Consider the following 57,353-nt stretch of genomic DNA (forward strand, 5'->3'; position numbering starts at 1 on the left):
CCCTTCTGCTGGGTTCGATCCTGGGTGTGATGCGCACCGTGCCGAACCGGCTGGTGTCGGGTATCGCCACTTGCTACGTGGAGCTTTTCCGTAACGTGCCGCTGCTGGTTCAGCTGTTCATCTGGTACTTCCTGGTACCGGACCTGCTGCCCGCCGATATGCAGGAGTGGTACAAACAGGACCTGAACCCGACCACCTCGGCCTACCTGAGCGTTGTCGTCTGCCTGGGCCTGTTCACCGCCGCACGGGTCTGCGAACAGGTACGCACCGGTATCCAGGCGCTGCCACGCGGCCAGGAATCCGCTGCCCGTGCCATGGGCTTCAAGCTGCCGCAGATCTATTGGAACGTGCTGCTGCCCCAGGCCTACCGGATCATCATTCCGCCGCTTACCTCCGAGTTCCTCAACGTCTTCAAGAACTCCTCCGTGGCCTCGCTGATCGGCCTGATGGAGCTGCTCGCGCAGACCAAGCAGACCGCCGAGTTCTCGGCCAACCTGTTCGAAGCCTTTACCCTGGCGACGCTGATCTACTTCACCCTGAACATGAGCCTGATGCTGCTCATGCGCATGGTCGAGAAGAAAGTCGCGGTGCCCGGCCTGATCTCCGTGGGGGGTAAATAATGGAATTCGACTTCACAGGCATCATCCCGGCCATTCCCGGCTTGTGGAACGGCATGGTGATGACCCTCAAGCTGATGGCCCTGGGCGTCGTCGGCGGGATCATCCTGGGGACGATCCTGGCGCTGATGCGCCTGTCCCACAACAAGCTGATCTCCAACATCGCTGGCGCCTACGTCAACTACTTCCGCTCGATCCCGTTGCTGCTGGTCATCACCTGGTTCTACCTGGCGGTGCCGTTCGTGCTGCGCTGGATCACCGGCGAGGACACTCCCATCGGCGCGTTCGGCTCCTGCGTCGTGGCGTTCATGATGTTCGAGGCGGCGTACTTCTGCGAAATCGTCCGGGCCGGCGTGCAGTCGATCCCCAAGGGCCAGATGGGCGCGGCACAGGCACTGGGCATGAATTATGGCCAGGTCATGCGCCTGATCATCCTGCCCCAGGCGTTCCGCAAGATGACCCCGCTGTTGCTGCAACAAAGCATCATCCTGTTTCAGGACACCTCGCTGGTCTACACGGTCGGCCTGGTGGACTTCCTCAATGCTTCGCGGGCCAATGGCGACATCATCGGCCGCTCCAATGAGTTCCTGATCATCGCAGGTCTCGTGTACTTCACAATCAGCTTTGCCGCCTCGCTGCTGGTCAAGCGTCTGCAAAAAAGGTTCGCCGTATGATCTCTATCAAGAACATCAACAAGTGGTATGGGGACTTCCAGGTACTGACCAATTGCAGCACCGAGGTCAGCAAAGGCGAGGTTGTGGTGGTGTGCGGGCCGTCGGGTTCGGGCAAGTCCACGCTGATCAAGTGCGTAAACGCCCTGGAACCGTTCCAGAAAGGCGACATCGTGGTCGATGGCACGTCGATCGCCGACCCGAAGACCAACCTGCCGAAACTGCGTTCACGCGTGGGCATGGTGTTCCAGCATTTCGAACTGTTCCCGCACCTGACCATCACCGAGAACCTGACCATCGCGCAGATCAAGGTGCTGGGCCGCAGCAAGGAAGAAGCCACCAAGAAAGGCCTGCAATTGCTTGAACGCGTCGGCTTGTCCGCCCACGCCCACAAGCACCCGGGCCAGCTCTCCGGCGGCCAGCAGCAGCGCGTGGCGATTGCCCGGGCGCTGGCGATGGACCCGGTGGTGATGCTGTTCGACGAACCGACCTCGGCCCTCGACCCGGAAATGGTCAACGAAGTGCTCGATGTGATGGTGCAATTGGCCCACGAAGGCATGACCATGATGTGCGTGACCCACGAAATGGGCTTCGCCCGCAAAGTGGCGAACCGGGTGATTTTCATGGATCAGGGCCAGATCATCGAAGACTGCCCTAAAGAAGAGTTCTTCGGCGACATCAGCGCCCGCTCCGAACGTGCGCAGCATTTCCTCGAGAAGATCCTGCAGCACTAAAAACACCGCCTCCTACTGTGGGAGCGGGCTTGCTCGCGAAGAGGGCAGCACATTCAACATCAATGTGGCTGATACACCGCCTTCGCGAGCAAGCCCGCTCCCACTGAGGGATCGGAGTTGGCTTGTCGATTTGTGTTGTGGTTGACCCAAGGCTTCTGTGATGAAATGCGACCCCACCCTTTATCGCGCCGCGCCGCCATCACTCGCCGTGAAACCCCGTCTGATCCGCCATCTGTTCCTGCCGCCGTTGATCATCGCCCTGATGGTCGGCCTGGGCTACCTCGGCTTCTGGATCAGCGAGCGCTACGGCATTCGCGGCCTGGCCGAGAATGGCGAACGCCAGTTGGAGCTGCATGCCCGCGCAGTCGAGAGCGAGATCAGCAAGTACACCTACCTGCCCAGCCTGCTGGAGCTTGAATCGAGTGTCTCGCAACTGCTCGACGACCCGACGCCTGAGCATCGCAAGACCGTCAACGAATACCTCGAAGGCCTCAACCGGCGCAGCCGCAGCCGGGCCATCTACGTGATGGACACCACCGGCCGGGTCATGGCCACCAGCAACTGGCGCGATGTCGACAGTTACCTGGGTGAAGACCTGTCCTTCCGTGCCTATTTCCAGAACGCCGTGCGTGGCCAGCCAGGGCGTTTCTATGGCATCGGCAGCACCAATGGCGAACCGGGTTACTACCTGGCCCATGGCCTGGAGGAACAAGGCAAGATCATCGGCGTGGCTGTGGTCAAGGTTCGCCTCGAAGCCATGGAAGAACGCTGGCAGCGAGCACGCCTGGAAGCCTTCGTCAGCGACGAAAACGGCATCATCATCCTGTCCAGCGACCCGGCGCGACGGCTCAAGTCGGTGCGTCCTCTGAGCGACGAAACCAAGGAACGCCTGGCTCGCAGCCTACAATATTACTGGTTCCCGCTGAACGAGCTGATTCCCCTGGCACGAGAACACCTCACCGAAGGGATGGAGAAACTGACCTTCCCCGCCAACACCGAGATCAAGGCCGACCAGCAGGCCACCAGCTATCTCTCGCAAACCCGGCCGTTGAGCGACACACCGTGGAACTTCACCCTGCTGACCCCACTTGACGACCTGCGCCGCCAAGCGATCAACCAAGGCATCCTGGTGGCCGTTGCCTTTGCCCTGGTGGCCTTTTTGTTGATCGCCTGGAACGAGCGGCGCAAAGTCATCGCCACCCGCCTCGCCGCCCGCGAGGCGCTGCAAGAGGCGAACAACCAGCTCGAACGTCGGATTACCGAACGCACCACCGACCTGCGGGCCAGCAATGAACGGCTCAAGGGTCAGATCCGTGAACGACGGCAGGCCGAAGAGACGTTGCGCCGGGCCCAGGACGAGTTGGTACAGGCCGGGAAACTGGCGGCCATCGGCCAGATGTCCACCAGCATCGCCCATGAACTCAACCAGCCGTTGGCCGCCCTGCGCACCTTGTCAGGCAACACCGTGCGCTTCCTGGAGCGCGGCCAGCTGGACGTTGCCAGCGCCAACCTCAAGACCATCAATGAATTGATCGACCGCATGGGCCGCATCACCGCCAGCCTGCGCGCCTTTGCCCGGCGCGGCGATGACAAGGGCCGCGCGAGCCTGGGCAAGGCTGTCGAAGCCGCGCTGCAACTGCTGGGCGGACGCCTGGAAAACCGGGCGATCCAGATACATTCCGGTTTCGATGACGTCCAGGTGCAAATCGACCAGACGCGCCTGGAACAGATCCTGGTGAACCTGATCGGCAACGCCCTGGACGCCATGCAAGCCCAGCCCGAGCCGACGCTATGGCTCGAAGGCAAGACCAGCGACGGCAAATATCGCCTGCGGGTACGGGACAATGGCCATGGCATCGACCCGGAGGCCCGCAAGCATCTTTTCGAACCGTTTTTCACCACCAAACCCGGCGAACAAGGCCTGGGGCTGGGCCTGACGCTTTCGGCGAGCCTGTGCGCCGCCGCGGGCGGACACCTGGGCGTCGAGCATCCGGATGGCGGTGGAACCACGTTCATCCTCAGTTTGCCGTTGGTAAGCCTTTCTCCTGCCGAGCCGCTATGAACAATGACCTGAGCGTACTGATCGTCGAGGACGATCCCCATGTCCTGCTGGGCTGCCAGCAGGCCTTGAGCCTGGAAGACATTCCGTGCATCGGCGTGGGCAGTGCCGAAGAGGCGCTGGAACAAGTCGGCGATGATTTCGCCGGTATCGTCATCAGCGACATCCGCTTGCCGGGCATCGATGGCCTGGAATTGCTCACCCGCCTCAAGGCGCGGGACAGTCGCCTGCCGGTGGTGTTGATCACCGGTCACGGCGACATTTCCATGGCCGTCGACGCCATGCAGAAAGGCGCCTATGACTTCATGGAGAAACCGTTCTCTCCCGAACGCCTGGTGGATGTCGCCCGTCGAGCCCTTGAACAGCGCGGCCTGGCCCGGGAAGTCTCATCGTTGCGCCGGCAGTTGGCCGAACGCGATTCCCTCGAAGGCCGGATCATCGGTCGCTCGCCGGCCATGCAACACCTGCGGGCGTTGATTGCCAACGTTGCCGACACCTCGGCCAATGTGCTGATCGAAGGCGAAACCGGTACCGGCAAGGAACTGGTCGCCCGCTGCCTGCATGACTTCAGCCGGCGCCACGACAAACAGTTCGTCGCGCTGAACTGCGGCGGGCTGCCGGAAAACCTGTTCGAAAGCGAGATCTTCGGCCACGAGGCCAACGCCTTCACCGGCGCCGGCAAGCGTCGGATCGGCAAGATCGAACACGCCGACGGCGGCACGCTGTTTCTCGATGAAGTGGAAAGCATGCCCCTGCCCCTGCAGATCAAGCTACTGCGTGTTTTGCAGGAACGCACCCTCGAGCGCCTGGGTTCGAACCAGAGCGTGGCCGTGGATTGCCGAGTGATCGCTGCCACCAAGTCCGACCTCGACGAAATGGGTCGGGCCGGACAGTTCCGCAGCGACCTGTATTACCGTCTCAACGTCGTGACGCTGGAGCTGCCGCCCCTGCGCGAGCGACGCGAGGACATCCTGCAGTTGTTCGAACACTTCCTGCGCCAATCCTCCCTGCGCTTCGACCGTACCGTGCCGGAGCTGGACAACCAGACACTGTCGAACCTGATGAGCCACGATTGGCCAGGCAACGTACGCGAACTGCGCAACGTCGCCGAACGCTACGCCCTTGGCCTGCCGGCCTTCAAGAAATCAGGTGCCAGCAGTGGCACCCAGGGCCTGGCTTTCGCCGAAGCGGTGGAGGCCTTCGAACGCAACCTGCTGGTGGACGCATTGCAACGCAGCGGTGGCAACCTGACCCAGGCCAGCCAGGAATTGGGCATGGCCAAGACCACGCTGTTCGACAAAGTCAAAAAATATGGCCTGAGCCATTAATCAACCGGACGGTAACCAGTGGATCTGATTTTCAAAGCGGCGCTAGGTGCAGCCGTGGTGGTCATCCTGGCAATGCTGGCCAAGACCAGGAATTACTACATTGCCGGGCTGGTGCCCCTGTTCCCGACCTTTGCGCTGATCGCCCATTACATCGTCGGCAAGGGCCGTTCGGTCGATGACCTGAAGACCACGATCGTGTTCGGCATGTGGTCGATCATTCCGTACTTCGTCTATCTCGCGACGCTGTACGTGATGGTCGACCGGATGCGCCTCGAAGCCTCATTGGCCGTCGCTGCCGTGGCCTGGCTGATGGCGGCGACGGTGCTGGTCAGCGTCTGGGTGCGGCTTCACGGCTGATCCTTGTGATTAATAACCGACGGTAAACCGTGTCCGCGAAAACTGCGGTGTCTCGACCTCGTCGATCATCGCAATGGAATAGTCGGCAAAGCTGATCCAACTGCGCCCGGTATTATCGAACAGCAGGTGGTCCTTGCCGACGCGGAACTCGCCGGTGCGTTCGGTTTCGACGAACTCCGCCGAGGGTGAAAGAAACGTCCAGTCCAGGTCCTGTTCGTTTCGCAGCACATCCAGGAACAAGGCACCGGCCGTGGCTTCGGCCAGGTATTCCTCAGGGAAGCCATCGCTGTCGATCACACGGCTGTTATCCGGCAGCAGCAACGAACCGGCACCGCCGACCACCAGCAGGCGCTTGACCCCGGCGGCCTTCACAGGAGCGATGATTTTGTCGGCCGGCACGGTGGCAAAGTGCGCGGCGCTGATGACCACGTCATGGTCGGCGACAGCGGCGATCAATGCCTCACTGTCCAGTACGTCCAATTGCTTGCTGACCACGCCGGCCCGTTCGCCGATCTTTGCGGTGTTGCGAGCGATGGCCGTCACGCTGTGACCACGGCGCAGGGCCTCTTCCAACAGTTGGCTGCCAGCGCGGCCGGTGGCGCCGATGATTGCGATTTTGCTCATGTGATTCTCCAATGTTTATTCGTAGGTTCTACTTCAACGTGTCTTGGAACCATGAACACATTCGTGGCGAGGGAGCTTGCTCCCGCTCGGCTGCGAAGCAGTCGCAAAAAGGTCCATGCCGTATGCGAGATGCAACTTGGTTTCTGCATAGGGGCTGCTGTGCAGCCCAGCGGGAGCAAGCTCCCTCGCCACAAAAAAGCGTTCTGATCAAAGATTGGCTGTCACCACTTCATCTCACCCTTTGCCACCTTGGCACTCAGTTCCAAGGAACTGTCTTCCCCCAGGTCCGGATAGCGTAGTTTCATGGCGGCGATCAACGCGGCGGAATCCTTGGCCTTGGCGGTTTCTTCGTCGAAGGCCTTGATGTAACCGGCGGTAAAGCGCACCGGAGCCAGGGAGCGGGCACTTTCGCCCAGGTAATGGCCGGGAATCACAGTGGCCGGTTGCAGCTTTTCAATGCTGTCCAGCGTCGCCAACCAATCCTTGTGGGACTTGGGCGTCTGGGTATCAGCCATCCAGACATGAATGTTCTCCGCCACCACCACGCCGCCGACCACGGTCTTGATCGATGGAATCCACACGAAACTGCGGTCTGGCTGCGGACCCTCGAGGCCGACGATCTGCAAGCGCTTGCCTTCCAGCGTCAGGCTGTCGCCCTTGAGCACTTGGGGCACGAACGTCTTGGACGGCGCATCGCTCTTCAGGATCGGCCCCCAATATTTCAACTTGCCGTCGGCAGTGGCCTTGATGTGCTCGACGGTCGGCGCGGATGCGAAGACTTTGGCTTCAGGGAAAGCGGCCACCAGGGTTTCCAGGCCGAAATAGTAGTCGGGGTCGCCGTGGCTGATATAGATCGTGGTCAACCGCTTGCCACTGGCGCGGATTTTTTCGACGAGCTGTTCGGCTTGGGATTTGCCGAACTGCGCGTCGACAAGGATCGCCTCCTTTTCACCGCTGACCAATACCGATGTCACTGGGAAGATTGCCGCCGCGCCGGGGTTATAGACATCCAGCGTCAAGTCGGCGGCCCAGGCCTGGGCCGTGAAGACCAGCGCCGCGGTCGCCAGCAACAAGTGTTTGATGGGGGTGAAACCGGTCATGAGGTGCTCCGTTGTGCAAAGGCCCGCAAGGGAATGAACGGAGCTTAGTTGCCAAACTCATTACAAAAAATGCGATGCTGGAACATAGTTTGTTTCTGAAATCGGGCAAATCATGGATCGTCTACAAGCAATGCGGGTGTTCGTCACCGTGGTGGACCTGGGTAGCCAATCCGCGGCGGCCGAGCATCTGGACCTGTCGCGGCCGGTGGTGTCGCGTTACCTGGCGGAGCTGGAGGATTGGGTCGGCGCCCGATTGATGCACCGCACCACCCGCAAGCTGAGCCTGACGGCCGCTGGGACGGAGATCCTGCCGCGCTGCCGACAGATGCTGGAGCTGTCCGGCGACATGCAAGCGGCCGTCAGCACGCCGGAAGACGCGCCACGGGGCATGCTGCGCATCAGCGCCAGCCCCTCGTTCGGTCAGTCGCAATTGGCGAGCGCGATTGCCGAATACGTCCAGCGCTACCCAGGCGTGAGCGTTGACCTGCAAATGCTCGACCGCACCGTCAACCTGGTGGACGAACGCATCGACCTGGCGATCCGCATGAGCAACGACCTCGACCCGAACCTGATTGCCCGGCGCCTCACGGTTTGCCGCTCAGTCATCTGCGCCGCCCCGCGCTATCTGCGGGAACACTCGACACCGCAGCGAGTGGAAGACCTGAGCCGGCACAACTGCCTGACCCATTCGTACGTCGGCAAGAGCCTGTGGCATTTCGAGCAGGACGGCGAACAGGTCTCGGTGCCGGTGCAAGGCAACATCAGCGCCAACGAAGCCAGCACCTTGCTCCAGGCAACGATAGCCGGCGCGGGCGTGGCGATGCTGCCGAGCTACCAGGCCGGTCCTCATATCCAGAGCGGCGAACTGGTACGCCTGCTGGCCCACGCCGAACCGCGCCGGATGAACATGTATGCGGTGTATGCGTCGCGCAAGCACATGCCCTCGGCGCTGCGCAGCTTGCTGGATTTCCTGGTGCTCAGGTTTCCCGAGACGCCGGAGTGGGATGTGGGGTTGTAGCTACCTCTGCGGGAACCTTTGTGGGAGCGAGCTCGCTCGCGATAGCGGTGTATCAGTCAATAAAAGGGTGGCTGACACTCAGCCATCGCGAGCAAGCTCGCTCCCACAGGGGATCACTGTACAGCCTCAAGGCTGCGCCGGGATTTCACCAACAGCCCGCCCCAAGGCATACTTGCCCCCCTCCGCACTCCAGAACCCAGAACCGCCCCATGCGTATCCACGTCAGCTTCATCGACCGCGTCGGCATCACCCAGGAAGTCCTGGCCTTGCTCGGTGGGCGCAATCTCAATCTGGATGCGGTGGAGATGGTGCCGCCCAACGTCTACATCGACGCCCCGACCCTCAGCCCACAGGTGCTCGACGAGTTGCGCGAGGCACTGTTCAGTGTGCGCGGCGTGGAGTCGGTCACCGTGGTGGACATCCTGCCGGGCCAGCGGCGGCACTTGCAGCTCGATGCCTTGCTTGCGGCGATGACCGACCCGGTGCTGGCTCTGGACAGCGCCGGCAAGGTGCTGTTGGCCAACCCGGCACTGATCGCCCTGTACGGACGCGAACCGGCCGGGCAAAGCGTGGCCGAGCTGTTCGGCGACGCCGCGCTGCTGGACGCCTTGCTGGAAAACGGCTTTCGCTTGCCGCTGCGGGAAATCACCCTCAACGGCCAGACCTTGTTGTTGGACGCCACCCCCATCACCGATGCCGGCGCGCTGTTGACGCTCTACCAGCCGAACCGCATCGGTGAACGCCTGTCGGCGCTGCATCACGATCACGCCGAAGGCTTTGACGCATTGCTGGGCGAATCCCCGGCGATCCGCACCCTCAAGGCGCGGGCACAACGGGTCGCGGCGCTGGACGCGCCGCTGCTGATCCAGGGCGAAACCGGCACCGGCAAGGAACTGGTGGCCCGGGCTTGCCACGCCATCAGCGCCCGCCACGGCGCACCGTTCCTGGCCCTGAACTGCGCCGCGCTGCCGGAAAACCTGGCCGAAAGCGAACTGTTTGGCTACGCCCCCGGTGCCTTCACCGGAGCCCAACGCGGTGGCAAGCCGGGGCTGATGGAACTGGCGAACCAGGGCACGGTGTTCCTCGATGAAATCGGCGAGATGTCGCCGTATCTGCAAGCCAAGCTGCTGCGCTTCTTGAACGATGGCAGCTTCCGCCGGGTCGGTGGCGACCGAGAGATCAAGGTCAACGTGCGGATTCTCAGCGCCACCCACCGCAACCTGGAGAAGATGGTCAGCGAAGGCTCGTTCCGCGAAGACTTGTTCTATCGCCTGAACGTGCTCAACGTCGAAGTCCCACCGCTGCGTGAACGTGGCCAGGACATCCTGCTACTGGCGCGTTATTTCATGCAGCAGGCCTGCGCGCAGATCCAGCGCCCGGTCTGCCGCCTGGCGCCCGGCACCTATCCGGCGTTGCTCGGCAACCGCTGGCCGGGCAACGTGCGGCAATTGCAGAACGTGATCTTCCGCGCCGCCGCCATCTGCGAAAGCAACCTGGTGGACATCGGCGACCTCGACATCGCCGGCACCTCCGTGGCGCGCCAGGGCGATGTGGAGGTCGAAAGCCTGGAGCAGGCCGTGGAAACCTTTGAGAAGCACCTGCTCGAAAGCCTCTACGTCAACTACCCCTCCACCCGCCAGCTCGCCAGCCGCCTGCAAACTTCCCACACCGCGATTGCCCATCGGTTGCGCAAGTACGGCATTCCCAATAAGCCGTAAGCCCGCCGCAATTCCTCTGTGGGAGCGAGCTTGCTCGCGATAGCGGTGTGTCAGTCACCCTATGGCTGACTGGGCTACCGTCATCGCGAGCAAGCTCGCTCCCACAGGGGTTCTGAGTTGTGGTCGAGAATCGCATCAAAAGCGACCTCCACCTGTACTGAAAGCGCTACAGCGGAACGATATCGCTACACTCGGCGCCAACCTGCACTGTGCAAGGCGTTGATCCCACAACGATTTTTTCCAGCCTTCAAGCCGTAGCGATTTCGCTACAGCCTGAAATGCCGAGCGTCGCAAAAAACGAGTCAACCAATTGATATATAAGGGTTTACTAAAATTGGCCACGTTCTTGCTAAGGGTATAGCCATTCGGCCGGGCCAAGCCCCGCGCCTTCTTCGCGTCCACCAGACGAAATCTGGCCCCAGGAGTTTCCATGAGCGAGTTGCGTTTTACTGAAGATCACGAATGGCTGCGCGCCGAAGCCGACGGCACCGTCACGGTAGGCATTACCGCATTTGCGCAGAACGCATTGGGCGACGTGGTTTTTGTGCAACTGCCTGAGTTGCAGGCCTATGCCAAAGGCGCCGAAGCCTCCACCGTGGAATCGGTCAAGGCCGCCAGCGGCGTGTACATGCCCCTGGACGGTGAAGTGCTCGAAGTGAACGGCCAACTCGACGGCAGCCCGGAACTGGTCAATGAAGATCCGATGGGCGAAGGCTGGTTCTTCCGTTTTAAACCGACCGACGCCGACGCAGTGGCTAAGCTGTTGGATCAAGACGCCTACGACCGCCTGATCAAAGCCAACGCCGAAGCCTGAGGAGCGCCACATGACTGTTAATCTCGGCACTGCCAACGAATTCATCGCGCGCCACATCGGCCCGCGTGCCAGCGACGAGCAAGCCATGCTCGAGCGCCTGGGCTACGACTCCCTGGAGGCCCTGAGCGCCAGCGTCATCCCGGAAAGCATCAAGGGCACCAGCGTGCTGGACATGGGCGACGGCCAGAGCGAAGCCGACGCACTGGCTTCGATCAAGACCATCGCCGCCAAGAACCAACTGTTCAAGACCTACATCGGCCAGGGCTACTACAACTGCCACACGCCGGCACCGATCCTGCGCAACCTGCTGGAAAACCCGGCCTGGTACACCGCCTACACCCCGTACCAGCCAGAAATTTCCCAGGGCCGTCTCGAAGCGCTGCTGAACTTCCAGACCCTGATCAGCGACCTCACCGGCCTGCCGATCGCCAACGCCTCCCTGCTCGACGAAGCCACCGCCGCCGCCGAAGCCATGACCTTCTGCAAGCGCTTGAGCAAGAACAAGGGCAGCAACGCCTTCTTCGCCTCCGTGCACAGCCACCCGCAGACCCTCGACGTGCTGCGCACCCGTGCCGAGCCCCTGGGCATCGACGTAGTCGTGGGCGATGAGCGTGAACTGAGCGACGTCAGCGCCTTCTTCGGCGCGCTGTTGCAATACCCGGCCAGCAATGGCGACCTGTTCGACTATCGCGAACTGACCGAACGCTTCCACGCCGCCAACGCCTTGGTGGCCGTCGCCGCTGACCTGCTGGCCCTGACCCTGCTGACGCCTCCGGGCGAATTCGGTGCCGACGTCGCCATCGGCAGCGCCCAGCGCTTCGGCGTGCCGCTGGGTTTCGGCGGTCCGCATGCGGCGTACTTCTCCACCAAGGATGCGTTCAAGCGCGACATGCCGGGCCGCCTGGTCGGCGTCTCCGTGGACCGCTTCGGCAAGCCGGCCCTGCGCCTGGCGATGCAGACCCGCGAGCAACACATCCGCCGCGAGAAAGCCACCAGCAACATCTGCACCGCCCAAGTACTGCTCGCCAACATCGCTAGCATGTACGCCGTGTACCACGGCCCCAAAGGCCTGGTGCAAATCGCCAACCGCATCCATCACCTGACCGCGATCCTCGCCAAGGGCCTGGGCGCGCTGGGCCTGAGCGTCGAGCAGGAGAGCTTCTTCGACACCCTGACCCTGCACACCGGCGCGCAAACCGCCGCCCTGCACGACAAGGCCCGTGCCCAGCGCATCAACCTGCGCGTGGTGGACGCTGAGCGTGTTGGCCTGTCCCTGGACGAGACCACCAGCCAAGCGGATATCGAAACCCTCTGGGGCCTGTTGGCCGACGGCAAGGCCGCGCCAGACTTCGCCGCCCTGGCCGCCAACGTGCAAAGCCGCATCCCGGCCGAGCTGGTACGCCAATCGGCGATCCTCGGGCACCCGGTGTTCAACCGTTACCACTCCGAAACCGAGCTGATGCGCTACCTGCGCAAGCTCGCCGACAAGGACCTGGCCCTGGATCGCACCATGATCCCGCTGGGTTCCTGCACCATGAAACTCAACGCCGCCAGCGAAATGATCCCGGTGACCTGGGCCGAGTTCGGCGCCCTGCACCCGTTCGCCCCGGCCGAGCAGAGCGCCGGTTACCAGCAACTGACCGACGAGTTGGAAGCCATGCTCTGCGCCGCCACCGGCTATGACGCGGTGTCGCTGCAACCCAACGCCGGTTCCCAGGGTGAGTACGCCGGCCTGCTGGCGATCCGCGCCTATCACCAGAGCCGTGGCGAAGACCGTCGCGACATCTGCCTGATCCCGTCCTCGGCCCACGGCACCAACCCGGCCACCGCCAACATGGCCGGCATGCGCGTGGTCGTGACCGCCTGCGATGCCCGTGGCAACGTCGACATCGAAGACCTGCGCGCCAAGGCCATCGAGCACCGCGAGCACCTCGCCGCGCTGATGATCACCTACCCGTCCACCCACGGCGTGTTCGAGGAAGGCATCCGCGAAATCTGCGGGATCATCCATGACAACGGCGGCCAGGTGTACATCGACGGCGCCAACATGAACGCCATGGTCGGTCTTTGCGCGCCAGGCAAGTTCGGCGGCGACGTCTCGCACCTGAACCTGCACAAGACCTTCTGCATTCCCCACGGCGGTGGCGGCCCGGGCGTCGGCCCGATTGGCGTCAAGTCACACCTGGCGCCATTCCTGCCAGGCCACGCCAACATGGAACGCAAGGAAGGCGCAGTGTGCGCGGCGCCGTTCGGCAGCGCGAGCATCCTGCCGATCACCTGGATGTACATCCGCATGATGGGCGGCGCGGGTCTCAAGCGCGCCTCGCAACTGGCGATCCTCAACGCCAACTACATCGCCCGTCGCCTGGAAGAGCACTATCCGGTGCTCTACTCCGGCAGCAACGGCCTGGTGGCCCACGAATGCATCCTCGACCTACGTCCGCTCAAGGACAGCAGCGGCATCAGCGTCGATGACGTCGCCAAGCGCCTGATCGACTTCGGCTTCCACGCCCCGACCATGTCGTTCCCAGTGGCCGGCACGTTGATGATCGAGCCGACCGAAAGCGAATCCAAGGAAGAACTGGACCGCTTCTGCGACGCCATGATCTGCATCCGCGAAGAAATCCGCGCGGTGGAAAACGGCAGCCTCGACAAGGACGACAACCCGCTGAAGAACGCCCCGCATACCGCGGCGGAACTGGTCGGCGAGTGGACTCATCCTTACAGCCGCGAACAGGCGGTGTACCCGGTAGCGTCATTGATCGAAGGCAAGTACTGGCCGCCAGTAGGCCGGGTCGACAACGTGTTCGGCGACCGCAACCTGGTTTGCGCCTGCCCGTCGATCGAAAGCTACGCTTGACCATGAAGGGGGGCGGTCCATCCGCCCTCCGAATATCCCTTGTGGGAGCGAGCTTGCTCGCGATAGCGGACTGTCAGTTGTCATTTGAGTGACTGCCACACCGCTATCGCGAGCAAGCTCGCTCCCACAAGGGGCCTGAGTCACATCTTCAAAGTCGATCCCATAAAAAGAAACCGGAGAAACACCATGTCGTTAAGCGTGTTCGACCTGTTCAAGATCGGCATCGGCCCCTCCAGCTCACACACGGTCGGCCCGATGCGTGCCGCGGCCCGTTTTGTCGAAGGGTTGCGTCGTGATGAGCTGCTCAATACCACTGCCAGCGTCAAAGTCGAGCTGTACGGTTCCCTCGGTGCCACGGGCAAAGGCCACGGCAGCGACAAGGCCGTGCTGCTGGGCCTCGAAGGAGAGCATCCCGACACCGTGGACACCGAAACAGTGACCGCCCGGCTCCAGGAGATCCGCAGCAGCGGTCGCCTGAACCTGCTTGGCGAACATACCATCGAATTCAACGAAAAATTGCATCTGGCGATGATCCGCAAGCCGTTGGCCTACCACCCCAACGGCATGATCTTCCGCGCCTTCGATGCGGCGGGCCTGCAAGTGCGCAGCCGCGAGTACTACTCGGTGGGCGGCGGCTTTGTCGTCGATGAAGACGCGGCCGGCGCCGACCGTATCGTCGAAGATGCCACGCCCCTGACCTTCCCGTTCAAGAGCGCAAAAGACTTGCTGGCCCATTGCAGCACTTATGGCCTGTCCATCAGCCAGGTGATGCTGACCAACGAAAGCGCCTGGCGCCCCGAAGCCGAAACGCGCGCCGGCCTGCTGAAGATCTGGCAGGTAATGCAGGATTGCGTAGCGGCGGGCTGTCGCAACGAAGGGATCCTGCCGGGCGGGCTGAAGGTCAAGCGCCGGGCCGCTGCGTTGCATCGCCAGCTGTGCAAGAACCCCGAAGCGGCCTTGCGAGACCCGCTGTCAGTGCTGGACTGGGTCAACCTGTATGCCCTGGCCGTCAACGAAGAAAACGCCTACGGCGGCCGTGTCGTCACGGCGCCCACTAATGGTGCGGCGGGCATCATCCCGGCCGTGTTGCATTACTACATGCGCTTCATTCCCGGGGCCAACGAAGATGGCGTGGTGCGATTCCTGCTGACCGCCGCCGCCATCGGCATCCTGTACAAGGAAAACGCCTCCATCTCCGGCGCTGAAGTCGGTTGCCAGGGGGAAGTCGGCGTGGCCTGTTCCATGGCTGCCGGCGCATTGTGCGAAGTGTTGGGCGGTACCGTGCAGCAAGTAGAAAACGCCGCCGAAATCGGTATGGAACACAACCTCGGCCTGACCTGCGACCCCATCGGCGGCCTCGTCCAGGTGCCCTGCATCGAACGCAACGCCATGGGTTCGGTGAAGGCCATCAACGCGGTGCGCATGGCCATGCGTGGCGACGGCCATCACTTCGTCTCCCTCGACAAAGTCATCCGCACCATGCGCCAGACCGGCGCCGACATGAAAAGCAAATACAAGGAGACCGCCCGCGGCGGTCTGGCGGTCAACATCATCGAATGCTGATGCGTGCCACTTTCATTTTTCCAGGAGCTGATATGTCCACCGAACAACTGTTGAAAACCCCGCTGCACGCGCTGCACCTCGAACTCGGCGCCCGCATGGTGCCGTTTGCCGGCTATGACATGCCGGTGCAATACCCGTTGGGCGTGATGAAAGAACACCAGCACACCCGTGATCAGGCCGGCTTGTTCGATGTGTCCCACATGGGCCAGATCCGCCTGACCGGCGCGGATGCTGCCAAGGCACTGGAAACCCTGGTGCCGGTGGACATCATCGATCTGCCCGTGGGCATGCAGCGCTACGCGATGTTCACCAACGACAACGGTGGCATCCTCGACGACTTGATGGTCGCCAACCTGGGCAACGACGAACTGTTCCTGGTGGTCAACGCCGCCTGCAAGGATCAAGACCTGGCTCACCTGCAAGGGAAAATCGGCGGCCAGTGCAGCATCGAGCCGCTGTTCGAAGCCCGCGCCCTGCTCGCCCTGCAAGGCCCGGCCGCGGTCACCGTACTCGCACGCCTGGCGCCGGACGTGGCGAAAATGACCTTCATGCAATTCCAGCGCGTCACCCTGCTGGGCGTGGACTGCTTTGTCAGCCGTTCGGGCTACACCGGTGAGGACGGTTTCGAAATTTCCGTGCCGGCGGCCGATGCGGAGAAACTCGCCCACGCCCTGCTGGCCGAGCCAGAGGTGGCCGCCATCGGTCTTGGCGCCCGAGACTCCCTGCGCCTGGAAGCCGGCCTGTGTCTTTACGGCCACGACATGAACACCGAGACCACGCCCATTGAAGCCAGCCTGCTCTGGGCGATCTCCAAGGTCCGCCGGGCCGATGGCGCACGTGCCGGGGGCTTTCCGGGGGCTGAAACCGTCTTTGCCCAGCAACAGAACGGCGTAAGCCGCAAACGCGTCGGCTTGCTGCCCCAGGAACGCACACCAGTGCGCGAAGGCGCGGAGATCGTCAACGAAGCCGGCGAGACCATCGGTACGGTGTGCAGCGGCGGCTTCGGGCCGACACTGGGCGGTCCGTTGGCGATGGGTTATCTGGACAGCGCCTACGTCGCCTTGGATACACCAGTCTGGGCCATAGTGCGTGGGAAAAAAGTGCCTCTGCTTGTAAGCAAAATGCCATTCGTTCCACAGCGCTACTACCGAGGTTGATTGCTTGTTTCTATAAGTAACGCGGTTGCGTTAAACGTGCACTAATGTGTAACGCAACCGCCATAAAAAGGTGCATGTAGTGATATTCAACCGGGCTTATAACGCCACAGAACAATCGGAATAGCCTTTTGAATAAGCCTTCCCCGGCGAAGCATCTAAAACACCGGCAAGCTGAGCAAATCCGGGCTCTTGAGGGGGGTTGTTTTTTCGTTGGAAGTTGGCGTAGAGTTTGATCACTGTGTTTGCATGGGTCGCTTGGATCGTGACCTGGGCAGTAGCCTACGAAGTTAGCTACAACCCGTTCGACGTCATCTTACTTTCCTGCAACCCAGCCCCAGTACTCTTTCGTGTGGAAAGAGGCTGTCATTAATTTAGCGTCAAGGAAATAAGAAAATGTCCCAACGTCAGAGCGGTACCGTCAAGTGGTTCAACGACGAAAAAGGTTTTGGTTTCATCACCCCTGAAAGCGGTCCGGATCTGTTCGTACACTTCCGTGCCATCCAGGGCAACGGCTTCAAGAGCCTGAAAGAAGGCCAGAAAGTCACTTTCGTCGCCGTGCAAGGCCAGAAAGGCATGCAGGCTGACGAGGTCCAAGCCGAAGCCTAAGGCTTTCGCAAACTAAAAAGCCCCTGATTGATATCAGGGGCTTTTTTATGGCCGCAAATCCGTAAAATGGCTTCTTTTTGGCTCGAGGCCGTCATGTCGAAACACCTGCTCATCCCCCAGGGTGACTTCCCTCCCGCCGGCCTGGGCCGTCGCCTGGCCGCGATGTTCTATGACTTCCTACTATGCACGGCACTGCTGATCGTCACCGGTGGCGTGTACAAGATGATCCAGATGGCGATCATCGGCGAAGAAAAAATGCGCGTCCTCACCGATGCCGGCGCACTGGACGGCGATCCGCTACTGTCCACAGTGCTGCTCTTCGTGCTGTTCGGCTTCTTCGCCAAGTTCTGGACCCACAACGGCCAGACCCTGGGCATGCAGGTGTGGTGCATCCGCGTGCAGAACGCCGATGGCACGGCCATCAGCCTGTGGCAGGCGTTGTTGCGCTTCGTGGTGTCGATTGCATCACTGCTGCTGGTCGGCGCAGGCTTCATCTGGGCACTGTTCGACAAGCGCAAGCGTGGCTGGCATGACATCTACTCGGATACGCAGTTGGTGCGGATTCCCAAGAAGACCAAGTAGGGACACCAAATAATGCTTGGAATACAGTGTGGCGAGGGGATTTATCCCCGCTGGGCTGCGAAGCGGCCCTGAACCTGACACCACAGAGTGTCAGAATGACCAAATGGGGCCGCTTCGCGACCCAGCGGGGATAAATCCCCTCGCCACAGAAAGCCCCGCAAGCCTGAAGATATTCTTCAGCTTCAGGCATTCCCCGCCAACTTCATCCGCGCCGCCTGGGTGAAGTCCAGCATGCGCTTGAGTGGGCGAATCGCCTGGGGGATCAGCGCCGGGTCGACGAATATCTCGTTGCTGCCATCCTTCAACGCCTGAAGCGTACGTTCCAGGGTGTTCATCGCCATCCACGGGCAATGCGCGCAACTGCGGCACGCCGCGCCGTTACCGGCGGTGGGGGCTTCGATGAAGACCTTGTCCGGGCACAGCTGCTGCATCTTGTAGAAGATGCCGCGGTCGGTGGCGACGATCAGCGTCTTGTTCGGCAAGCTCTGGGCGGCGGCGATCAATTGGCTGGTGGAGCCCACGGCGTCGGCCAGTTCAATCACCGAGGTCGGCGACTCCGGGTGAACCAGGATCGCGGCGTCCGGGTACAGTGCCTTCATGTCTTCCAACTGCTTGGACTTGAACTCTTCGTGGACGATGCAGGCGCCGTCCCAGAGCAGCATGTCGGCACCGGTCTTGCGCTGGATATAAGTGCCCAGGTGCTTGTCCGGTCCCCAGATGATCGTCTCGCCGTTGTCCATCAAGCTCTCGACGATTTCCAGTGCGCAGCTGGACGTCACCACCCAGTCGGCCCGAGCCTTGACCGCCGCCGAGGTGTTGGCATACACCACCACGGTGCGCTCCGGATGTTGGTCGCAGAACGCCGAGAACTCATCCACCGGACAACCCAGGTCGAGGGAGCAGGTGGCTTCCAGGGTCGGCATCAGCACGCGCTTTTCGGGGTTGAGGATCTTGGCGGTCTCGCCCATGAACTTGACGCCGGCCACCACCACGGTCTTGGCCGGGTGGGCATTGCCGAAGCGGGCCATTTCCAGGGAGTCGGAGACGCAGCCTCCGGTCTCTTCGGCCAAGGCCTGGATGATCGGGTCACAGTAGAAGTGCGCGACCAGCACCGCGTCCTGAGCCTTGAGCTCGGCGGCGATGGCGGCGCGGTACCAGGCCTCTTGCTCGGCCGACAGCGGCTTGGGCTGCTTAGCGTCGAGGTGAGCCTGGACCAGAAGGCGTTCGGAAATTTGCGTCATGTTCGCAAGACCTATGGGCGCGTTTTGCGCGAAAGTCGAGTATACACCCGGCTCCGGACCACTCGGGTACCGCCGGGAAAGTGAGTGTCCATCAGGCACGGGACAGCGTGAAGCCGGCAAGGCTACAGAATATCCCGCCGTTGCAAAAGATCATTCTGACCTGTGCCCGGCCAGGCGTATCACGACATATAGGCCGAACACAAACCTGTGGCGAGGGGATCTATCCCCGCTGGGTTGCGCAGCAGCCCCGAAATGATGAATGCAACTATGCCTGATGCACTTCGGTGTCAGGCTTTAGGGCCGCTTCGCGCCCCAGCGGGGATAGATCCCCTCGCCACAAACTTGTGTTCGCCAAGAAATTGTTGACTTCCCACCCCCACCAAGCTGACTGAAATGTAATCACTCGCCGCCTCCGCCTGTGTCATCTTTTGCTCAGACCTACGCAGGAGGCCCACCTCCTGCACGCAGCGAATCGACTGACGGACTTTCACCGCATGCAAACAAAAACTTCCCGGCGAACCTTTGTGAAAGGCCTCGCCGCTGGCGGCATTCTGGGGGGCTTCGGCCTGTGGCGCCCGCCCGTCTGGGCCGTCACCAGCCCCGGTCAGCCCAACGTACTGAGCGGCACCGAATTCGACCTGTTCATCGGCGAAAGCCCGGTCAACTTCACCGGCAACCCACGCACCGCCCAGACCATCAACGGCGGCATCCCGGGGCCCCTGCTGCGCTGGCGCGAAGGCGACACCGTGACCCTGCGGGTGCGCAACCGCCTGCACGACACCACGTCTATCCACTGGCATGGCATCTTGCTGCCGGCCAACATGGACGGCGTGCCCGGGCTGAGCTTCAAGGGCATCGAACCCGGCGGCCTGTACGTGTATCAATTCAAGGTCCGGCAGAACGGTACTTACTGGTACCACAGCCACTCCGGTTTCCAGGAGCAGGCCGGCGTCTATGGGCCGCTGGTCATCGACGCCAAGGAGCCCGAACCCTTCCAGTACGAACGGGACTACGTGGTGATGCTCACCGACTGGACCGACGAAGACCCCACCGACATCATCCGCAAGCTCAAGAAGCAATCGGACTATTACAACTACAACAAACGCACCGTCGGCGATTTTATCGATGACGTGGGCAAGAACGGCTGGGGCGCCACCGTGGCCGATCGCAAGATGTGGGCCGAGATGAAGATGAACCCCACCGACCTGGCCGACGTCAGCGGCGCCACCTACACCTACCTCATGAACGGCCAGGCGCCGGACATGAACTGGACCGGCCTGTTCAAGCCTGGCGAGCGGATTCGCCTGCGCTTCATCAATGGCTCGTCCATGAGCTATTTCGACGTACGCATCCCTGGCCTGAAAATGACCGTCGTGGCTTCCGATGGCCAACACGTCAAGCCCGTGAGCGTCGACGAATTGCGCATCGCCGTGGCTGAAACCTACGACGTCATCGTCGAGCCGACGCAAGAGGCCTACACCTTGTTCGCCCAGTCGATGGACCGCACCGGCTATGCCCGTGGCACCCTCGCCAGCCGGGCAGGACTGTCGGCGCCAGTGCCACCCCTTGACCCTCGCCCCTTGGTCACGATGGACGACATGGGCATGGGTGGCATGGATCACGGCAGCATGGCTGGCATGGGCGAAATGAGCGGCATGGACCATAACTCGATGCAGGGTATGGAAGGGATGGACCATGGCCAGATGCAGGGCATGGACGATAATGCCATGCAAGGCATGGATCACGGCGCCATGCAAGGCATGGGTGCCATGCAGGCCCATCCCGCCACGGAGAAAGACAACCCGCTGGTGGACATGCAGGCCATGAGCGTCAAGCCCAAGCTCGATGACCCGGGCATGGGCCTGCGCAACAACGGTCGCAAGGTGCTGACCTACGCGGACCTGCGCAGCACCTTTGCCGACCCCGACGGGCGCGAGCCAGGGCGCACCATCGAGCTGCACCTGACCGGGCACATGGAGAAATTCGCCTGGTCGTTCAACGGCGTGAAGTTCAGCGACGCCGCGCCGTTGCTGCTCAAGTACGGCGAGCGCCTGCGCATCGTGCTGATCAACGACACCATGATGACCCACCCCATCCACCTGCACGGCATGTGGAGCGACCTCGAAGATGAGAACGGCCAGTTCATGGTCCGCAAGCACACCATTGATGTACCACCGGGTTCCAAACGCAGCTACCGGGTGACCGCCGATGCACTCGGACGCTGGGCTTATCACTGCCACCTGCTCTTCCATATGGAAATGGGCATGTTCCGTGAAGTCCGGGTACAGGAATAAGGAGCCGACCATGAGCATTGTTTTTCAATACCGTTGCGTGCCCCTCGCAGTTCTTTTCCTGGGCACCAGCCTGTCGGCCTGGGCCGCAAGCAATGATATGCAAGGCATGGATCACAGCCAGATGCAGGGGATGGACCACAGCCAGATGCAAGGCATGGATTCGATGCAGGGCATGGATTCGATGGAAGCCGCGCCGACCAGCAGCCGCGCGCCCATTCCTGAACTGACCGCTGCCGACCGCGCCGCCGTTTATGAAGACCACAACGGCCATGCGGTGCATGACAGCGCCATCAATTCGTTTTTCCTCATCAACCAACTGGAATGGCAAGACGCCGATGACGGCAGCGCCCTGAGCTGGGACGCCTCTGGCTGGATCGGCGGCGACATCGACCGCTTGTGGCTGCGCTCCGAAGGCGAACGCACCAACGGCAAGACCGAAGAAGCCGAACTCCAAGCCTTGTGGGGCCACGCAGTCAGCCCTTGGTGGGACGTGGTGGCTGGCGTGCGCCAGGACTTCAAGCCCGGTGATCCGCAGACCTGGGCGGCGCTCGGCGTTCAAGGCATGGCGCTGTACAACTTCGAAGCCCAGGCCACCGCCTATATCGGTGAAGGCGGCCAGAGTGCGGCGCGCCTGGAGGGCGACTACGACATCCTGCTGACCAATCGCCTGATCCTGCAACCGACCGCCGAAGCCAACTTCTACGGCAAGAACGACCCCGACCGCGGCGTCGGCGCGGGCCTGTCGGAGACTGAAGTCGGCCTGCGGCTGCGTTACGAAATCCGCCGCGAGTTTGCGCCCTATATCGGCGTCACCTGGAACCGCGTCTATGGCAACACCGCCGATTATGCCCGGGAAGAAGGCGAAGACCGCAGCGAGGCACGCCTGGTACTCGGCGTGCGCCTGTGGTTCTGACGGCGTCACCATTATTCCTTTTAAAAAACCTAGAAAACCTGTGCTGTAGGAGTCCTTGCATGTCATTCATCAAAAACGCTGTCATCGCCGCCGCGCTGTCCACCGGCCTGTTGGTCAGTGGCCTGGCCCAGGCCCATCCGAAACTGCTGTCCTCAACCCCGGCAGAAGGTGCCGAGGGGGCAGCGCCGACAAAGATCGAGCTGCATTTTTCCGAAAACCTGATGACCAAGTTTTCCGGTGCCAAGCTGATGATGACCGAGATGCCCGGCATGTCGGCGCACTCACCAATGCCCATGCCGGCCAAAGTGTCCGGCAGCGACGATCCGAAAACCATGGTCATCGTGCCGAACGCGCCGCTCTCCGCTGGCACCTATCAGGTCCAGTGGCGCGCGGTGTCATCCGACACTCATCCGATTACCGGCAACGTCACGTTCAAGGTGAAGTGACTCGTGAGCGACTCGATCAATATTGCGTTGCGCTTTGCCCTGTACGTGGACCTGATGTTGCTGTTCGGCCTGGCCGCCTTTGGCCTCTATAGCTTGCGAGGGCAGGAGCGAGTATCGGGCGCCGTATTGCCTTTCGGGTCGCTGCTGGCGATCACAGTGGTGCTTGGCGGCCTGCTTTCCCTGGCCGCGATGGCGTGCATGGCCTGGGCCATGAGCGGCGTCGCGGATTGGACCGAGCTGTGGCCGCACATTGAAATGATGGTGTTCGAGACGGATGTCGGCTGGGCCTGGATGCTGCGCATGGCTGCGCTGCTGCTGGCCGGTTTCGCCGTAATGTTCAGCCAACGTTGGTCGACCGCCAGCCTCGGCCTGGCCACGCTCTGCGGTGCCGTGGCCTTGGCAACACTCGCCTGGGCAGGCCACGGCGCCATGGACGAAGGCTCGCGTCGCAATTGGCACTTCATCACCGATTTCCTGCACCTGTGGGCGGCAGGTGGTTGGGTGGGCGCCTTGGCTGCGTTTGCCCTGTTGCTTCGCCAGGCCGAGCCGCAGTTGGCGGTATTGGCCCGGACACTGACCGGGTTCGAAACCGCCGGGGCGCTGATCGTGGCGATCATCGGTGTGACCGGCGTGGTGAATTACCTGTTCATTGTCGGCCCGAATGTCGATGGGCTGCTCGACAGCACTTACGGTCAATTGCTGGCACTCAAGCTCATCCTGTTCGCCGCCATGTTGGTGTTCGCGGCGCTGAACCGCTTCCATCTGAGCCCATTGCTGGAACAGGCCAGACAGACCGGCGAACATGGCGTCGCGGTGACTGCCTTGCGGCGCAGCATGGTCCTGGAATTCTCCGTGGCAGTGATCATCCTGGCGCTGGTGGCGTGGTTGGGGACGTTGAGTCCGGTGATGGGATAAACAGGACAGATTGCGAACTACATTGTGGCGAGGGGATTTATCCCCGCTGGGTTGCGAAGCGACCCCAAAACATGAGTCCACACTGCACGAGGCGAAATGGCATTCGTGCTTTTTTTGGGGCTGCTTCGCAGCCCAGCGGGGATAAATCCCCTCGCCACAAAAGCGAGCCTTCAACGATTGGCGCTGGATTTAGTTTTTCGATAGGCCCCGCCAGTTTTCAGTTTGCCCAAGGCAGCGTGCCCCAGCCTAAATAGCGCTTTGTTCCAACCAAGGCTCTGTTATGGAAAACGTTCGAACCTCAAGCACCCATGCCGGCTGGCTAATGGTCAGCATCGTATTGGTAGCGCTGAATCTACGGCCTTCGATGGCAGCCGTCGGGCCGTTGTTACCAGCGATTCGCGGCGAAGTCCCCTTGAGTTTCAGCGCGGCGTCGCTGCTGACCATGTTGCCTGTCATGGCGATGGGCTTGGCAATGTTCCTCGGCATGCGCATCGCCCTGCGTATCGGCGAGCACCGCACCATCGTGCTGTCGCTGTTGATTGTTGGTATCGCCACAGCCTCGCGCCTGTATCTGGACAGCGCCGCCGGGTTGATCGCCAGTGCGGTCGTGGCCGGGCTCGGGATAGCCTTGATCCAGGCTGTGATGCCGGCACTGATCAAGTCGCGCTTCGCCGATCACGTATCACTGCTCATGGGCTTGTACGTCACTTCCATCATGGGCGGTGCAGCAATTGCCGCATCGTTTTCACCTTTGGTCCTGGTGCAGACCGGCAGTTGGCGCGTCAGCCTGGCCATTTGGGCATCGTTATCACTGGTCGCCCTGGGCTGCTGGTACGCTCAGCGAGCGAGCGTCATCCCTTTGCCCGAAGCAGCGTCCCGGCATCACGAAGCGTTTGCCAGCAACGCCCGGGCCTGGCTCCTGGCGATTTTCTTTGGCTTGGGCACCGCCTCCTACACGTGCGTATTGGCCTGGCTGGCGCCGTACTACGTAGAAAAAGGCTGGAGCGAACAGCACGCTGGCCTGCTGTTGGGGTTCCTCACGGCAATGGAAGTGCTCTCTGGGCTGGTAACCCCCGCGATTGCCAACCGCAGCCGGGATAAACGCCTGGTCCTGAGCGTCCTGCTGGCCTTGATCATCAGCGGCTTCTGCGGCCTGATCCTCAGCCCGGAACGCTTCAGCCTGCTCTGGCCCTGCCTGCTGGGGCTGGGTATCGGCGGCCTGTTCCCCATGAGCCTGATCGTATCCCTCGACCACGTGGACAACCCACGCCGGGCCGGTGGCCTTACAGCGTTCGTGCAGGGAATTGGCTATCTCATTGCCGGGCTTTCGCCACTGGTTGCCGGAATGATCCGCGATCGATTGGGGAGCTTCGAGTGGGCCTGGTGGTCGCTCATGGCGGTCATGGTGTTGATGATGGGAATGGTGTTGCGCCTGAATCCGAAACATTACGCACAGCACATCCGTTGAATTGAGGCTAGTTAAACCCCGGAGCGTTAACTGGCGAGTCTTGGCGCTACTATACCTGCCAGGAATTTTTACCTCGTAAGGGAGCTACGCCTTGTCCGTCACACCTGACAGAACCTTCGCTGAAGTGCTCAAGCAAACCGTCAAACGCATTCTTGACTACTGGACTCAAATTACAGTCACTTTCGGCCTGCTCGCGACAGGTTTAGGGTTCGTCACGCTGTATCTTTACACCCGCACGATTGGACGTATCGATCTCTTCATGCCGTCGATCGATGTGAAGTCTGCTTTATTGGTCTGGGTCGTGCTGGTCCTGCTACTGATGCTTTCATATCTATTCATCCTCGGGGGAACCACGTGGATGTTCGGCTGCTCCGTTCTGCTTTTTTCTAACTTGAAGGACAACCAACCGAGGGTTCTGTTTTATCTGACGGTCCTGACCGTGGTGGGGTTTAGCGCCTTCATCTGGGCCACCTTTTTCCCGCCCATACCATTGGGCGCCTGGGAGACTTTCATCGCGTTGCTCCTGATCGTCTTCGTGGTGTGCTGGCTCATGTACGCCGTCACACCATTCAAGCGAATTGTCAGAAAAAGCACACTTGTCCAAGCCAGGCTGGATCGTGCCCGCTTGAAACGTCTGGAAGCCAGCAAACAGGCAAAAAAGAAGAGGCTTTCAACGCATAAGGCAACCCGCCCGCCGAAAGCCTGGATGAAAAAATGGCACGCCTTAGTGCACGAATGCGGAAAAAAGACCGCGTCCGCACGGCGCTGCGTAAAAGAAAAATGGCAACGACTACTGTCGTGGGTACAGGCTCGCAAAGAATTCGGACTCGTCTCCGTGCTCTCGCTTTCCATATTCCTGACGGTGATCTTCGCAGCCTTTCCAATCCTTTTGACGATACGTTCGCACATGGAGAGGGAAACGCCCGACACAGTTCCCTACGTAGCGGGTCTGTCCTGGATGACACTCATCTTCACTCTGTTACCGGTCATCGTATTTTATTGTTTCAAGGGGGATATCTACCGGCGGACCTTTAATGGCCTGGTGGCGATGGTCTTCGCTTTTTGCGCCTTCACATTGCTCTCGCCAGGCAGTTTGAGCCAGATAACCTACATCGCGGCAGGAGGATTATCGGTTCGCCAACAAACGGTGGAGCGCTACGCCTTGCCAGACGATATCAAGCTGCAAGACTTGGATGCCACGATGTGGAAAACGCGTCAGCGTGATTCGCAAAAAATAGAAATCGAGGCGTTCCAGTTGTATTCCTTTGGAGACGTGCTGTTGTTATGCCCAAAAGACATGCTCTCACTCGAACTCAAGGAGCTGAAGAGTTACTCGAAGTTCTGCGTCAGCACGCTCAATAGCAAAGTTGCACGGAAACCCCGGTTACCCATATTCGCCAGGAAACCACAAGAGGAGTGGAGCTGCCGGGTACCCTCATGGCAGATCCACGCAGGGCGCTGGCTCGCATGGGAAGCATTGATCCCGAGCGTTCACCGCTCTGCGTCGGGCGAGAAAAGGGGCTAAAAGACTCGATCAAATCGAGAGCGCGGCTTCCTTCGACAGGTAGCAGAGTTGGCGTACGGTCGCTCTGCAACTGCCCCCGACAGGCTGCTGGCTTTTCGTGCACGGGCGGGCGCACTTTATTTCAGGCAAAAAAAAATCCGGAAATCCTCACTTTCGTGGGCCTTCCAGATTTTTAAAACTACAGAAAATGGTGGGTCGTGTGGGATTCGAACCTACGACCAATTGGTTAAAAGCCAACTGCTCTACCAACTGAGCTAACGACCCGCTGTGTGGTGGCGCGTATAATACTGATTTCTAAGGACTATTCAACACTTAATTTGAAATAAATCAAAAATAAGGGGTTGGATCGCTCACACCCGCCGCCGCGAAGCCTTCGGCACGCAGGCGGCAGCTGTCGCATTTGCCGCAAGCGCGGCCCTGATCGTCGGCCTGATAACACGAAACAGTAAGGCCATAATCCACCCCAAGCTTCACCCCTGCCCTGACGATGTCAGCCTTGCTGAGGTTCTGCAGAGGCGCCTGGATCCGGAAACCCTGCCCCTCTACGCCGGCCTTGGTCGCCAGATTCGCCATGCGTTCGAAGGCCTCGACAAACTCCGGACGGCAATCCGGATAGCCGGAATAATCCACCGCGTTGACACCGATGAAAATGTCACGGGCACCCAGCACTTCGGCCCAACCCAGCGCCAGGGACAGGAACACCGTGTTGCGCGCCGGCACATAAGTCACCGGAATGCCTTCACTCGGCGCCTCGGGAACATCGATGGAACTGTCAGTCAGGGCGGAACCGCCGATGCCGTTGAGGTTCAGGCCGATCACCTTGTGCTCGACAACGCCCAGGTCTCGGGCGACCCGCTCGGCGGCGTGCAACTCGGCACGGTGGCGCTGGCCATAGTCGAAACTCATTGTGTAGCAGCGATAGCCTTCGGCGCGGGCCATGGCTACGACCGTGGCCGAATCCAGGCCGCCCGACAGCAGGATGACCGCGCGCTTTTCTGGAGTGGTTAATTGTTCAGTCATGTCAGCGCCCCGGCTCGTCGTTCCAAAGATATTTGTGCAGTTGCAGTTGCAGGCGCACCGGCAAGTTATCCGCCACCACCCAGTCCGCCAGCTCCCGAGCATTCAGGTCGTGGTGACTAGGGGAAAACAGCACCTCGCCAGCCCGTTGGTCCAGACCGTACTGGATCAGCTTGGACACCGCCCAGTCGTAGTCTTCCCGCGAACAGATGACGAACTTGACCTGATCGTTGGGCGTCAGCAGCTCGATGTTCTCATAGCGGTTGCGGTGGGCTTCTTTCGAACCAGGAGTCTTGAGGTCCACGACGCGGCTGACCCGCGGATCGACCGCCGATATATCCAGCGCGCCACTGGTTTCCAGGGAAACCTCATAGCCTGCATCGCACAATTGCTTGAGCAAGGGGATGGCATTGGGCTGCGCCAATGGCTCACCCCCCGTGACGCAAACATAACGCGGACGGAAGCCGGCCACTTGTTCGAGGAGATCGTCGAGGGTGCGCAAGGTGCCGCCATTGAAGGCGTAGGCACTGTCGCAGTATTGGCAACGCAATGGGCAACCGGTAAGGCGCACAAAAACAGTGGGCAGCCCGGCCGTTCGCGTTTCACCCTGCAACGAGTAAAAAACTTCGGTAATTCTCAATGTGTCTTGCATAGTCGCCACGGGCGTAACAGCTAAACAGGCTGTCCGCCTCCGTCAGGCACCTCAAGGAACCCCGCCAACGCGTAGATCCCAAGAAGCGTGTTTCATAAAAAGGGCGTGAATTCTAACGAAAAAACCCGCGACAGGCGCGGGTTTCTTCCAAGCGGGTTCAAACAGCCTTACATGCGCTGCAGATCGCGCTGGGCCAACTGAGCGGCGGATGTCCCCGGATACTGGGCCACCACCTGCTGCAGAATGCCCTTTACCTTGTCGGTGTGACCGAGGCGGCGCTCTACGTCAGCCAGCTTGTACAGCGAATCCGGCACCTTGGCGTGCTTGGGATACAGTTGCGAAACCTTGGCGAATGCCTGGCCGGCACCTTGCAGGTCACCCTTGGCCAGGTTCACCTCACCCAGCCAGTATTGGGCGTTGCCCGCGTACTGGCTGTTTGGGTATTTGCGCAGGAAAGCGGCAAAGGCCTGGCTGGCCTTGTCGAAATCCTTGGCCTTGATCAAGTCGAAGGCAGCATCGTAGTAGAGCTTTTCCTTCGCCGGATCAGCCGGCTCGCCACCGGCAGCAGGTGCTGCTGGAGCACTCGCCCCAGCGCCTGCGGCTGCACCGGGGGCGTTCAGATCGCCACCGGCTGGAGAATTCTCAGGAGTCGCGGCAGGTGCAACGCCGGTTCCTATGCGCCGATCAAGATCCTGGTATCGCTCCAGGTTTTCCTGCTTCATGCGCGAAATATCATTTTGCAGTTCTTCAATCACACCCTGTTGGCGCGAGATCTGATCCTGCATTTGCTGCAGTTGGTTGAACAGCTGGCCCTGTGCCGAGACAGGGGCCGAAACCCCTCCCCCGGCATAGGCGCCGTTCGTACCGTAACCTGCAGGCGGATAACTGCTCCCGCTATTGTTATAGCCGGCATCGTTATCGACCACAGGAACCGCAGCCCACGCCGCAAGCGGCGCGAGGCTGAGAGCCAGAACAGTTACAGCACGACGGCACGTTCGCATGACGAATTACTTACGCAGTTCGACGCGACGGTTTTGAGCCCAGGACTGCTCGTCGTTGCCGGTAGCAACTGGACGCTCTTCGCCGTAGGAAACCAGTTCCAGCTGAGCTGGGGAAACACCTTGCAGTACCAGGTAGCGTTGAACGGCTTTCGCACGACGCTCGCCCAGTGCCATGTTGTACTCACGAGTACCACGTTCGTCGGTGTTGCCTTCCAGAACAACGCGAGCGCCGTTTGCTTTCAGGTCTTTGGCGTGAACGTCCAGAGCGCGCATGGCTTCTGGCTTCAGGTCCGAGCTGTCGTATTCGAAGTAGAAGGTGGTGATTGCGCGCAGAGCAGCTTCTTCGCTCATGGAGCCGTCAACTGCACCGGTGTTAGCGCCGTAACCAGCGTTTGGATCAACAGCGCCTTCACCGGCGTTGTCGCCGCCTTTGGACGAGCAACCTACAGCTACAGCCATGGCCAGAGCCAGCGCAGCAAATTTACCAAACTTCAGCATTTCCATCGTGAAACTCCTAATGAACCCCAGTGTGTTAAGTAAAACGTATTGCGCCGCGTCAGTTCAGGTAAGGGGACCAGGACGGTTCTCTGACTTCGCCTTGAGCGGTAGGAAGCGGGAGCCTCACGCGTCCATTAATGGACACGAGCATCAAGACTCCCCGGCCCTGCTGGCGGGTGGCGTAGATTACCATGGTGCCGTTGGGCGCAACAGTAGGTGACTCGTCCAGAGTGCTATCAGTGAGGATTTTTACGCTTCCGCGCTGCAAATCCTGGGCCGCCACCTTGAAATTGGTGAAACCATCCTGGCGATGGATCATGACCAGGGTCTTTTCGTCCGCCGACAGTTTAGGGTTGGCGTTGTAGTTACCGACGAAAGTCACGCGTTCGGCACCACCGCCACCAGCGCTGGTCTTGTAGATCTGCGGCTTGCCGCCACGGTCGGAGGTGAAGTAGATGGTCGAGCCATCCTTGCCCCAGAACGGTTCGGTGTTGATGCCCGGGCCGTTGGTCACGCGCGAGATCGAACGAGACGCCAAGTTCATCACGTAGACGTCCGGGTTACCGTCCTTGGACAGTACGAACGCCAGGCGCGAACCGTCCGGCGACCAGGCTGGCGCGCCGTTCAGGCCTTCGAAATTGGTGATCTGCTCACGACGACCAGTGTCGATGTGCTGCACGAAAATACGTGGACGCTTCTGCTCGAACGAGACATAGGCGATACGCTTGCCGTCAGGCGCAAAACGCGGCGACAGGATCGGCTCGCGCGATTGCAGCAACGTCACCGCTCGGGCGCCGTCATAGTCGGAACGCTGCAGGGTGTAGCGGGTGTTGTTCTCGGAGAAGCGCTCAGCCGTCACGTAAAGCATACGCGTAGAGAACGCACCCTTGATGCCGGTGAGCTTTTCGAACGACTGGTCGGCGATGTAATGCGCCATGTCACGCAGTTGGTCAACGCTGCCCGATACGCTACCGGTCAGCACTTGCTGTTCGGTGGCGACATTGAACAGGGCGTATTGCACCTGCAGGCGACCGCCCGCCGGAACGATGCTGCCGACCATGATGTACTGGGCGCCCAGGGCCTTCCAGTCACGGTAGATGACTTCGCTGGCCTGGGTTGGCAGGCCGATCATGTTCTGCTTCGGAATCGGCGCGTAGTAACCGGAGTTGCGCAGGTCGTTGCCGATGATTTCCGCCATGTCGTCCGGCAGGACGCTGCCGCCCTGCCAACCGAACGGTACGACGGCGATCGGGGTGGCCCGGTCGCTGCCGCTGGTGACCAGGATGTTCTTTTCCTCTGCCATCGCTATCCCTGCCAGGCAGCAGATAACGACAAGCATTGATCGAAGAAGGTTTCTCACAAGGCTAGATCCTCAGGTGTGAATGTCATCTTGAACGAACGATAGGGAGCAAAATCGCTCGGCTTCATTCCTTGCATTTCCGTCAACCGCCCAATGTTCTTGACCGCCGCGACCGCCGAAGCGTCGAACGGACCATCGCCACTGGACTTGGCCACGCTGACCGAGGTAACCGTACCGTCGGGCAACATGCCGATTTGCAATACAACTGTCATGCCTTTGCGCGCCGAAGGTGGACGAGCCCAGCCTTCCGCCGCACGGGCACGAATCAGATCGTCGAAACTGCCGGCGACTTCATCGCCCTGCTCGTCGGCCAATGCCTGCTGGCGCTCCGGCGTGTCGGAAAGCAAATCTGCCAAGGCCTGGGCCTTTTTCTCTTCGGCGGACTTACGCGCTGCGTCCTGGGCCTTTTTCTTGGCGGCGTCGGCGGCGGCTTTCTTCTTCGCGTCTTCGGCGACTTTCTTTTTCGCCTCTTCAGCTTCAGCTTTCTTCTTGGCGTCTTCGGCCGCTTTTTTCTTCGCGTCCTCGACAATCTTTTTCTTCGCTTCTTCAGCGGCCGCTTTCTTGGCCTCTTCTTCAGCGGCTTTCTTGGCTTCTTCTTCGGCTTTCTTCTTGGCTATATCAGCCAATTGTTTCTCTTCTGCCTTCTTGGCTTCGGCGGCTTTCTTCGCGTCGTCGGCTTTCTTGGCTTCGTCTGCCTTTTTAGCCTCGTCCGCTTTCTTCGCCTCGTCGGCCTTCTTCGCTTCTTCGGCCTTTTGAGCAGCTTCTTCTTTCTTTTGTTCCGCGGCCCTCACGGCTTCCTGCTCGACCTTCTTCTGCTCCATCTGCTCGACTTCAGTCTGGCGCGCGGCGGATTTCTTCGCTTCGCCGGCAAGCTTCTGGTTGGTCTGCGTCGTGGCCTGGCTCTTCGACTTGATCTGGTAAAGGGTCGCCTGCACGATCGGCTTGGCCGGCGGCAATTCCGGGGTCATGGCAAAGCTGACGAACAGCATGCCGAACACCAGCACATGCAGGCCGATGGCAAGGACACTAGGCCAGAAGTAGCTTTCCGAGGCGGACGGCTCTCGCTGTTGCTGCATCAGGGCGCCTCAGTGATCAAGCCAACGTTACCAACCCCGGCTTTCTGCAGGCCGCCCATGGCGCCCATCACGGCACCGTAGTCGACGGTCTTGTCGCCGCGAATGAACACCTGGGTGCGCTTGCCGGCATCGTTGCCGACACGAATGATCTTGGTCACCGCGTCGGTCATCTGCGGCAGGGTCATGGCCCGGTCCTGCTGTTTCTCGGTGTCGACTTCGCTGCCAAGGTTCCAGTAATAGGTCTTGTCAGCCTTGATCGAAATGGTCAGGACCTGGGTGTTGTTGTCCTGCGGCAAGGCTTCGCTGGAAACCTTGGGCAGATCGACCTTCACGCCCTGATTGAGCATCGGCGCGGTCACCATGAAGATGACCAGCAGTACCAGCATCACGTCGATGTAGGGCACCACGTTCATCTCGGCAACCGGCTTGCGCTTGTTTCGGGCTCGAGCGATTAAAGCCATCGGGAAATACCTGCTTATTCTTCGCTGGTGTGCACTTTGCGGTGCAGGATCGCCTGGAATTCATCGGCGAACGTGTAGTAGCGGCTGGTCAGCGTTTCGCTGCGGGCAGCGAAGCGGTTGTAGGCGATAACGGCCGGGATCGCCGCGAACAGGCCGATGGCGGTGGCGATCAGCGCCTCGGCGATACCCGGGGCCACGGTAGCCAGGGTCGCTTGCTGGGCGGATGCCAGGCCACGGAAGGAGTTCATGATCCCCCACACGGTACCGAACAGGCCGATGTACGGGCTGACCGAACCGACGGTCGCCAGGAACGGCAGGCCCTGTTCAAGTTTTTCTTCCTCGCGGGAAATGGCGACGCGCATGGCACGGGCCACGCCTTCCATGACCGCTTCAGGATCCACACCGGGCTGCTGGCGCAGACGGGAGAATTCCTTGAAACCGGCGCGGAAGATCTGCTCGACGCCCGAATCCGGGTCCGGATTGCTGCCGGCCTGGCGGTACAGCTTGGACAGGTCGATGCCGGACCAGAAGCGCTCTTCGAAGCTCTCCAGGGCACGGCGACCGGCGCGCAGCATGTTGCTGCGCTGAAAGATCATGATCCACGAGGTCACCGATGCGGCTACCAGGGTCAGCATTACCAGTTGCACCACGACGCTGGCATTGCTGACCAGGCTCCACATGGAGGAATGGTCGACGACGTTAGCTTCCACGCTTTATCTCCTGCTCTGAGTGTGTACCCGCGCCGCTCACGCCGGCAAAGGCCGCACGTAGAGCTTCGGGAATGGCCCGGGGTTTCAAACTATGGGTGCGCACACAGGCCACCAAAAACTGCCCTTCGCAGAGCAGCACATTATCCGCAGCGCGCCTGACCTGCTGCTTGAAGCGCAGGCTGACGCGGTTCAACTCGATGACATCGGCAGTCACCACAAGCTCATCGTCCAGTCGCGCCGGCGCGTGATAACGCGCTTCGCTGGAATGCACGACGAATAACAGGTCCTCCCCTGCCAGCGCGGATTGGGCGAAACCCAGTTCCCGCAGCCGTTCGGTTCGAGCCCGTTCCATAAACTTGAGGTAATTGACGTAGTAAACGATGCCGCCGGCATCGGTGTCCTCGTAATAAACGCGACAGCGATGTGCGAACGACTCCAGCCCGTTTTGCGCGCGCATACTCTAGTGCTTACTCCTCAGGTTGCCAATCGGCCAGGCAACTGTTTTTTCATTCTCGAACGCATTGACGCTCCAGGCGTGGTCTGGGACAGCACCAACCGGAAAAAAGTCGTCGTACAAAGCGCGTTCAATCGTCTACCGCATCGAGGAACTCGTCTACCACCGGCATCTCGCCCATTCGTGTCGGGATGTTTAAGCCGAAGTGCAGATAAGCATGCCGCGTCACCACGCGCCCGCGCGGGGTGCGCATGATATAGCCCTGTTGGATCAGGTACGGCTCCAGCACATCTTCAATCGTATGACGCTCTTCGCTGATGGCGGCGGCCAGGCTGTCCACACCCACCGGGCCACCGTCGAATTTCTCGATCATGGTCAACAGCAGGCGCCGGTCCTGGTGATCGAAACCGCGTTCGTCAATGTCCAGCAGGTTCAGCGCCAGGTCGGCGATCGGCTTGGTGATATGGCCCTTGGCCCGGACTTCGGCAAAGTCCCGGACCCGGCGCAGCAGGCGGTTGGCGATCCGCGGCGTACCGCGGGCCCGACGGGCGACTTCGTAGGCGCCGTCCGGGTCCAGCGGCAAGCCGAGGATGCCGGCCGAGCGGCTGACAATCGTCGCCAGGTCGGCGTTGTTGTAGAACTCCAGGCGCTGGACGATACCGAATCGGTCACGCAGCGGGTTGGTCAGCATGCCGGCGCGGGTGGTGGCCCCCACCAGGGTGAAGGGTGGCAGGTCGAGCTTGATGGAACGCGCCGCCGGCCCTTCGCCGATCATGATGTCGAGCTGGAAATCTTCCATGGCCGGGTACAGCACTTCTTCGACGATTGGCGACAGCCGATGGATTTCGTCGATGAAGAGTACGTCATGAGGTTCAAGGTTGGTCAAAAGCGCCGCCAGGTCGCCCGGTCGCTCGAGCACCGGCCCGGACGTGCTCTTGATCGACACCCCCATTTCCTGGGCGATGATATTGGCCAGGGTGGTCTTGCCCAAGCCCGGCGGGCCGAAGATCAAGGTGTGGTCCAGCGACTCGCTGCGCCCACGGGCAGCCTGGATGAACAGCTCCATCTGCTCGCGCACGGTCGGTTGACCGATGTAATCGGCCAGGCTGACAGGACGAATCGCGCGGTCCTGGATTTCCTCGCGGTCACGGGGGGCGCCCGTGGCGGCGATCAGGCGGTCAGCTTCAATCACTTAAATCATTCCCTTCAGGGCACGGCGAATCATGTCTTCGGTGCTCAGGCCTTTTTCCTTGATCGCGGAAATCGCCTTGCTGGCTTCCTGCGGCTTGTAGCCCAAGGAAATCAGCGCGGTGACCGCATCGTTTTCAGCGCTAACCGCAGGCGCAGGCGCATCCGGCTGGTTTGGTACCAACGCGAACATCGCCGGCACCGCCTCCCAGGCCTTGAAGCGATCCTTGAGTTCTACCAGCAGGCGCTCGGCGGTTTTCTTGCCCACGCCCGGCACCTTGGTCAGGGCCGAGGTGTCCTGGGACTGCACGCAACGAATCAGTTCATCGACTTCCAGGCTCGACATCAAGGCCAGGGCCAGTTTAGGACCGACGCCATTGAGACGGATCAACTCGCGGAAGAAATCCCGCTCGCGCTTGCCAACGAACCCATAGAGTAACTGCGCATCCTCGCGCACGACCAAATGGGTGTGCAGGGTCAGCGGCTCGCCGACCGACGGCAGGCGATACAGCGTGGTCATGGGCACTTCGAGCTCATAGCCCAGGCCGTTTACATCCAGAATCAGGTGCGGCGGCTGTTTTTCAGCCAGGGTGCCGCGCAAGCGTCCAATCACGTTTCAGATCCTTGGGCGTTGTCCAGCCACCGGCTGGCGAATAACAACCCGAGCATAAAGGCCGACGATACAGGCGCAACAGGCTCGGGCTCATGAATGAAGCGCTGATGCTATCAGAGACGCAGGCGCCCGCCACGACTGCGTGCGGCTCCCAAGCCATGGGGCAACAGACTGGAGCGGGTATGGGCATGGCAAATGGCGATGGCCAGGGCGTCGGAGGCGTCGATCTGCGGCTTGCTGACCAATTTCAACAAGTGCATCACCATCATTTGCACCTGCTCCTTGTTCGCCGCACCGGTTCCGACGACCGCCTGCTTGACCTGGGTCGCGGTGTACTCGGCGATCTCCAGGTTTTCCTCGGCCCCAGCCACAATCGCCGCGCCTCGGGCCTGCCCAAGTTTCAAGGCTGAATCGGCGTTACGGGCCATGAAGACCTTTTCGATGCCCATGGTCACGGGGCCGTAGGTCTGGATGACTTCGCGCACGCCGCGATAAACGATCTGCAAGCGTTCATGCAGCTCACCCGCACCGGTGCGGATGCATCCGGAGGCGACATACACGCAGCCGCGCCCGGTATCGCGAACCACACCGTAGCCGGTGATGCGCGAACCGGGGTCGATACCAAGGATTAAAGTCATAGCGCCTGCGGTTTGAAGGGGAGTTATCCAGACCTGCGGGAGCGAGCTTGCTCGCGATGGCGTCGGGTCAGCAAGCACTGTGTTGACTGATGTATCGCTATCGCGAGCAAGCTCGCTCCCACAGGTTGGTCATTGGCAATCGTCATTAGTTGAACAGGCCTTCTCAACCCAGCTGTTCAGCCACCGACTCCGGAATATCGGCATTGGAATAAACGTTCTGCACGTCATCCAGGTCTTCCAGCATGTCGATCAGCTTGAGTACCTTCTCGGCGCCTTCCAGGTCGAGTTCGGCGCTGGTGGTCGGCTGCATGACGATTTCCGCGTCCGCAGGCGCAAAACCGGCCGCCTCCAGGGCGTTGCGCACGGCGTAGAAGCTGGCGAACGAGGTGAACACGTCGAACGAACCGTCTTCATGGCTGACCACGTCGTCGGCATCGGCTTCGAGGGCCGCTTCGGTCAGCGCATCCTCGTCGACGCCCGGCGCAAAGCTGATCTGCCCTTTGCGCTCGAACAGGTAGGCTACCGAGCCATCGGTGCCCAGGTTGCCGCCGCATTTGCTGAAGGCGTGACGCACGGCCGCGGCGGTGCGGTTGCGGTTGTCGGTCATGCACTCGACCATCACCGCCACGCCGCCTGGGCCGTAGCCTTCATAGGTCAGCTCTTCAACGTTGTCGGCCTCGGTGGCGCCAGCGCCACGGGCGATGGCCCGGTCGATGATGTCGCGACTCATGTTCGCGCCCAGCGCCTTATCCAGCGCCAGGCGCAAGCGCGGGTTGGAACCCGGATCACCGCCACCCTGGCGGGCCGCGACCGTCAGCTCACGGATCCACTTGGTGAAAATCTTGCCTCTCTTGGCATCCTGACGTTCTTTGCGGTGCTTGATGTTCGCCCACTTGGAATGACCTGCCATAACTCGCTCCGTTTCGCTCTGGAACATTGCCCGCCCTGCGCTTGCGCAGTGGCGGCAATCAGAAATATCGACCCCAACGAAAAGGCGCATCCGAAGATGCGCCCTCTCAGGTGCCAGCCTTACTCAGCCTTTGGCTGTTCACGCAGGCGGATGTGCAACTCGCGCAACGCCTTGGCGTCCACGACGCCAGGCGCCTGGGTCATGACATCGGCCGCGCTCTGGGTTTTCGGGAACGCGATCACTTCGCGGATCGACTGGGCGCCGGTCATCAACATCACCAGGCGATCCAGGCCGAAGGCCAGGCCACCGTGGGGCGGGGCGCCGTATTTCAGGGCGTCCAGCAGGAAGCCGAACTTCTCTTCCTGCTCGGCTTCGCTGATGCCCAGCAGACGGAACACCGCCTGTTGCATTTCCTTGCGGTGGATACGGATCGAACCGCCACCCAGCTCGGTGCCGTTCAGGACCATGTCGTAGGCCCGGGAAAGTGCGCCGGCCGGGTTGGCCTCCAGCTCTTCAGGCGAGCACTTCGGCGCGGTGAACGGGTGGTGCAACGCGGAGAAGCTGCCGTCATCGTTTTCTTCGAACATCGGGAAGTCCACGACCCACATCGGCGCCCACTCGCAAGTGAGCAGCTCCAGGTCGTGACCGACCTTGATCCGCAGCGCACCCAAGGCTTCGCTGACGATCTTGGCCTTGTCGGCGCCGAAGAACACGATGTCGCCATCGACCGCGCCAACACGATCGAGGATCACGTTGAGGTTGGCTTCGGGGATGTTCTTCACGATTGGCGACTGCAGGCCTTCAACGCCCTTGGCGCGCTCGTTGACCTTGATGTACGCCAGGCCGCGGGCACCGTAGATACCCACGAACTTGGTGTAATCGTCGATCTTGCTGCGTGGCATGCTCGCACCGCCTGGTACGCGCAGGGCGGCAACACGGCATTTCGGGTCGTTTGCAGGACCGCTGAACACCTTGAACTCGACATCCTTGAGCTGGTCGGCCACGTCCGCCAGTTCCAGCGGGTTACGCAGGTCAGGCTTGTCGGAACCGTAGCGGCGCATGGCCTCTTCGAAGGTCATGTGCGGGAACTCACCGAATTCCAGGTCCAGCACTTCCTTGAACAGGTTGCGGATCATGCCTTCGGTCAGGCCCATGATGTCTTTTTCATCGAGGAAGCTGGTCTCGATGTCGATCTGGGTGAACTCAGGCTGACGGTCGGCACGCAGGTCTTCGTCGCGGAAGCACTTGGCGATCTGGTAGTAGCGATCGAACCCGGCCACCATCAGCAGTTGCTTGAACAGCTGCGGCGACTGCGGCAAGGCAAAGAAACTGCCGGGGTGGGTACGGCTCGGCACCAGGTAGTCGCGGGCGCCTTCCGGCGTGGCGCGGGTCAGGATCGGCGTCTCGACATCGAGGAAGCCGTTTTCATCCAGGTAGCGACGGATGCTGGTGGTCATGCGCGAACGCAGGCGCAGCTTCTCGGCCATTTCCGGGCGACGCAGATCGATGAAGCGGTAGCGCAGGCGCGTTTCTTCACCGACGTCGGAGTATTCATTGAGCGGGAACGGCGGGGTTTCCGCTTCGTTCAGCACTTCCAGCTCATAACCCAGCACTTCGATCATGCCGGACGCCATGTTGGGATTGCCGGCGCCGGCTGGGCGCAGGCGCACCTTGCCGGTGATCTTGACGACGTATTCGCTGCGCACGCGGTCGGCGGTGGCGAAGGTTTCAGCGCGGTCCGGATCGAACACCACCTGGGCCAGGCCTTCACGATCACGGATATCGAGGAAAATCACCCCGCCATGGTCACGGCGACGATGAACCCATCCGCAAAGAGTAACTTCCTGGCCTTCCAGGCTTTCGTTCAGTTGGCCGCAATAATGGCTGCGCATCATGGTAGTGGTTTCACTTCTCGTAATTCGACATTCGGTTGGAGGCCCTGCCCGTGCAAGAACTCGCGCGTATTCAACTCAATCAGCCTTGTCGCCACCGGCCAGGTTCTTCTTGGCGCCGGTCTTGAAGTCGGTTTCATACCAGCCGGTGCCACCGAGGCGGAAACCAGGCATGGATAGCATCTTTTTCAGTTCTGGTGCCTGGCAGGCAGGGCAGTCGACCAGCGGTGCCGCGCTGATCTTTTGAATGGCTTCCATCTGATGACCACAGGAAGCACATTGATAGTCGTACATCGGCATGGGGGTTGTCTCGGCGATCAGGTTACTCGCGCAAAAGCGGGGCTTTGCGGCAAAGAGCGGGATTATATCCATTAAATGCGGCCTGTGCAGCCGTAAGACCGCGTGTAGGAGCTGACGAGTGCAACGAGGCTGCGATCTTGCCCCAGACACTTGAGTCACAAGCGAAGAGTCAAGATCAAGATCAAAAGATCGCAGCCTTCGGCAGCTCCTACGCCCCACCATGCTCCATCCCGGCGTCCTTCAAACTGTGAACAACGCAGACAACACGCACCAGCCCGCTGAAATTGCGCACGCCGCCATGGCGCAGGTGTACCTCCCTGTCCACATGGGACAGCAAGGTGCTGATGGAGCAACTGTTGAGGTGCGCCATGTCGCCGAGAATATCCCAATAGACCTGCTCCAGCCGCAGGCAGGTGGCGAACCCATTGAGCCGGATAGAGCGGGCCAGGGGACGGGCCAGTTGCATATTGAAACCCCTGACGAACGGGTCGACGCGGATAGACTGCAAGCGTCCACCCCCATCTTCCCGGGGTTCTTTTCCTTGAATCATACCGTTGACACTCCTTTGCCATACGAGCCTCAGTCGGAACAACCGATCTGTGGCTCTATGGAAGCTCAACGGGCTCGCCAGTTCCAGATGACTTTTTGACCATCAACGTAGGACAAGCCGACAGAAGACTGGCGACAAATTACGCAGCCCTGGAACCTGACGCCCAGGCGATGATGCCAACGGCAACACCATCGCCTGGGCGTGGCTTACTTATCCTCCAGCAACGAACGCAGCATCCAGGCGGTTTTTTCATGGACCTGCATGCGCTGGGTCAGCAGGTCGGCGGTGGGTTCGTCGCTGACCTTGTCCAATAAAGGAAAGATGCCACGGGCCGTGCGAGTCACTGCTTCCTGCCCTTCGACCAATTGCCGGATCATGTCCTCGGCGCCAGGCACACCCTCTTCTTCCTTTATGGACGACAAGCGCGCATATACCGAGTAAGCACCGGGTGCTGGGAAGCCGAGCGCACGGATTCGCTCGGCGATCAGGTCAACCGCCAGCGCCAACTCGTTGTATTGCTCCTCGAACATCAGGTGCAGCGTCCGGAACATCGGACCGGTAACGTTCCAGTGGAAATTGTGGGTCTTGAGGTACAGCACATAGGTGTCAGACAACAAGCGTGAAAGCCCGTCGACAATGGACTTGCGGTCTTCTTCGCTGATACCGATATCAATGGCCATGTGGTTTGATCTCCTGACGTGATGAATTCGACAGCGGTCATTTCACTCTAGCGGGTGTCGCCGCCTGAGGCCTGCGACAAATCGCCAGCCGTCCTGAACCGACAAGCCGGGATGGCGGGCGGTTCCGGAAAAACCTGAAATCGAATCCTTATTCACGTGGCATCTTCTGGAGCCCGCAGCCGCTCCGCCGACGAACAGCGTCCGGCACGCCAGCAACACGTTTGAGAAGGCTCGGGCTTTGCTGTTAAATAGGCAGTGTGTCGCTACGCCTATTTTTCCGGGCGTCGCGCATAGGCTGATTCGGGTACGTATTACTACGCCTCTCATTGTTCTGGAGCGAACCGCCCCCGATCAGCTCTTCCTTGTGATCTGTCTTAACCGTGAGCCAATCAAAATGTTGAAAATCGTCCACTTGCTAATGGGCGCAGCTGCCCTGCTGCTGTCCTTCATCCCTAGCCTGGGTTCCGAAGCCACACCTTACCTGCAACATCCCGACGCGCTTTACCTGGCCTTTTTCGGCCTGCTCAACCTGACACTGGCACCCGTTATCCCTTACTGGAACAAAGGTCCACGTCATCAACTGCAAAACCTTGTCAGTGCCCTGCTGGTACTGGCCGTTGCCTTGCAAACCCTGACCCTGCTGGCGCCCATGCCGGAAATCGGCGGCCAACCCGCCATCCTGTCCAGCCTGGCGGCGGCATTGCTCGCCGTACTGCTGCACTTGGCCGTCAGCTTCTACAAGAAGTCGTCGCCGTCCGCCGCACCGCAAAACTACGACATGTCCAACCGCGATACCGGCACGGTGAAGTGGTTCAACACGTCCAAGGGGTTCGGTTTCATCTCCCGTGATTCCGGCGATGACATTTTTGTCCATTTCCGGGCCATTCGTGGCGAAGGCCACCGCGTCCTGGTCGAGGGCCAGCGCGTGGAGTTCTCGGTCATGCATCGCGACAAGGGCCTGCAAGCCGAAGACGTGATCGCCGCGCTGCCGCGCCGCTGATCCAGGCGTAAAAAAACCGCGATGCAGCCTGGCTGCTCGCGGTTTTTTTTGTGCCCGTGGTTCGGGTTCGTCAGTAATGGGGAGGCGGCGCTTCTTCTTCGAAAGACTCGAACTGCCCGGCCATCTCCTCCTGGCGCTTGAGCAGCGCCGCCATCTGCAGCTGCAGACGCTCGACGATTCGCTGTTGCTCCACCAGCACGTCGTTCAACGCCTGGATGGTGTCGTCCTGGAATGCCAGGCGGCTTTCAAGGTCGGTTACACGCTCTTCAAGGTTCATGGTTCAGCCCTCCAGGAACTTGAAATCATCGGTCAGGACCGCTCGCAAGCGTTCGCGAATGGCCGCGACCTGCCCTGCATCGTAAGGCTGTGCCGGATGCTTGCCCCACACCGGCGCCGGCCAGGCGGCATCGTCCCGCTTGCGCACGATTACATGCATGTGCAATTGACTGACAACGTTACCCAAGGTTGCAACGTTCAGTTTATCGGCGTCGAACGAGTCCTTGAGCGTCTCGGCCAGCGCCGTGGTTTCTTTCCACAGTTGCTGTTGATCAGCGTCATCCAATTGAAACAATTCACTGATATCGTCCCGCCGCGGCACGAGGATGAACCACGGGTAGTTCGAGTCGTTGGACAAGAGCAACCGGCAAAGCGGGAAATCGCCGATGGGCAATGTGTCTTGTTGCAATCGTGGATCTAAGGCAAACACCGCGCGTACTCCTCGCTCATTGATGATTGTGCCGATTTGGCGGCGCTACCGGCCGACCTTGGACACATGCGCCCAGCATACCCGTGAACGACGGAACGTTCACTGCACACCGCCCCGGCGCACCAATGCCGTGCGCCGAGTGCCGTAACGGCGCATTTTGCGTCGAGCAGGTGTAAGGACTGTCCGCTTTTCGCACAGCTTGAAGATTTTCTGCACCAAAACAGCACAATGCGTCTACGCTCAGTCCACGTGACATCCGCGTTTTACCCACTGAAGGGGTGAACCGGTAACGTTTTTGGTTGTCGCGTGAGTTCCAACGGTTTCAAACATGACAGCTGCCTGACAGTCAACCCCATTTAAAACAAGGCCTTTGGAGCCCGGTTTCATGAGGTTTCACCGCAACCGCAGCTAAATTGTGAAAAAAATGTCAACGAAATCCGGGTTTGTGCATGCTTGTTGCATTCATGCCCATATCGTCTACAGGAGCCGCCGGAAGCGGAACCTGCAGGCCTGAGAATTAAAGTGGCAAGGCTGCCCTCAGGAGCTTCAAGGTTGGACTTACGGACTCTTTACACCGAAGCGTGCAATCAAAGAACAACTTGAAGTTGTCATTCCGCACACCTCGGCTCAGCTGAAATGCGACATGGATCGAGCCATTGGCGACATGGTCGTAAAGAAGCTGAAAGGTTGAATGGGCAAGTATCGCCAAAGAATGTCGACGTGATATAAGTTTGCGCCGACACAAAAAGAAAGAGCCGCCCAGATAAAAAAACAGGTGGGACGGCAGTACTCTTCTAAAAACCAAAGGAGCAAATCACGATGCGCGTGATGAAGTGGAGCATGATCGCACTGGCTGTTTCGGCCGGTACCTCGCAGTTCGCAATGGCGTCCTCCCAAGAGGAATCCAAGGGTTTTATCGAAGATCAGAGCTTGACCGTTCTGACCCGTGCGCTGTACATGAACCGTGATTTCAAGAACGAACCAAACACTCGTCAAAGTTATCGTGAAGAGTCTGGTGTTGCCGCTCGTGCCATTTACGAGTCGGGCTTCACTCAAGGCACCGTTGGTGTAGGCGTTGACGGCTTCGCATTTGGCACCGTTCGCCTCGATGGCGGCAGCGGTCGTGCCGGTAACGGTCTGTTCGCTAGTGACAGCGACGGCAACCTGGAAGACACACAATCGAAAGTGGGTGGCGCGGTTAAATTCCGTCTGTCCGACACCGTCCTGAAATACGGTAACCAGTTCACTACCAGCCCGGTCTTCTCCACTGACGACAGCCGTCTGCTGCCGGAAGTTGCCACTGGTACCCTGCTCACCAGTAAAGAAATCAAAGGCCTGGAGCTGACCGCAGGTCGTTTCAACGCCATCAGCTCGCAAACTGGCATGGGTGATGACGGTCTTGGCCTGAAATCCGCTGACATCGTTGGCGCAACCTACCAGTTCACCGACAATTTCGTCGGTGGCGTAGCGGCTTCCGATGTTGAAGACCACTACAAAAAGAAATACCTGAACCTGAACTACACCTTGCCGATCAACGAAGATCAGTCCCTGAACTTCGACTTCAACGGTTATGACAGCCAGGACCAAGGCCAGAAGCTCAGCGGCGACGTTGACAACCGCATCTGGTCCCTCGCAGCAGCCTATGCCATCGGTGCCCACAAGTTCACCCTGGCTCACCAGCGCTCCACCGGTGATACCGGCTACGTGTATGGCGTTGACGGCGGCGGTACCATTTTCCTCGCCAACTCCATCCAGTACTCCGACTTCAACGGTCAGGACGAGCGTTCCTGGCAGGCTCGCTATGACCTGAACATGAAAACCTACGGCGTTCCTGGCCTGAGCTTCATGACTCGTTACGTTACCGGTGACAACATTTCCACCGCTGATGGCGAAGCAAAAGAGCACGAATGGGACTTCGAAACCAAGTACGTTATGCAAAGCGGTCCAGCCAAAGACCTGTCGTTCCGTGTTCGTAGCGCTTTCTACCGCACCAACACCTCTTACACCACCGCCAGTGGCAACCGAGACAACAACGACTTCCGCGTAATCGTCGAATACCCACTGAGCATCTTGTAATTCAGTGCTAGTTCGATAGCTGCACCCGCAACAAACAAAAACCGCTCACCTGATCCAGGTGAGCGGTTTTTTTATGTCCGTTGCAATGTCAGCTTTAACACAACTTATTAAATAGCAAGCTAGCTAAATATAACCTGACTCCAGTGCCAAGTTATATTCAAGTCGTTATTGCGCCGGTCCTTCCTGAACCACCCGAATTACTCGTTGTGGAAACGGAATATCAATGCCCGCGTCCTTCAAGCGATCCCGCGCCAGCTCATTGAGCATGAACATGACGTTCCAGTAATCTGCGGTCTTGACCCAAATACGCAACGACACCGTGATCGCACTGTCGCCCAAGGTGGAAATCACTGCTTCAGGCGCTGGATCCGCCAGCACGCGTTCATCCTTGGCCAACTCAAGCAACACTTCCCGGGCCTTTTGCAGGTCGGCCTGGTAATCCACACCCACATCGAACACCACCTTGCGGGTTGGCTGGCGGTTGGTGTTGGTGATGATGCCGTTGGAGAGATTACCGTTTGGCACGATGACGGTCTTGTTGTCACCGGTACGAATCACGGTGTGGAAGATCTGGATGCTATCGACCGTACCGGCCACGCCTTGGGCTTCGATCCAGTCACCGATGCGAAACGGACGGAACAGCAGGATCAGCACGCCACCGGCGAAATTCGCCAGGCTGCCCTGCAAGGCCAGGCCGATCGCCAAGCCTGCCGCACCGATGGCCGCGACGAACGAGGTGGTTTCAATACCGATCATCGAAGCGACACTGACGATCAATAGAATCTTCAGGATGATGTTTGCCAGGGTACTGATGAACCCTTGCAGCGCGAGGTCGGCGTTACGCAGGGCCAGCAGCGCCCCGAGTTTCTGCGTCACCTTGTTGATCAGCCACCAGCCAATGACCAGGGTGACGAGCGCCAGCAGCACCCGGCTGCCGTATTCCATGATCATCGGGATCCAGGCCTGGGAAGCCTTGACCAGATGGTCCACTTCAGCGTTCAAATCCATCGTGTTCTCCTTGTTTCCGTTGCACGCAATTGTGGCGAGGGAGCTTGCTCCCGCTTGGGGGCGCAGCACCCACCAAAGGGGCCGCTACGCAGCCCAGCGGGAGCAAGCTCCCTCGCCACAGTGTTCCCTATAACTGAGGGGTCAGTCGCGGAAGTTATTGAACTGTAGCGGCATGCCGAACTCCTTGCCCCGCAGGGCCGCAATGGCTTCCTGCAAGTCGTCACGCTTCTTGCCGGTGACCCGCACCTGCTCGCCCTGGATGGCGGCCTGGACCTTGAGCTTCGCGTCCTTGATGTGGGCAACGATCTTCTTGGCCAATTCCTTGTCGATGCCTTCCTTGAGCACGGCTTCCTGCTTCATCACCTTGCCCGAGGCGTAGGCGTCCTTCACTTCAAGGCACTGTACGTCGATCTTGCGCTTGACCAGCGCGAGCTTGAGGATTTCGATCATTGCCTCGAGCTGGAAATCGGCCTCGGCGGTCAGGTTGACGGTCAGGTCCTTTTCCTTGAACTCGAAACTGCCCTTGCCCTTGAGGTCATACCGACGGTCGAGTTCCTTGACGGCGTTTTCAACGGCGTTGGTGACTTCGTGCTTGTCCAGTTCGGATACCACGTCGAATGACGGCATGTAGTGTTCTCCAAATAAAAAGGCGCGCTCATGAAACGGCGCGCACTTGGCTTGTGGTTAAAATCGGGCTCATTATAACGGGTCTTTCCCCGCCGTTACCGCGAGCCCCGCAGATGCCAGCACCAAACCGAGTAAAAAACTGATGTCCACCACCTGGCATGTCCTGGGCGCCGGCAGCCTCGGCACGCTATGGGCCGCGCGCCTGGCCCGCGCAGGCCTGCCGGTGCGGCTGGTGCTGCGCAATGAACAGCGGCTGCAGGATTACCTCGCCGCCGGCGGCCTGACGCTGGTGGAACAGGGCCAGGCGCAGTGCTACCCGGTGCCAGGCGAAACCGTGCACAACCCCGAGCCGATCAAGCGCTTGCTCCTGGCCTGCAAGGCTTACGATGCGCAAGCCGCCGTTGCCTCGGTCGCCCATCGCCTGGACAGCGACTCGGAACTGATCCTGTTGCAGAACGGCCTCGGCAGCCAGGACGCCGTGGCCAACTGCGTGCCTCGGGCGCGCTGTATCAGCGCCTCCAGCACCGAGGGCGCGTTCCGCGACGGTGACTGGCGCGTGGTCTTCGCCGGCCATGGCTACACCTGGCTGGGGGATCCCGCCCACCCCGTCGCGCCGATCTGGCTGGACGACCTGGCGGCGGCGGGTATCCCCCACGAATGGAGCGCCGATATCCTCACCCGCCTGTGGCGCAAACTGGCCCTCAATTGTGCGATCAACCCACTGACCGTACTTCATCATTGCAAGAACGGTGAGTTGCAAGCGCATCGCTGCGAAGTCGCGACTCTCTGCGCCGAACTCATCGAGCTGCTCGAACGCTGCGGCCAGCCCGCCGCCGCCGAAGATTTGCAGACAGAAGTCGAGCGGGTGATCCAGGCCACCGCCGCCAATTACTCCTCGATGTACCAAGACGTCGCCAACCAGCGGCGCACCGAAATCAGCTACCTGCTCGGCCACGCCTGCGCAGTCGCCGAGCGGCATGGCGTGGCGGTGCCGCACCTTGAACAAATGCGCCAACGACTGATTACCCACCTGGACAACCTCGGATTGCCCAGCGACTGAGCAGCGGCTACGCTGGCCCTCGTGTTCCTTGTTAGCGACGAGTCCGATGCCATTGCGCCAGCGTCTTGAAAATCTCCCGGTCGGCCAGAAACTGCTGGCGGCCCTGTTGGTGCTGTTGACCACCGTCCTGCTGGTGGCCAACCTGACCTTCATCAGCGCGGCCTATTACATTTCCCAGGAAAGCATGGCGCCCCAGGCGTTGCAGACCATCGGCCGACTGGTGGCCAACCCGAGCCTGATCGCCGACGCGCTGCAATCACCCCAAAGCGCCCAGCGCCTGCTCGACGAACTCAACAGCTACGCACCGCTAAGGGCGGCAGCGCTGTACGACGGCCAAGGCGAACGCCTGGCACAGTTGCAACAGGGCGAAAAGCTCAAGCTGCCGGACCATTACCGCAACATACATGCCTGGCAGGCCGGTGAGTTTCGCAGCAACCAGATCATCACCCTGCCCCGTCCCGGCACTGCGCCCGGCCATCTGTTGCTGGTGGCCAGCAGTGAATTGCCCACGGCGTTCTACACCGGCACCCTGACCGCCAGCCTCGGCATCCTGATTTTCAGCGTGCTGCTGTGGCTGGTCATTGCCCAGCAGATCAAACGCCTGATCACGCAACCGATCCACCAACTCGAAGAGCTGTCGCGCCAGGTCACCCGCGAGGAGAATTACGCCTTGCGCGCCGCCCGTGGCAATCATGATGAGATCGGCAGCCTGGCCGAGGCGTTCAATACCATGCTGTCGCGGATCGAAGCGCGCGAGCAGCAACTCAAGCGTGCGCGGGACGACTCCCAGGCGGCCTATGACCAAGCCCAGGGCCTGGCGGAAGAAACCCGCCACACCAACCGCAAGCTGGAGCTGGAAGTCCAGGTGCGCAGCAAGATCGAGAAAAAACTCACCGGCTTCCAGAACTACCTCAACAGCATCATCGACTCCATGCCATCGGCGCTGATTGCCCTCGATGAGCAGCTCTACGTCACCCAATGGAACCAGGAAGCCAGCGCGCTCTCCGGCACACGACTGGACGAAGCGCTGAACCAGCCGATATTCCTCGCTTTCGAACCCCTGAAGCCGTACCTGCCCCAACTCAAGCAAACGGTCGAACAGCATACGGTGGCGAAAATCGAGCGTGTCACCTGGACCAAGGACGACGAAGCCCGGCACTACGCCCTGACTTTCTATCCACTGATGGGCGGCGCCGGGCGGGGCGTGGTGATCCGCATCGACGACATCACCCAGCGCCTGTCGCTGGAGGAAATGATGGTGCAGTCGGAGAAAATGCTCTCGGTCGGTGGCCTCGCGGCAGGCATGGCCCATGAGATCAATAATCCGCTCGGCGCGATCCTGCACAACGTGCAGAACATCCGCCGACGCCTGTCGGCGGAACTGCCGAAGAATCTGGAACAGGCCGAGCTATTGGGTATCGACTTGCCAGTGGTCAACCGTTACCTGGCAAGCCGCGAGATCCCGCAATTGCTCGACGGCATCCAGCAGGCCGGCGCCCGGGCGGCGAAAATCGTCACTCACATGCTCAGTTTCAGCCGGCGCAGCACGCGGCAAATGGCGCCTTGCGACCTGCCGGCGCTGATCGACCAGGCCGTCGAAATTGCCGGTAACGACTTCGACCTGGCGATCGGCTTCGACTTCAAGGGCCAGGCGATCACCCGCCAGTTCGACCCGAACCTGGGGCCGGTGCCCGGTACGGCCAACGAGTTGGAACAGGTGCTGCTCAACCTGCTGAAAAATGCTGCCCAGGCCATTCATCAACGCCAGGACGATAGCGAGCCCGGCCGAATCATCCTGCGTACTCGCCTGAATCCGCCATGGGCGGAAATCCAGGTCGAGGACAACGGCATCGGCATGAGCGAGAACGTGCGCAAACGCACCTTCGAGCCGTTCTTCACCACCAAGGAAATCGGCCAGGGCACGGGCCTCGGGCTGTCGGTCTCGTATTTCATCATTACCAACAATCACAAGGGCCAGATGGAAGTGCAATCCGCGCCAGGCCAGGGCACATGCTTCACCCTGCGCCTGCCCCTGGCGGGCACTTCGATGGTGGCCCAGGAAAACAAGCCAGTGGAGCGCTGAACATGGGTTTTCGCCTGTCGAAGATTTACACCCGCACCGGTGACAAAGGTGAAACGGGGCTGGGCGATGGCCGCCGCGTGGCAAAGGATCACCCGCGGGTCGAGGCGATTGGCGAAGTGGATACGCTGAACAGCCAGCTAGGGTTATTGCTGGCCGGTCTAGCCGAAGAAACAACCCGGCATCCCGCGCTGCAGGAGGTCATCGCGGTGTTGGCGCCTTGTCAGCACCGGCTGTTCGACTTGGGTGGTGAACTGGCGATGCCGGCTTACCAAGCCTTGAACGTGGCGGAAATCGAGCGGTTGGAAGCGGCGATCGACCTGTGGAACGAGGAGCTGGGACCGCTGGAGAACTTCATCCTGCCCGGTGGCTCTTCCTTGATCGCGCAAGCGCACGTCTGCCGAGCGCTGGCCCGTGCTGCCGAGCGTCGTTGCCAGCAACTGAACGCGGTGGAGCCGTTGGCCGGGCCGGGGCTGGCCTATATCAATCGGCTGTCGGACCTGTTGTTCGTGGCCGCACGGATCATCGCCCGGCGGCAGGGGGTGGCGGAGGTGCTGTGGGAGGCGACGGCAAAGCCTGAGGGCTGAATCGTTCTTGAGGCCGCCATCGCGAGCAAGCTCGCTCCCACACGGGATTTTCGGCGTTCACAAACCCCCTGTGGGAGCGAGCTTGCTCGCGATGGCGTCAGCGGTTACACCACAAAATCAAACCTCAGGCCAGAACGCCCGAATCCCCGCCACACCCTGCGCACCAGCTTCCCAGGCTTTTTGCCGCTCGCCGGGCCCAACCCCACCCAACAGATAAACCGGTCTGTCGAAACCTTCGATCAACCGCGCCGCCTCATCCCACCCCAACGGCTGGGCATCGGGATGGGTCTGGGTCGGTTGCACAGGCGAAAGCGTGACGAAATCCACGTCCATCTGCTGCGCCAAGGACAACTCCTCAGCGTTATGGCACGAGGCCGCGAGCCAGCGGTCCTTGCCGAACGGGCGACCGGCCGCCGCATGCTTGCGCAGTTGCGCGGCAGTGATGTGCCAGCCGGCGGAGGGAAAATCCCCCAGCCATTCGAACGGTCCCTTGAGCATCAACTGCGCCTTGCCGGCACACAACCCTACCGCGTCTACCGCCAGGTCGCGGTATTGCGGGTCGTAGCCGTTGGGCGCTCGGAGCTGGACCAACTTTATCCCGCCGGCAATTGCCTTCTGCATGCCGCGCAGCAAGGCCGGCGTCTCGAGGCCTTCGGGCGTAATCAAGTATTCGCCCGGCAAACGGGCCGCCGCGACGATCGGCTGGTTGGCCGCCGGAAACTCGTAATTCGTCAACTCACGGGCCGTCACCCAGGCCAGCGGTTGACCTTCGGCGCCATGGGGCTCGCCCCTGAAGGCGGACACCTCCCAAACATCCAGCAAGACCTGTTTGTCCGGGTAATCGTGGCGCACCTTGATCAAGGGCCGGGCGGCTTCGACGACGATACCCAGTTCCTCGTTCAGCTCCCGGGCCAAGGCGGTTTCGACGGACTCATCGGCCTCGACCTTGCCGCCGGGAAACTCCCACAGGCCACCTTGATGCTGGGTGTCGGCCCGACGGGCAATCAGGATTTTACCAGCGGCGTCACGAATGACCGCCGCCGCCACATGAATTCGTTTCACCGCGCTATTCCTCAGCGTTCATGGAGTCGGTACCGGCACCATCGCGAGCAGGCTCGCTCCCCCAGGGATTTGTTGAGCGACATCAAACGTGTTCACAACGCAGTTCCACTGGGGGAGCGAGCTTGCTCGCGATAGGAGCGACTCGGTCTCAAGTCCGATATTCAGCGTTGATCTTGACGTACTCGTGGGACAGGTCGGTCGTCCAGATGGTTTCGCTGCAATCACCCCGGCCCAGCTCGATGCGGATGGTGATCTCTTCCTGCTGCATCACCGCCGCGCCCTGGGCTTCGGTATAGGTCGCGGCGCGGGCGCCCTGGCTGGCGATGCAGACTTCGCCGAGGAACACGTCGATCTTGCTCACGTCCAGGTCCGGCACGCCGGCACGGCCGACAGCGGCGAGGATCCGGCCCCAGTTCGGGTCGGAAGCAAACAACGCGGTCTTGATCAGTGGCGAGTGCGCCACGGTGTAGCCGACGTCCAGGCATTCCTGGTGATTGCCACCGCCGTTGACCTGCACGGTCACGAACTTGGTCGCGCCTTCACCGTCACGGACGATGGCCTGGGCCACTTCCATGCACACTTCGAATACGGCCTGCTTCAGGGCCGCAAACAGCGGGCCGCTGGCTTCGGTGATTTCCGGCAGGTTGGCCTTGCCGGTGGCGATCAGCATGCAGCAGTCGTTGGTGGAAGTGTCGCCGTCGATGGTGATGCGGTTGAACGACTTGTTGGCGCCGTCGAGCATCAGGTCCTGCAGCACTTGGCGCGATACCTTGGCGTCGGTGGCGATGTAGCCAAGCATGGTCGCCATGTTCGGCCGGATCATCCCGGCACCTTTGCTGATGCCCGTGACGGTGATGGTCACGCCGTCATGCTGGAACTGGCGGCTCGCGCCCTTGGGCAAGGTGTCGGTGGTCATGATGCCGGTGGCGGCGGCGGCCCAGTTGTTTTCCGACAGGTCATCAAGGGCGGCTTGCAACGCGCCTTCGATCTTCTCGACCGGCAGCGGCTCGCCGATCACACCGGTGGAGTAAGGCAGCACCTGGTTGGCATCGACGCCCGTCAGTTCGGCCAGCTTGGCGCAGGTACGCTCGGCGGCGGCCAGGCCTGGCGCGCCGGTGCCGGCGTTGGCGTTACCGGTGTTGGTCAGCAGGTAACGCACCGGCCCCTGCACGCGTTGCTTGGCCAGGATCACCGGCGCGGCGCAAAACGCGTTGAGCGTAAACACGCCCGCCACCGTCGAGCCTTCGGCGCAACGCATGACCACGACATCCTTGCGCCCGGGGCGCTTGATGCCGGCCGAGGCAATACCGAGTTCAAAACCGGCAACCGGGTGCAACGTTGGCAACGGACCAAGACCAACAGCCATGAATGCGCTCCTTAAATAAATGTGTTCGTCATCGCCCTTATCAAGACGACGGATCAAATGGCAAAACGCCGCGACAAGAGACTCTTGTCGCGGCGCGGGTCGCTCAGCGTTGAAACGGGTTTATTGGATCTGCCCGTGGCAATGCTTGTATTTCTTGCCCGAACCGCAGTAGCACAGTTCGTTACGGCCCAGCTTCTGCTCGTTGCGCACCGGCGCGGTGGCCAGGGCGACATCCACATCGACGCCCTCTTCCATCGCCTGAGCCACTTCCAGCCCTGGCGCTTCGGCGTGTTCGAATTGCATGCGCGCGGCCAGCGCCTCGGCTTCCTGACGCAGGCGAGCTTCTTCCTCGGCCGGGTCTTCGCGGCGCACCTGGACGTGGGACAGGACACGGATCGAGTCGCGCTTGATCGAATCCAGCAGCTCGGAGAACAGCGTGAAGGACTCGCGCTTGTACTCCTGCTTCGGGTTCTTCTGGGCGTAGCCGCGCAGGTGGATGCCGTGGCGCAGGTGATCCATGGTCGACAGATGGTCTTTCCACAGGTCGTCCAGCACACGCAGTACGATCTGCTTCTCGAAGGAGCGCAGCGCTTCGGCACCGGCCTGGTCTTCTTTCTCGTTGTACGCGGCGATCAGCTCGGCCAGCAGTTTTTCCCGCAGGGTTTCTTCGTACAGGTGATCGTCTTCGTCGAGCCACTGCTGGATCGGCAAGGACACGCCGAAATCGCTGCGCAGGGAAGCTTCCAGGCCCGCGATATCCCACTGTTCCGGCAACGACTGCGGCGGAATGTGGGCGCTGACGGTAGCGTCGAGCACTTCGCGGCGGAAATCGGCGATGGTTTCGCCAATGTCGTCGGCGGCCAACAAGCTGTTGCGCATGTGATAAATCACTTTACGCTGCTCATTGTTGACGTCATCGAACTCCAGCAACTGCTTGCGGATATCGAAGTTGCGGCCTTCGACCTTGCGCTGGGCCTTTTCGATGGCGTTGGTCACCATGCGGTGCTCGATCGCCTCGCCCGGCTGCATGCCCAGGGCCTTCATGAAGTTCTTCACCCGGTCAGAGGCGAAGATGCGCATCAGGCTGTCTTCCAGCGACAGGTAGAAGCGGCTGGAGCCGGCGTCACCCTGGCGGCCGGCACGGCCACGCAGCTGGTTGTCGATACGACGGGATTCGTGACGCTCGGAAGCGATCACCTGCAAACCGCCGGACTCAAGCACTTGCTGGTGACGTTTCTGCCAGTCGGCCTTGATCTGCGCGATTTGCTCAGGCGTCGGGTTTTCCAGGGAGGCGACTTCCACTTCCCAGTTGCCGCCCAGCAGGATGTCGGTACCACGACCGGCCATGTTGGTGGCGATGGTCAGCGCACCCGGGCGACCGGCCTGGGCGATGATCTCGGCTTCCTTCTCGTGGAACTTGGCGTTCAGGACCTTGTGCTCGATGCCTTCCTGGGTGAGCAGGTTGGACATGTGCTCGGAGGTCTCGATGGTGGCGGTACCCACCAGGATCGGACGGCCCTGGGCCATGCCTTCCTTGATGTCGTTGATGATCGCCGCGTATTTCTCTTCGGCGGTCAGGAACACCAGGTCGTTGTAGTCTTTGCGCGCCAGCGGCTTGTTCGGCGGAATTACCACCACTTGCAGGCCATAGATCTGGTGGAATTCGAACGCTTCGGTGTCAGCGGTACCGGTCATGCCGGACAGCTTGTTGTACAGGCGGAAGTAGTTCTGGAAGGTGGTCGAGGCCAGGGTCTGGCTCTCGGCCTGGATGTTCAGGCCTTCCTTGGCTTCGATGGCCTGGTGCAGGCCTTCGGACAGGCGGCGGCCCGGCATGGTACGTCCGGTGTGTTCGTCCACCAGCACGACCTGGCCGTCCTGCACGATGTATTCGACGTTGCGATGGAACAGCTTGTGGGCACGCAGGCCGGCATAGACATGGGTCAGCAAGCCCAGGTTATGGGCCGAGTACAAGCTTTCGCCTTCAGCCAGCAGGCCGACGCGGGTCAGCATCTCTTCGATGAACTGGTGACCGGATTCATTGAGCTCGACCTGGCGGGTCTTCTCGTCGACGGTGTAGTGGCCGGCCTGGGTCACTTCGCCTTCGACTTCCTCGACGTGCAGCTTGAGCTGCGGGATCAACTTGTTGATCTCGATGTACAGCTTGGAGCTGTCCTCGGCCTGACCGGAAATGATCAGCGGGGTACGGGCTTCGTCGATGAGGATGGAGTCGACTTCGTCGATCACGGCAAAGTTGAGTTCACGCTGGAATTTTTCTTCCATGCTGAACGCCATGTTGTCGCGCAGGTAGTCGAAACCGAATTCGTTGTTGGTGCCGTAGGTGATGTCGGAAGCGTAGGCGAAGCGCTTCTCTTCCGGCGGCTGGAACGGCGTGACCACGCCGACCGTCAGGCCGAGGAATTCGTAGAGCGGGCGCATCCAGTTGGCGTCGCGGCGGGCCAGGTAGTCGTTGACCGTCACCACGTGCACGCCCTTGCCGGACAATGCGTTGAGATACACCGCCAGGGTGGCCACGAGGGTCTTGCCCTCACCGGTACGCATTTCGGCGATCTTGCCTTCGTGCAGGGTCATGCCGCCGATCAACTGGACGTCGAAGTGGCGCATGCCCATCACCCGCTTGCCGGCTTCGCGGCAGACCGCAAAGGCTTCGGGCAGGATCTGGTCAAGGGTTTCACCCTTGGCGATGCGGTCCTTGAATTCGGCAGTCTTGGCGCGTAACTGATCGTCCGAAAGGGCCACCATTTGCTCTTCGAAGGCATTGACGATCTGTACCGTCTTGAGCATGCGCTTGACTTCACGCTCGTTCTTGCTTCCAAAAAGTTTCTTTAACAAAGGCGCAAACATATCGGCAGGATCTTCCACACTAAAGGGATGGAGGGCGGCCCCGTGAGTCGCCCGTGCAGCCCTCATGGCCGCATGCGAACGAGCATTCTACCCGGAAACGATGGTGAGGAAAGTGGCGTTATTCCACGATGCTGGCACAGCGCTGTGACGGGGCCTCCCTAAAATAAGGGCTTTTGCGCGAACTTCAAGCCACAAGGTGCAGAAGTTACCTATTGATTGTATGGATAAAAGGTCGCAGGACGAGCGGATCGAGGCGCATCCGGCGCTTTCTGCTACCATGGCGCTCCTGTCATTTGCGGTATCAGTTCATGGCCTTCCGCCCTCTTCCAGCCAAGGCACCCGCCGTTCTGCTGCGCGAAGCCAAGCCGCTGAAAGCCATCTTCGGCCACGCCAGGCGCCTGGGTCATCTGCAACGCCTGCTGGACAGCCAGTTGCAACCCGCCGCGCGCGAGCATTGCCATGTGGCGTCCTGGCGCGAAGGCAGCTTGCTGCTGATCGTCACCGACGGCCATTGGGCCACGCGCTTGCGCTACCAGCAAAAACGCTTGTTGCGTCAACTGCAAGCTTTCGAAGAATTCGCCAACCTGACGCGCATCCTGTTCAAGGTCCAGCCGCCGACCGTACAGGCCGGCGCCAAGGGGCATACCCTCGACCTGTCGACCGACGCGGCCGCGACCATCCAGGCCACCGCCGAAGGCATCAGCGACCCCAACCTGCGGGCGGCGCTGGAGCGACTGGCGGCGCATGCGCGGCCCAAGGGCTGAAATTCTTGTCGCCTGTTAACTGGCTATCGCGAGCAAGCTCGCTCCCACAGTGGATTCGTGGTGGATACAAAATCTGTGTCCGCTGAAGATCTCCTGTGGGAGCGAGCTTGCTCGCGAAGGGGGCGACTCGGTCTTTGACCTACCGCCGCTTGCTACCCCCCAGCAACGATCCCATCAACCCACGCACCAACTGCCGGCCCAATTGATTGGCCGCCTGGCGCATCGCTGATTTCAAGGCCTGGCCCGCCGCGGTGCCGAGGAATTCCCCAGCCTGTTCGGTGAAGCTCGGCTCGTCCGCCGCCGGCTTGCCCGGCGCTGCCTCCGCCTGGGGCTCCAGCCCCTTGCGCCCCATCAACACTTCATAGGCCGACTCGCGATCGATAGGCTTGTCATAGCGCCCCTGCAACGGGGAGCTGGCAATCAACCCGGCTCGCTCAGCCTCGCTCAGCGGCCCGATGCGCGACTGCGGCGGCGCCACCAACACGCGCTGGACCATTTCCGGCGTGCCTTTTTCCTGCAAGGTGCCAACCAGGGCTTCACCGATGCCCAGCTCGGTCAGCACCGCCAAGGCATCGAATTGCGGGTTCGGTCGGAACCCCTCCGCCACCGCCCGCAAGGATTTCTGCTCCTTGGCCGTAAAGGCCCGCAAACCGTGCTGGATGCGCAACCCCAACTGCGCCAGCACATCGTCCGGCAGGTCGCCTGGCGACTGGGTGACGAAATACACCCCGACGCCCTTGGAGCGGATCAACCGCACCACTTGCTCCAGGCGATCCTGCAATGCCTTTGGCGTACCGGCAAACAACAGATGAGCCTCGTCGAAGAACAGCGCGAGCAAAGGCTTGTCCGCATCGCCGCGCTCGGGAAGTTGCTCGAACAGCTCGGCCAGCAGCCAGAGCAGGAACGTCGCGTAGACCTTCGGCGCCTCATGGACCAGGCGGCTGGCGTCCAGCAAATGGATGCGACCACGACCATCGCTGGCCGGGTGAAGAATGTCTTCGAGCTGCAACGCCGGCTCACCAAACAAGGCGTCGGCGCCCTGCTGCTCCAGCGTCGACAAGCGCCGCATCAGCGCCTGGCTGGAACCGGTGGTCATCAAGGCCGCGTCGTCGCCGAGCAACTCGGGATTGTCCTTGAGGTGATTGAGCAGTGCCTTCAGGTCCTTGAGATCCAGCAGCAACAGGCCCTCGCGATCGGCCACCTTGAACGCCGCGTACAACGCCGACTGCTGGCTGTCGGTGAGCTCCAGCAGGCTGCCGAGCAACAACGGGCCCATTTCGCTCAAGGTCGTGCGCAACGGATGACCGGATTTACCGTGGATGTCCCACAAGGTCACTGGATAAGCCTGGGGCTTGTGGCCGAGCCAGGGCATGCCGGCGATGCGCTCGGCGACCTTGCCCTGGGGAGCACCGGCAGCGCCGAGGCCGCACAGGTCGCCCTTGATGTCCGCCGCGAACACCGCCACGCCGGCATCGCTGAACATTTCGGCCAGGCGTTGCAGGGTAACGGTCTTGCCTGTGCCGGTGGCGCCCGCCACCAGACCAT

The 57,353-nt window shown here is 60.8% G+C and carries 54 protein-coding genes and 1 tRNA gene (2 of these 55 cut by a window edge); 26 read left to right on the forward strand and 29 right to left on the reverse strand.

Translation table 11 applies throughout. The features are described from left to right. From Q7C33_RS01095 to Q7C33_RS01120, 6 genes are all read left to right on the forward strand, one after another. Positions 1-620: the 3' portion of an amino acid ABC transporter permease gene (locus Q7C33_RS01095; RefSeq protein WP_018614191.1), read on the forward strand. It extends 127 nt beyond the left edge of the window; 620 of the gene's 747 nt are visible here — the last part of the coding sequence; the start codon falls outside the window, past its left edge; its stop codon occupies positions 618-620. Next, complete coding sequence (locus Q7C33_RS01100) at positions 620-1,291, forward strand: amino acid ABC transporter permease (RefSeq protein WP_030140772.1); 672 nt, start codon at positions 620-622, stop codon at positions 1,289-1,291. Before Q7C33_RS01095 ends, Q7C33_RS01100 begins: the two co-directional genes overlap by 1 nt. Continuing rightward, positions 1,288-2,022 (forward strand): amino acid ABC transporter ATP-binding protein, encoded by a 735-nt coding sequence (locus tag Q7C33_RS01105; RefSeq protein WP_018614195.1) that lies wholly within the window; start codon positions 1,288-1,290, stop codon positions 2,020-2,022. Before Q7C33_RS01100 ends, Q7C33_RS01105 begins: the two co-directional genes overlap by 4 nt. Before the next feature lie 160 nt (positions 2,023-2,182). Beyond that, a complete protein-coding gene (locus Q7C33_RS01110; RefSeq protein WP_217861383.1) occupies positions 2,183-4,084 on the forward strand; it encodes a sensor histidine kinase in 1,902 nt (633 codons plus the stop codon). After that, the gene (locus Q7C33_RS01115; RefSeq protein WP_030140774.1) at positions 4,081-5,409 is read left to right on the forward strand and encodes a sigma-54-dependent transcriptional regulator; all 1,329 of its coding nucleotides are present in this window, start codon (positions 4,081-4,083) and stop codon (positions 5,407-5,409) included. The genes Q7C33_RS01110 and Q7C33_RS01115 overlap by 4 nt, the downstream gene beginning before the upstream one ends. Before the next feature lie 27 nt (positions 5,410-5,436). Beyond that, positions 5,437-5,766, forward strand: a complete 330-nt coding sequence (locus tag Q7C33_RS01120) for a GlpM family protein (protein WP_187293334.1) — start codon at positions 5,437-5,439, stop codon at positions 5,764-5,766. A gap of 9 nt (positions 5,767-5,775) precedes the next feature. On the opposite strand, the gene Q7C33_RS01125 is transcribed toward Q7C33_RS01120, so the two are convergent. Then, a complete protein-coding gene (locus Q7C33_RS01125) occupies positions 5,776-6,390 on the reverse strand; it encodes an NAD(P)-dependent oxidoreductase (protein ID WP_030140776.1) in 615 nt (204 codons plus the stop codon). A 221-nt stretch (positions 6,391-6,611) separates the two neighbouring features. Beyond that, complete coding sequence (locus tag Q7C33_RS01130) at positions 6,612-7,490, reverse strand: MBL fold metallo-hydrolase (protein ID WP_030140777.1); 879 nt, start codon at positions 7,488-7,490, stop codon at positions 6,612-6,614. 112 nt (positions 7,491-7,602) lie between these two features. On the opposite strand from Q7C33_RS01130, the gene Q7C33_RS01135 reads away from it, so the two are divergent. From Q7C33_RS01135 to Q7C33_RS01170, 8 genes are all read left to right on the forward strand, one after another. Further along, positions 7,603-8,508 (forward strand): LysR family transcriptional regulator, encoded by a 906-nt coding sequence (locus tag Q7C33_RS01135; protein WP_080628572.1) that lies wholly within the window; start codon positions 7,603-7,605, stop codon positions 8,506-8,508. Positions 8,509-8,717: 209 nt separating this feature from the next. Continuing rightward, positions 8,718-10,226: a sigma-54-dependent transcriptional regulator gene (locus Q7C33_RS01140; protein ID WP_323154694.1), complete on the forward strand. Its 1,509-nt coding sequence runs from the start codon at positions 8,718-8,720 to the stop codon at positions 10,224-10,226. A gap of 430 nt (positions 10,227-10,656) precedes the next feature. Further along, on the forward strand, positions 10,657-11,040 hold the full coding sequence (gene gcvH, locus Q7C33_RS01145; RefSeq protein ID WP_030140780.1) for a glycine cleavage system protein GcvH: 384 nt from the start codon (positions 10,657-10,659) through the stop codon (positions 11,038-11,040). Between the two features lie 10 nt (positions 11,041-11,050). Continuing rightward, a complete protein-coding gene (gcvP, locus tag Q7C33_RS01150) occupies positions 11,051-13,900 on the forward strand; it encodes an aminomethyl-transferring glycine dehydrogenase (RefSeq protein ID WP_198798044.1) in 2,850 nt (949 codons plus the stop codon). Positions 13,901-14,086: 186 nt separating this feature from the next. After that, the gene (locus tag Q7C33_RS01155) at positions 14,087-15,463 is read left to right on the forward strand and encodes an L-serine ammonia-lyase (protein ID WP_030140782.1); all 1,377 of its coding nucleotides are present in this window, start codon (positions 14,087-14,089) and stop codon (positions 15,461-15,463) included. A 32-nt stretch (positions 15,464-15,495) separates the two neighbouring features. Further along, complete coding sequence (gene gcvT, locus Q7C33_RS01160) at positions 15,496-16,620, forward strand: glycine cleavage system aminomethyltransferase GcvT (RefSeq protein ID WP_407682689.1); 1,125 nt, start codon at positions 15,496-15,498, stop codon at positions 16,618-16,620. A 393-nt stretch (positions 16,621-17,013) separates the two neighbouring features. Beyond that, positions 17,014-17,226 (forward strand): cold-shock protein, encoded by a 213-nt coding sequence (locus Q7C33_RS01165; RefSeq protein ID WP_003175786.1) that lies wholly within the window; start codon positions 17,014-17,016, stop codon positions 17,224-17,226. A 93-nt stretch (positions 17,227-17,319) separates the two neighbouring features. Then, a complete protein-coding gene (locus Q7C33_RS01170; RefSeq protein ID WP_030140784.1) occupies positions 17,320-17,808 on the forward strand; it encodes an RDD family protein in 489 nt (162 codons plus the stop codon). Positions 17,809-17,990: 182 nt separating this feature from the next. On the opposite strand, the gene nadA is transcribed toward Q7C33_RS01170, so the two are convergent. After that, positions 17,991-19,049: a quinolinate synthase NadA gene (gene nadA / locus Q7C33_RS01175; protein ID WP_030140785.1), complete on the reverse strand. Its 1,059-nt coding sequence runs from the start codon at positions 19,047-19,049 to the stop codon at positions 17,991-17,993. 494 nt (positions 19,050-19,543) lie between these two features. Between nadA and Q7C33_RS01180 the strand changes: the two genes are divergently transcribed. From Q7C33_RS01180 to Q7C33_RS01205, 6 genes are all read left to right on the forward strand, one after another. After that, positions 19,544-21,343: a copper resistance system multicopper oxidase gene (locus Q7C33_RS01180; RefSeq protein WP_407682690.1), complete on the forward strand. Its 1,800-nt coding sequence runs from the start codon at positions 19,544-19,546 to the stop codon at positions 21,341-21,343. A 10-nt stretch (positions 21,344-21,353) separates the two neighbouring features. Continuing rightward, positions 21,354-22,256 (forward strand): copper resistance protein B, encoded by a 903-nt coding sequence (locus tag Q7C33_RS01185; protein WP_258649318.1) that lies wholly within the window; start codon positions 21,354-21,356, stop codon positions 22,254-22,256. 59 nt (positions 22,257-22,315) lie between these two features. Next, positions 22,316-22,702: a copper homeostasis periplasmic binding protein CopC gene (gene copC, locus Q7C33_RS01190; protein ID WP_198797890.1), complete on the forward strand. Its 387-nt coding sequence runs from the start codon at positions 22,316-22,318 to the stop codon at positions 22,700-22,702. A gap of 3 nt (positions 22,703-22,705) precedes the next feature. After that, entirely contained in the window at positions 22,706-23,617 is a 912-nt protein-coding gene (gene copD / locus Q7C33_RS01195) for a copper homeostasis membrane protein CopD (RefSeq protein WP_030140789.1), read from the forward strand. Between the two features lie 280 nt (positions 23,618-23,897). Beyond that, positions 23,898-25,085, forward strand: coding sequence for a cyanate transporter (locus Q7C33_RS01200; protein ID WP_198797892.1), 1,188 nt, complete (start codon positions 23,898-23,900; stop codon positions 25,083-25,085). Positions 25,086-25,176: 91 nt separating this feature from the next. Then, positions 25,177-26,610 (forward strand): hypothetical protein, encoded by a 1,434-nt coding sequence (locus Q7C33_RS01205; RefSeq protein WP_407682691.1) that lies wholly within the window; start codon positions 25,177-25,179, stop codon positions 26,608-26,610. Positions 26,611-26,798: 188 nt separating this feature from the next. On the opposite strand, the gene Q7C33_RS01210 is transcribed toward Q7C33_RS01205, so the two are convergent. The 18 genes from Q7C33_RS01210 to Q7C33_RS01295 all read right to left on the reverse strand — a co-directional run bounded on the left by Q7C33_RS01210 (position 26,799) and on the right by Q7C33_RS01295 (position 40,610). Continuing rightward, positions 26,799-26,874: transfer RNA gene (locus Q7C33_RS01210), tRNA-Lys, on the reverse strand. A gap of 63 nt (positions 26,875-26,937) precedes the next feature. Beyond that, positions 26,938-27,630: a 7-cyano-7-deazaguanine synthase QueC gene (queC, locus tag Q7C33_RS01215; RefSeq protein WP_030140792.1), complete on the reverse strand. Its 693-nt coding sequence runs from the start codon at positions 27,628-27,630 to the stop codon at positions 26,938-26,940. A 1-nt stretch (position 27,631) separates the two neighbouring features. Further along, positions 27,632-28,279, reverse strand: a complete 648-nt coding sequence (queE, locus tag Q7C33_RS01220; RefSeq protein ID WP_030140793.1) for a 7-carboxy-7-deazaguanine synthase QueE — start codon at positions 28,277-28,279, stop codon at positions 27,632-27,634. Positions 28,280-28,446: 167 nt separating this feature from the next. Further along, positions 28,447-29,280 (reverse strand): tol-pal system protein YbgF, encoded by an 834-nt coding sequence (gene ybgF, locus Q7C33_RS01225; RefSeq protein WP_030140794.1) that lies wholly within the window; start codon positions 29,278-29,280, stop codon positions 28,447-28,449. Between the two features lie 6 nt (positions 29,281-29,286). Then, entirely contained in the window at positions 29,287-29,784 is a 498-nt protein-coding gene (gene pal / locus Q7C33_RS01230) for a peptidoglycan-associated lipoprotein Pal (protein ID WP_030140795.1), read from the reverse strand. 52 nt (positions 29,785-29,836) lie between these two features. Further along, positions 29,837-31,081 (reverse strand): Tol-Pal system beta propeller repeat protein TolB, encoded by a 1,245-nt coding sequence (gene tolB, locus Q7C33_RS01235; RefSeq protein WP_407682692.1) that lies wholly within the window; start codon positions 31,079-31,081, stop codon positions 29,837-29,839. 53 nt (positions 31,082-31,134) lie between these two features. Further along, complete coding sequence (tolA, locus tag Q7C33_RS01240; RefSeq protein WP_407682693.1) at positions 31,135-32,214, reverse strand: cell envelope integrity protein TolA; 1,080 nt, start codon at positions 32,212-32,214, stop codon at positions 31,135-31,137. Next, entirely contained in the window at positions 32,214-32,666 is a 453-nt protein-coding gene (gene tolR, locus Q7C33_RS01245) for a protein TolR (protein ID WP_161796096.1), read from the reverse strand. The genes tolA and tolR overlap by 1 nt, the downstream gene beginning before the upstream one ends. Positions 32,667-32,689: 23 nt before the next feature. Further along, complete coding sequence (gene tolQ / locus Q7C33_RS01250; RefSeq protein ID WP_030140798.1) at positions 32,690-33,385, reverse strand: protein TolQ; 696 nt, start codon at positions 33,383-33,385, stop codon at positions 32,690-32,692. Beyond that, entirely contained in the window at positions 33,375-33,842 is a 468-nt protein-coding gene (ybgC, locus tag Q7C33_RS01255) for a tol-pal system-associated acyl-CoA thioesterase (RefSeq protein ID WP_030140799.1), read from the reverse strand. Before ybgC ends, tolQ begins: the two co-directional genes overlap by 11 nt. 127 nt (positions 33,843-33,969) lie before the next feature. Next, positions 33,970-35,031 carry a Holliday junction branch migration DNA helicase RuvB gene (gene ruvB, locus Q7C33_RS01260; protein ID WP_030140800.1) on the reverse strand — a complete coding sequence of 354 codons (1,062 nt, stop codon included), beginning with the start codon at positions 35,029-35,031 and terminating at the stop codon, positions 33,970-33,972. Next, entirely contained in the window at positions 35,032-35,640 is a 609-nt protein-coding gene (gene ruvA / locus Q7C33_RS01265) for a Holliday junction branch migration protein RuvA (RefSeq protein ID WP_030140801.1), read from the reverse strand. A 113-nt stretch (positions 35,641-35,753) separates the two neighbouring features. After that, positions 35,754-36,278, reverse strand: a complete 525-nt coding sequence (gene ruvC / locus Q7C33_RS01270; protein ID WP_030140802.1) for a crossover junction endodeoxyribonuclease RuvC — start codon at positions 36,276-36,278, stop codon at positions 35,754-35,756. A gap of 163 nt (positions 36,279-36,441) precedes the next feature. Further along, entirely contained in the window at positions 36,442-37,188 is a 747-nt protein-coding gene (locus Q7C33_RS01275) for a YebC/PmpR family DNA-binding transcriptional regulator (RefSeq protein WP_030140803.1), read from the reverse strand. A gap of 119 nt (positions 37,189-37,307) precedes the next feature. Then, positions 37,308-39,083 carry an aspartate--tRNA ligase gene (aspS, locus tag Q7C33_RS01280; protein ID WP_407682694.1) on the reverse strand — a complete coding sequence of 592 codons (1,776 nt, stop codon included), beginning with the start codon at positions 39,081-39,083 and terminating at the stop codon, positions 37,308-37,310. Positions 39,084-39,158: 75 nt separating this feature from the next. Continuing rightward, entirely contained in the window at positions 39,159-39,380 is a 222-nt protein-coding gene (locus Q7C33_RS01285) for an FmdB family zinc ribbon protein (protein ID WP_003178589.1), read from the reverse strand. A gap of 208 nt (positions 39,381-39,588) precedes the next feature. Then, entirely contained in the window at positions 39,589-39,930 is a 342-nt protein-coding gene (locus Q7C33_RS01290) for a ribbon-helix-helix domain-containing protein (protein ID WP_407682695.1), read from the reverse strand. Between the two features lie 206 nt (positions 39,931-40,136). After that, positions 40,137-40,610 (reverse strand): Dps family protein, encoded by a 474-nt coding sequence (locus tag Q7C33_RS01295; RefSeq protein ID WP_030140806.1) that lies wholly within the window; start codon positions 40,608-40,610, stop codon positions 40,137-40,139. Positions 40,611-41,004: 394 nt separating this feature from the next. On the opposite strand from Q7C33_RS01295, the gene Q7C33_RS01300 reads away from it, so the two are divergent. Then, on the forward strand, positions 41,005-41,610 hold the full coding sequence (locus Q7C33_RS01300) for a cold-shock protein (RefSeq protein ID WP_030140807.1): 606 nt from the start codon (positions 41,005-41,007) through the stop codon (positions 41,608-41,610). A gap of 70 nt (positions 41,611-41,680) precedes the next feature. Here Q7C33_RS01300 and Q7C33_RS01305 read toward each other — a convergent pair whose 3' ends face one another. Together Q7C33_RS01305 and Q7C33_RS01310 are read right to left on the reverse strand one after the other, a co-directional pair. Next, positions 41,681-41,887 (reverse strand): SlyX family protein, encoded by a 207-nt coding sequence (locus tag Q7C33_RS01305; RefSeq protein WP_030140808.1) that lies wholly within the window; start codon positions 41,885-41,887, stop codon positions 41,681-41,683. Positions 41,888-41,890: 3 nt separating this feature from the next. Further along, positions 41,891-42,316, reverse strand: a complete 426-nt coding sequence (locus Q7C33_RS01310) for an HIT family protein (protein ID WP_217861371.1) — start codon at positions 42,314-42,316, stop codon at positions 41,891-41,893. 819 nt (positions 42,317-43,135) lie between these two features. Between Q7C33_RS01310 and Q7C33_RS01315 the strand changes: the two genes are divergently transcribed. Further along, the gene (locus tag Q7C33_RS01315) at positions 43,136-44,392 is read left to right on the forward strand and encodes an OprD family porin (RefSeq protein WP_030140810.1); all 1,257 of its coding nucleotides are present in this window, start codon (positions 43,136-43,138) and stop codon (positions 44,390-44,392) included. Positions 44,393-44,557: 165 nt separating this feature from the next. Here Q7C33_RS01315 and Q7C33_RS01320 read toward each other — a convergent pair whose 3' ends face one another. Continuing rightward, complete coding sequence (locus tag Q7C33_RS01320) at positions 44,558-45,400, reverse strand: mechanosensitive ion channel family protein (protein ID WP_030140811.1); 843 nt, start codon at positions 45,398-45,400, stop codon at positions 44,558-44,560. Positions 45,401-45,541: 141 nt separating this feature from the next. Beyond that, complete coding sequence (locus Q7C33_RS01325) at positions 45,542-46,027, reverse strand: YajQ family cyclic di-GMP-binding protein (RefSeq protein ID WP_030140812.1); 486 nt, start codon at positions 46,025-46,027, stop codon at positions 45,542-45,544. A gap of 142 nt (positions 46,028-46,169) precedes the next feature. Here Q7C33_RS01325 and Q7C33_RS01330 point away from each other — a divergent pair, with 142 nt between their 5' ends. From Q7C33_RS01330 to Q7C33_RS01340, 3 genes are read left to right on the forward strand one after another with little or no spacing between them, the layout of a single operon-like run. Then, positions 46,170-47,087, forward strand: a complete 918-nt coding sequence (locus Q7C33_RS01330; RefSeq protein WP_030140813.1) for a putative 2-dehydropantoate 2-reductase — start codon at positions 46,170-46,172, stop codon at positions 47,085-47,087. A 46-nt stretch (positions 47,088-47,133) separates the two neighbouring features. Beyond that, positions 47,134-49,170: a sensor histidine kinase gene (locus Q7C33_RS01335; RefSeq protein WP_030140814.1), complete on the forward strand. Its 2,037-nt coding sequence runs from the start codon at positions 47,134-47,136 to the stop codon at positions 49,168-49,170. Positions 49,171-49,172: 2 nt separating this feature from the next. Beyond that, entirely contained in the window at positions 49,173-49,754 is a 582-nt protein-coding gene (locus Q7C33_RS01340; RefSeq protein WP_407682696.1) for a cob(I)yrinic acid a,c-diamide adenosyltransferase, read from the forward strand. A 117-nt stretch (positions 49,755-49,871) separates the two neighbouring features. Here Q7C33_RS01340 and Q7C33_RS01345 read toward each other — a convergent pair whose 3' ends face one another. From Q7C33_RS01345 to secA, 3 genes are all read right to left on the reverse strand, one after another. Continuing rightward, positions 49,872-50,816: a Nudix family hydrolase gene (locus Q7C33_RS01345; RefSeq protein WP_407682697.1), complete on the reverse strand. Its 945-nt coding sequence runs from the start codon at positions 50,814-50,816 to the stop codon at positions 49,872-49,874. A gap of 148 nt (positions 50,817-50,964) precedes the next feature. Beyond that, positions 50,965-52,182: a bifunctional glutamate N-acetyltransferase/amino-acid acetyltransferase ArgJ gene (gene argJ / locus Q7C33_RS01350; RefSeq protein WP_030140817.1), complete on the reverse strand. Its 1,218-nt coding sequence runs from the start codon at positions 52,180-52,182 to the stop codon at positions 50,965-50,967. A 120-nt stretch (positions 52,183-52,302) separates the two neighbouring features. After that, positions 52,303-55,044, reverse strand: coding sequence for a preprotein translocase subunit SecA (gene secA / locus Q7C33_RS01355; protein WP_030140818.1), 2,742 nt, complete (start codon positions 55,042-55,044; stop codon positions 52,303-52,305). A 308-nt stretch (positions 55,045-55,352) separates the two neighbouring features. Here secA and Q7C33_RS01360 point away from each other — a divergent pair, with 308 nt between their 5' ends. Beyond that, on the forward strand, positions 55,353-55,808 hold the full coding sequence (locus Q7C33_RS01360; protein ID WP_407682698.1) for a DUF721 domain-containing protein: 456 nt from the start codon (positions 55,353-55,355) through the stop codon (positions 55,806-55,808). Positions 55,809-55,947: 139 nt separating this feature from the next. Here the strand turns inward: Q7C33_RS01360 and Q7C33_RS01365 are convergent, their stop codons facing one another. Continuing rightward, positions 55,948-57,353 carry the 3' portion of a DUF853 domain-containing protein gene (locus Q7C33_RS01365; protein ID WP_258649238.1) on the reverse strand. 82 nt of this gene lie beyond the right edge of the window, so the window shows 1,406 of its 1,488 coding nt (coding positions 83-1,488); its start codon lies beyond the right edge, outside the window — the gene reads right to left on this strand; the stop codon is at positions 55,948-55,950.

It is taken from the genome of Pseudomonas sp. BP11-1-1, assembly GCF_052112105.1.
Lineage (GTDB): Bacteria > Pseudomonadota > Gammaproteobacteria > Pseudomonadales > Pseudomonadaceae > Aquipseudomonas > Aquipseudomonas alvandae.

Coding starts and splice junctions, on each gene's coding strand:
- Q7C33_RS01100 (WP_030140772.1), top strand. CDS start 620: ATGGAATTCGACTTCACAGGCATCATCCCGGCCATTCCCGGCTTGTGG.
- Q7C33_RS01105 (WP_018614195.1), top strand. CDS start 1,288: ATGATCTCTATCAAGAACATCAACAAGTGGTATGGGGACTTCCAGGTA.
- Q7C33_RS01110 (WP_217861383.1), top strand. CDS start 2,183: ATGAAATGCGACCCCACCCTTTATCGCGCCGCGCCGCCATCACTCGCC.
- Q7C33_RS01115 (WP_030140774.1), top strand. CDS start 4,081: ATGAACAATGACCTGAGCGTACTGATCGTCGAGGACGATCCCCATGTC.
- Q7C33_RS01125 (WP_030140776.1), bottom strand. CDS start 6,390: ATGAGCAAAATCGCAATCATCGGCGCCACCGGCCGCGCTGGCAGCCAA.
- Q7C33_RS01130 (WP_030140777.1), bottom strand. CDS start 7,490: ATGACCGGTTTCACCCCCATCAAACACTTGTTGCTGGCGACCGCGGCG.
- Q7C33_RS01135 (WP_080628572.1), top strand. CDS start 7,603: ATGGATCGTCTACAAGCAATGCGGGTGTTCGTCACCGTGGTGGACCTG.
- Q7C33_RS01140 (WP_323154694.1), top strand. CDS start 8,718: ATGCGTATCCACGTCAGCTTCATCGACCGCGTCGGCATCACCCAGGAA.
- gcvH (WP_030140780.1), top strand. CDS start 10,657: ATGAGCGAGTTGCGTTTTACTGAAGATCACGAATGGCTGCGCGCCGAA.
- gcvP (WP_198798044.1), top strand. CDS start 11,051: ATGACTGTTAATCTCGGCACTGCCAACGAATTCATCGCGCGCCACATC.
- Q7C33_RS01155 (WP_030140782.1), top strand. CDS start 14,087: ATGTCGTTAAGCGTGTTCGACCTGTTCAAGATCGGCATCGGCCCCTCC.
- gcvT (WP_407682689.1), top strand. CDS start 15,496: ATGTCCACCGAACAACTGTTGAAAACCCCGCTGCACGCGCTGCACCTC.
- Q7C33_RS01165 (WP_003175786.1), top strand. CDS start 17,014: ATGTCCCAACGTCAGAGCGGTACCGTCAAGTGGTTCAACGACGAAAAA.
- Q7C33_RS01170 (WP_030140784.1), top strand. CDS start 17,320: ATGTCGAAACACCTGCTCATCCCCCAGGGTGACTTCCCTCCCGCCGGC.
- nadA (WP_030140785.1), bottom strand. CDS start 19,049: ATGACGCAAATTTCCGAACGCCTTCTGGTCCAGGCTCACCTCGACGCT.
- Q7C33_RS01180 (WP_407682690.1), top strand. CDS start 19,544: ATGCAAACAAAAACTTCCCGGCGAACCTTTGTGAAAGGCCTCGCCGCT.
- Q7C33_RS01185 (WP_258649318.1), top strand. CDS start 21,354: ATGAGCATTGTTTTTCAATACCGTTGCGTGCCCCTCGCAGTTCTTTTC.
- copC (WP_198797890.1), top strand. CDS start 22,316: ATGTCATTCATCAAAAACGCTGTCATCGCCGCCGCGCTGTCCACCGGC.
- Q7C33_RS01200 (WP_198797892.1), top strand. CDS start 23,898: ATGGAAAACGTTCGAACCTCAAGCACCCATGCCGGCTGGCTAATGGTC.
- queC (WP_030140792.1), bottom strand. CDS start 27,630: ATGACTGAACAATTAACCACTCCAGAAAAGCGCGCGGTCATCCTGCTG.
- queE (WP_030140793.1), bottom strand. CDS start 28,279: ATGCAAGACACATTGAGAATTACCGAAGTTTTTTACTCGTTGCAGGGT.
- ybgF (WP_030140794.1), bottom strand. CDS start 29,280: ATGCGAACGTGCCGTCGTGCTGTAACTGTTCTGGCTCTCAGCCTCGCG.
- pal (WP_030140795.1), bottom strand. CDS start 29,784: ATGGAAATGCTGAAGTTTGGTAAATTTGCTGCGCTGGCTCTGGCCATG.
- tolB (WP_407682692.1), bottom strand. CDS start 31,081: ATGGCAGAGGAAAAGAACATCCTGGTCACCAGCGGCAGCGACCGGGCC.
- tolA (WP_407682693.1), bottom strand. CDS start 32,214: ATGCAGCAACAGCGAGAGCCGTCCGCCTCGGAAAGCTACTTCTGGCCT.
- ybgC (WP_030140799.1), bottom strand. CDS start 33,842: ATGCGCGCGCAAAACGGGCTGGAGTCGTTCGCACATCGCTGTCGCGTT.
- ruvC (WP_030140802.1), bottom strand. CDS start 36,278: ATGACTTTAATCCTTGGTATCGACCCCGGTTCGCGCATCACCGGCTAC.
- Q7C33_RS01275 (WP_030140803.1), bottom strand. CDS start 37,188: ATGGCAGGTCATTCCAAGTGGGCGAACATCAAGCACCGCAAAGAACGT.
- aspS (WP_407682694.1), bottom strand. CDS start 39,083: ATGATGCGCAGCCATTATTGCGGCCAACTGAACGAAAGCCTGGAAGGC.
- Q7C33_RS01285 (WP_003178589.1), bottom strand. CDS start 39,380: ATGCCGATGTACGACTATCAATGTGCTTCCTGTGGTCATCAGATGGAA.
- Q7C33_RS01290 (WP_407682695.1), bottom strand. CDS start 39,930: ATGATTCAAGGAAAAGAACCCCGGGAAGATGGGGGTGGACGCTTGCAG.
- Q7C33_RS01295 (WP_030140806.1), bottom strand. CDS start 40,610: ATGGCCATTGATATCGGTATCAGCGAAGAAGACCGCAAGTCCATTGTC.
- Q7C33_RS01300 (WP_030140807.1), top strand. CDS start 41,005: ATGTTGAAAATCGTCCACTTGCTAATGGGCGCAGCTGCCCTGCTGCTG.
- Q7C33_RS01305 (WP_030140808.1), bottom strand. CDS start 41,887: ATGAACCTTGAAGAGCGTGTAACCGACCTTGAAAGCCGCCTGGCATTC.
- Q7C33_RS01315 (WP_030140810.1), top strand. CDS start 43,136: ATGCGCGTGATGAAGTGGAGCATGATCGCACTGGCTGTTTCGGCCGGT.
- Q7C33_RS01320 (WP_030140811.1), bottom strand. CDS start 45,400: ATGGATTTGAACGCTGAAGTGGACCATCTGGTCAAGGCTTCCCAGGCC.
- Q7C33_RS01325 (WP_030140812.1), bottom strand. CDS start 46,027: ATGCCGTCATTCGACGTGGTATCCGAACTGGACAAGCACGAAGTCACC.
- Q7C33_RS01330 (WP_030140813.1), top strand. CDS start 46,170: ATGTCCACCACCTGGCATGTCCTGGGCGCCGGCAGCCTCGGCACGCTA.
- Q7C33_RS01335 (WP_030140814.1), top strand. CDS start 47,134: ATGCCATTGCGCCAGCGTCTTGAAAATCTCCCGGTCGGCCAGAAACTG.
- Q7C33_RS01340 (WP_407682696.1), top strand. CDS start 49,173: ATGGGTTTTCGCCTGTCGAAGATTTACACCCGCACCGGTGACAAAGGT.
- argJ (WP_030140817.1), bottom strand. CDS start 52,182: ATGGCTGTTGGTCTTGGTCCGTTGCCAACGTTGCACCCGGTTGCCGGT.
- secA (WP_030140818.1), bottom strand. CDS start 55,044: ATGTTTGCGCCTTTGTTAAAGAAACTTTTTGGAAGCAAGAACGAGCGT.
- Q7C33_RS01360 (WP_407682698.1), top strand. CDS start 55,353: ATGGCCTTCCGCCCTCTTCCAGCCAAGGCACCCGCCGTTCTGCTGCGC.